Below are 55,894 nucleotides of genomic sequence, written 5' to 3'. Positions count from 1 at the left end.
CAGCTTTAGTCGCGTCACATTGCCCTGACAATGGGGGCTGAGCTTGACAAATTGCCGCCGAAGGACGACCCGTTGCCAAAACCTGAATGCTGGGGACAAACATGGCCGAGACAAAGAAGCTGCTGCGGGCGCTGGCGGGCGAAGTACAGGATGTGCCGCCGATCTGGATGATGCGTCAGGCGGGTCGGTATTTGCCGGAATACCGGGCCACACGTGCTCAGGCCGGGGATTTCCTGTCACTGTGCTACAATCCTGAATTGGCAGCAGAAGTTACCTTGCAGCCAATTCGGCGATATGGGTTCGATGCGGCGATCCTGTTTGCCGACATCCTTCTTGTGCCACAGGCGCTGGGGGCTGACCTTTGGTTCGTGACAGGTGAAGGGCCGCGTTTGTCCACCATCACGCAGCAGGCCGAGTTTGATGCGTTGAAGCCTGTTGACGCGATTCACGAGACACTGTCACCGGTTTACGAGACGGTGCGCATTCTTTCGCGGGAATTGCCGTCGGAAACCACCTTGATCGGATTTGCAGGTGCGCCGTGGACTGTGGCCACCTACATGATTGCAGGGCGCGGCACGCCGGATCAGGGTCCCGCGCATGCGTTGCGCGAAGGTGATACCGCTTTGTTCGAGGCGCTGTTGGACCGCATAACGGCGGCAACGATTGAATATCTGTCCGCTCAGATCGACGCCGGAGCCGAGGTGGTCAAGATATTTGACAGTTGGGCGGGGTCTTTGACGGGCGAAGCTTTCCGCAAATACGCGGTGGAGCCGTGCCGGGTGATTACGCAGGCCATCAAGGAACGTCATCCTGGCATCCCCGTGATTGGATTTCCGCGGGAAGCAGGCGACGGGTATGTCAGGTTTGCAAGGTCGACCGGCGTGGATTGCGTGGCGCTGGACAATTCCGTGTCGCCCGAATGGGCGGCTAAGAACGTGCAGATTGATGGCTGTGTGCAAGGCAATCTGGCATCGTCGCACATGGTTACTGGCGGTCAGGCGCTGGTGGATGAGACTCGGCGCATCGTGCGCGCCTTTTCCAAGGGGCCGCATATTTTCAACCTCGGCCATGGGATCACTCCGGATGCCGACCCGGACAATGTTCAGCTGATGATCGACACGGTGCGCGGCGGGTAGAACGCATGGGAGGGGGCCAGCCCCCTCTTGGCCGCTGGCCAATTCACCCCCGGGATATTTCTGGCCAGATGAAGAGTGTGTCAGGTGCTTTCTGGGGCTTGGAGTTCATTCAGGATCTCGGTTGTGTGCTGGCCGCGGGCAGGGCTGGGCTTTGGTTGCCACTGGTGTGTGGAGAAGCGTGGGGCGGCGGCGGCCTGTAGGGTGCCGTCTGTCTGGCGCCAGGATTGACGGGCTGCATTCATCGGATGGGCTGTGGCCTCGTCGGGGCTGAGTACCGGGGCGACGCAGGCATCTGATCCGTCGAACAGTTTGGCCCAGTGGTCGCGCGGCCAGGATGAGAAGATCTCGGCCAGGCGCCGGGTCAGGTCGGGCCAGAGCTTGCGGGTGTACTGTTGTTGGAACGCCGGGTCCCGGGACAGGCCCAGGATTTCAAGAAATCGGGCGTAGAATTTTGGTTCGAGGCATTGGACCGAAACAAATCCGCCGTCCGCGCAGGTGTAGGTTCGGCTCCAATGCGGGCCGTCCAACAGGCTTTGGCCGCGGGTTTCAGACAGGTTTCCGGTTTGGCGCATGGTCATCAGAAGGTTCATCATATGGGCCGAGCCGTCGTAGATGGCGGCGTCGACCACGGTGCCTTTCCCGGTTCTTTGCGCGTTGATCAAACCTGCCAGGATGCCCGCGACAAGGTACATGGCGCCTCCGCCGATATCGCCGACCAAGGTTGCAGGGGTTTGAGGCGGCTGATCCGGGAGAGAGGCGTACCAGAGCGCACCGGACAAGGCGATGTAATTCAGGTCATGTCCTGCCGTGTCGGCCAGCGGACCATCCTGCCCCCAGCCGGTCATGCGGCCATATATCAATTTTGGGTTGCGGGTCAGGCAAAGATCCGGGCCAAGACCCAGCTTCTCCATCACGCCGGGGCGAAAGCCTTCGATCAGTGCATCTGCCGTGTCAATCAGGCGACGGGCGGTCGCCAGATCTTCGGGATCCTTCAGATCAAGCGCAATCGATCGTTTGCCGCGGTCCAGAAGCGAGCGGTCGGGCATGCCCGGTGTTACTGCCTGGCCTTTGCGGTGGATCGTGATGACGTCGGCGCCCAGATCAGCTAGCTGCATGGCGGCAAACGGGCCGGGGCCCAGTCCTTCTATTTCGACTATGCGTATTCCATTCAGCATCGGCGCCCTCCGTTGTGGCAGAGTTTGCGGGTGGGTTGACGGATTGCAAGTTGGAATTGAGCATGGTTCTGACAACCATTACAGAATGCGCGGCACGTTGTGCGAAATTGACCTGTTACAGGCTGGTTCGGCGCGATAGGGTCTCGGTCGGAACGGGGAACGGATATGACGACCATTTTGTCCATCAAAGATCTTCGCAAGTCTTACGCGGATGGGTTCGAGGCGCTGAAAGGTGTGTCTCTGGATATTGAAGAGGGTGAGATACTTGCGCTTCTGGGGCCAAATGGGGCCGGAAAGACGACCCTGATTTCGACGATTTGTGGAATAACGACTCCGACCTCGGGGGTGGTCACGGTTGGCGGACATGACACCCAGTCCGATTATCGCGCAGCGCGCAGGATGATAGGGCTTGTACCGCAAGAGATCGCGTTGGAACCGTTTGAAAAGGTCTGGAACACGGTTCGACTGTCACGCGGGCTGTTCGGACTTGGCAAGGACAACGCGCGGATCGAAGAGATTCTGCGCAAGCTGTCCCTGTGGGACAAGCGCAACAACGCAATCAAGGAATTGTCCGGCGGCATGAAGCGGAGGGTGCTGATCGCCAAGGCCCTGGCCCATGAACCCCGTGTGCTTTTTCTGGACGAGCCGACTGCCGGAGTGGATGTCGAGTTGCGCAAGGACATGTGGGAGCTTGTGGCGGAACTGAAACGGGACGGTGTCACCATCATTCTGACCACCCATTACATTGAAGAAGCAGAAGCGATTGCGGATCGTGTCGGCGTCATCGACAAGGGTGAGCTTTTGCTGGTGCAGGACAAAGACACACTCATGTCGCAGATGGGAAAAAAGCAGATCGAAGTCATGCTGACCGAGCCCATCGATCGGATTCCCGATAATCTGGTCAGCCACAATCTGGCCCTCAACGGCGCGGGTGATTGTCTGATCTATACCTACGATACCCATGCGGATCGTACCGGCATAACGACCTTGCTGAATGACGTGTCCGAGGCCGGGTTGGTGTTGCGCGACGTGCAGACCAGACAATCAAGCCTGGAAGAGATTTTTGTCAATCTGGTATCGGGAGAGGCCGCATGAACTGGACCGCGATCGCTGCCATCTACCGGTTCGAAATGGCCCGTTTCTTTCGCACTCTGGCACAGAGCTTTCTGTCGCCGGTTCTGTCCACGTCGCTTTACTTCGTGGTGTTTGGCACCGCCATCGGCAGCCGTATCCAAGAGGTCGAGGGCGTTTCATACGGTGCGTTCATCGTGCCGGGGCTGATCATGTTGTCGGTGGTGATGCTGTCGATTTCGAACGCGTCGTTCGGAATTTACTTCCCCAAGTTTCTGGGCACCATCTACGAGCTGTTATCCGCTCCGGTCAATTTCATCGAGATCGTGATCGGATATGTCGGTGCCGCCGCAACCAAGGCGTTGTTCGTGGGGTTGGTGATATTGTTCACCGCGACGTTTTTCGTCGATATTCGGATCGAGCATCCATTCGCCATGGCCGCGTTTCTGATCCTGTCCTGTCTTAGCTTTTCGTTGCTCGGATTCATCATCGGCATCTGGGCCAGCAATTTCGAGCAGATGTCACTGGTGCCGCAGTTGGTGGTAACGCCACTGATCTTTCTGGGGGGCACGTTTTATTCAATCTCGATGCTGCCGCCATTGTGGCAGACCATCACGCTGTTCAATCCCGTGGTCTATCTGATTTCGGGTTTCCGCTGGTCCTTTTACGGGCTGGCAGATGTGCCGATTGTTTTCAGTCTTCTTGCCATTGTCGCTTTTACAGGGCTGTGCCTGGCCGTCATAGGCTGGATATTTAAAACCGGCTGGCGCATTCGCAGTTGATCCTCGCCAAGGCGTTGCATTTTTGCCCATCGGGTGTGTGAATTTGGTTCACGTCGCGTTTTACGCCGGCAGAGTCCCTTGTTTACGGGTTGGGGGCACTCTACATCGGCACCCATGAAGCTCAGCCTGCCGTTCGTAAAAAAGCACCCTTGCGTGGCCGTTGTCCGTTTGTCCGGTTCCATTGGAATGGCCGGTCGCGGGTCCTTGAACGATACCACCCTGGCCCCGGTTCTCGACAAGGCGTTTCGAAAGGGGAAACCTGCGGCTGTCGCGCTCGAGATCAACTCTCCGGGCGGGTCGCCTGTACAAAGCTCTTTGATTGGCGCCCGAATTCGGCGCTTGTCGGAAGAGCTGGACGTGCCCGTGATCGGGTTTGTCGAAGATGTTGCGGCATCCGGAGGGTATTGGCTGGCGGCCGCTGCGGATGAGATCTGGGCCGACGACAGTTCGGTTCTTGGCTCAATCGGAGTCATTTCGGCAGGTTTTGGCGCGCATGTCTTCCTGGCGCGGCAGGGGTTCGAGCGGCGCGTTCATACAGCGGGCAAATCGAAATCGATGCTGGATCCCTTTTCGCCGGAAAAGAAAGAGGATGTGGCACGCTTGCAAGGGCTGCTGGGCGACATCCACGAAAACTTCATCGCGCATGTCAAAGCCCGCCGGGGTGACAAGCTGGATCACAGTGCCGACCTGTTCACGGGTGAAGTCTGGCTGGCGCGTCGGGCGCATGAACTGGGTTTGATCGACGGTATCGCCCATCTGAAACCCAAGATGCAGGAACGGTTTGGCGACAAGGTCAAGTTCCGCCGTTATGGCGTGCGCAAACCGATCTGGTCTCGGTTCGGGGCCAGCCTGGCACAGGATGCCATTGCCGGATTAGAGGAGCGTGCGGCCTACGCGCGTTTTGGTTTGTGACGTGATCATCAAGGCTGTCACACTTTTTCTGATCGGCATGGGTGTCTTGGCGATGTTCGGTAAACTGCGCTTTCCGGGGCAGAAGAAACTGAGTTCGGCCAAGTGTCCGCGCTGCGGACGGTTTCGCATAGGCAAAGGCCCTTGTGCCTGCGAAAAAGGAGGTCGGACTTGATCACCACTTGGCTGCTGTCTGGTCTTGGGCTGTTGATTCTGCTGCTTGCAGGCGATGCGCTTGTGCGCGGTGCTGTGAACCTGAGCTTGCGTCTGGGTGTTCCGGCGTTGATTGTCAGCCTGACGATAGTGGCCTTCGGAACGTCTGCACCCGAGTTGCTGATCGCCATCAGCGCATTGAAAGAGAACGCTCCCGGTATTGCGCTGGGCAACGTTGTCGGATCGAACACGGCCAACATCCTGTTGGTTCTTGGACTGCCCGCATTGCTGGCTACGATTCACACCAGTGAATGTGACAGCCGCAGGAATTACGTCTTCATGCTGCTGGCGACGGTTCTGTTCATCGGGCTGGCTTTTAGCGGAACATTCACATTCTTCAGCGGTCTGATCCTGCTGGCGGCGTTGAGTCTTGTCCTGATGACTGCCTTTCGTGAGGCGAAAGCACATCGCAAGGCCTGTGGTGAGGCTTGCGCGGATGATGACGAGCTTGAAGGCTTGGAGGAAGCCGACCCTGACATGCCCTACTGGAAGGTATCGATTTACCTGATCCTGGGGTTGGTGGGGCTTCCGATGGGTGCGCACTTGCTTGTCGACAACGCGACCGTCATCGCAAGAACCTATGGGGTCAGTGAAACGGTCATCGGCCTGACCCTGATCGCGGTTGGAACCTCTTTGCCCGAACTGGCGACGACGCTTATGGCCGCATTGCGCAGACAGGCCGATGTCGCGCTGGGCAACGTGATCGGTTCGAACATGTTCAACCTTCTGGCCATCATCGGGATCGCAACCTGGTTCGGGCGCATTCCGGTCGATCCGGAATTCCTTCGGTTCGATCTGTGGGTCATGCTGGGCGCATCGCTGCTGCTGGTTCCGTTTGTATTCCTCAAACGCGACATCTCGCGCGTCTGGGGGATGGTGTTGACTTTCCTTTATGTGCTTTACGTCATCGTATTGCTGGTGTGATCTGACCAAACGAGGTGAAGAATGACCCGAGCCCTAGTCACCGGCGCCGGTATTCGTCTGGGCCGGGCCATGGCACTGTATCTGGCAGATCGAGGTTTCGATGTGGCCGTGCATTACGCCTCATCCGAAGGTCCGGCGCAGGAGACGGCGGCAGAGGTACAGGCCCTGGGCCGAAAATCCGTGACCCTGAAGGCCGATCTGCTGGATGAAGCTCAGGTTCAGGCGCTGCTGCCCAAAGCGGTTGAGGCGCTGGGCGGGCCGATCACGTGTCTGGTGAACAACGCTTCGATCTTCGAATACGACAACATCCGCACGGCAACCCGGCAAAGCTGGGATCGACATCTCGACAGCAATCTGCGCGCGCCCTTTGTGCTGACGCAGGCCATGGCCGGTCAGGGGCTGAGCGCCGGAACAGATGAAAATGGCGAACCGCTTGCAACCGGCCTCATCGTCAACATGGTGGACATGCGTGTGCGTAAACTGACGCCCGAGTTCATGTCATACACCATCGCAAAAATGGGTTTGTGGACGCTGACCCGAACGGCGGCGCAGGCGTTGTCTCCGGCGATCCGTGTCAATGCGATCGGGCCGGGCCCAACGATGCAGGGCCACCGCCAAAGCGAAGAACATTTCCAGGCACAGCGTTCAAATACCGTTTTGGAGCGGGGATCCAACCCGTCTGACATAACCGCTGCGCTTGGGTACTTTCTGGATGCACACGCGGTCACCGGACAGCTTTTATGTGTGGACGGCGGTCAGCATCTGGGTTGGAAAACTCCGGATGTTCTGGGTGTAGAATAAGTAATTCTGCTGCAAGTTTTGCACCGCTCTCAATCGTGTTACATGTGCGTTACAAAAATGTCTTTTTTTTCATACACTTGCTAAGTATGCAAAAAAATAATGTTTAAAAACAAACACTTGATAAGTTGCCTATTTTTTGTGCAAGTAAAGGAAAAGGCAAGGAAACAAGGGGATTTCTGATCTTCCGGAATTTTATCTTCACACTTATCCACAGAAACCGTGGATTTGTTTTCTCTTGATCTGACAAGCGTGAGATTGCAGCCATTGCCAGAGAATCATATCTCAGGATCATGACCACCGACAGCGAATCATCCCCCACCGGCTATGCCTGCATTCAGCGTTATGTAAAAACGCTGGACAGTTCTCCGGGCGTTTACCGCATGCTCGATACAGACAGCCGGGTTCTGTATGTCGGCAAAGCCCGAAATCTCAGGGCACGGGTGTCGAATTACACACGGCCGGGTCATTCGGGGCGGATCGAAAAGATGATCGCCGCGACGGCCTCGATGATGTTCCTGACCACGCGAACCGAGACCGAGGCCCTGCTGCTTGAGCAGAACCTGATCAAGCAGCTCAAGCCGAAATACAATGTATTGTTGCGGGATGACAAAAGCTTTCCGAACATACTGGTCGCCAAGGATCATGACTTTCCGCAGATCAAGAAACACCGAGGGGCGAAGAAGGAAAAAGGTGCTTATTTCGGCCCTTTCGCCAGTGCCGGTGCGGTGAACCGGACGTTGAACCAGTTGCAAAAAGCGTTCCTGCTGCGCAACTGCTCGGATTCGATGTTCGACAGCCGAACGCGGCCATGCCTTCTGTATCAGATCAAACGGTGTTCCGGGCCGTGTGTCGGCCTGATCTCAGAGCAGGATTACCGTGAAAGCGTGAAGGACGCCGAACGCTTCCTGTCGGGCCGCTCGACCAAGGTGCAAGAGGAACTGGCCGAGCAGATGATGGCCGCATCCGAGGCGATGGAGTTCGAACGCGCCGCAGGTCTGCGTGACCGCATCCGGGCTCTGACGCAGGTGCAGACCTCTCAGGGCATCAACCCGCGCGGTGTGGCCGAGGCGGACGTGATCGGCCTGTATATGGACAGCGGTCAGGCCTGCGTGCAGGTGTTTTTCATCCGTGCGAACCAGAACTGGGGCAACAAGGATTTCTATCCCCGCGTCGGCCCGGATGTTTCACCTGCCGAGGTGATGGAGGCCTTTCTGGGCCAGTTCTATGACAACAAGGAGCCGCCGCGTCAGCTGATCCTGTCGGACGGAATCGAAAATGTGGATCTGATGCAGGACGCGCTGACTGAGAAAGCCGGGCGCAAGGTCGAAATCCTTGTGCCGCAGCGTGGCGAAAAACAGGAACTTGTTGCCGGTGCCTTGCGCAACGCGCGCGAGGCTTTGGCCCGCCGCATGTCGGAAAGTGCCACGCAGGCCAAGTTGCTGCGCGGGCTGGCCGAGGCGTTCGATCTGGATGGTCCGCCTGGACGGATTGAGGTCTATGACAACTCTCATATTCAGGGCACCAATGCTGTCGGCGGCATGATCGTGGCCGGCCCCGAGGGGTTCATGAAGAACGCTTACCGCAAGTTCAACATTCGCGGTGATGACCTGACACCGGGTGACGACTTCGGCATGATGAAAGAGGTGCTGAACCGCCGCTTCACCAGACTGCACAAGGAAGACCCGGACCGCGACAAAGGGCTGTGGCCCGATCTGTTGCTGATCGATGGCGGTGCCGGGCAGGTAAGTGCGGTGCATCAGATCATGGTCGAACATGGGGTCGAAGACATTCCCATGGTCGGCGTCGCCAAGGGGGTCGACCGCGACCACGGCAAGGAAGAGTTTCACCGGATCGGCCAGCGCCCCTTTGCGCTGAAACGCAACGACCCTGTGTTGTATTTCATTCAACGCCTCAGGGACGAAGCGCACCGGTTCGCCATCGGCACCCATCGTGCGAAACGCGCCAAGGCCGTGGGTGCAACGCCGTTGGATGAAATCCCAGGGGTAGGGGCTGCGCGCAAGCGTGCTCTGTTGACCCATTTCGGCAGCGCCAAAGCCGTCAGCCGGGCCAATCTGGCCGATCTGAAAGCGGTCGAAGGAATCTCGGCCGGGTTGGCGCAAAAGGTTTACGATTTCTTCCACGACAAGGGCTAGGCCTGCCGGCCCCGCCACAGGATATAAAGACCCGACGCGACGATCAGCGCGCTGCCGATCCACATGTTGGGATCCAGCCTCTCGCCAAACATGGCTACGCCAAGCCCGATGCCAAACAACAGCCGGGTGTATCTGAACGGGGTCACGGCGGACACTTCGCCGGTGCGCATCGCCTTCATCAGCGACGCATAGGCCATTACGCCCATCAGCACCGCACCGATCAGATGCAGGCTGGTGTGAAGGCCAACCGGTGCAATCGGCGCGCCCTCCCAGAACCGATAGGCCACGCCGGCCACGATGATGCTGAGGAAGCCGTAGAACCCCAGGACTTCGGTTCCAAGCGTGGCAGGTGCTGCGCGGCTGGCCAGATCACGTCCGGCAAATCCCAGCATTCCCAGCACCGCCAGTATCGACAGCAGCGAAAAGCTGTCTCCGGTGGGTTGCAGGATGACGACAACGCCGATCATGCCGACAAAGATAGCGCTCCAACGCCGCCAACCGACTGTCTCGCCGAAGAACAACGCGGCGCCTGCTACAACGACCAGAGGCGTGGCTTGCAGAATCACCGTGGCCGAGGACAACGGCGTTAGTGCGATGGCCAGAACATAGAACAACCGACCAAAGACCTCGAACAGCACCCGAATTTTCATCGGGCGGGACAGAACGTCAGGTTGCAGCAGCCGCTGCCCGCGGGCCCGGGCCACCGCAGCGAAAATCACCGACCCGCCCGCGCCGAAAAAAACCAGGACCTGCCAGATCGGCAGCGCGGCTGAGGCTGCCTTCAGCAACGCATCCTCCAGCGCAAAACCGGCCATCGCGGCAACCATCCAGAGGCTGCCAATCATGTTTGACCGTGTGTCGGTTTGAATATGCGCTGTCATCTGGTACTTTCCGGCTGGGCTTGCGCGGCAATCTGACCGCAAAGCCGGGAAAGGCCAAGAGGTACTGTTCTGAGACGTCGGGCCTGCGGCGCTTTGACCAAGCGTTTGTGAGTGATGCAGTTTTTTGTCTGATTGGCTTTTCTGTCCCGGACCGGCGATATAGGGTCCAAGCCATGAAGTGGAATTTACCTAATCTCCTGACCGTCCTGCGCCTGCTGGCCGCGCCCGGGCTGGCAGTCATGTTTCTGTATTTCACCCGTCCCTATGCGGACTGGTTTGCACTGATCCTGTTCCTGTCAGCGGCGATTACCGATTGGTTCGATGGGTATCTGGCCCGCGCATGGAAGCAGGAGACCAAGATCGGAGCGATGCTGGATCCGATCGCCGACAAGGCCATGGTGGTGATCGCGCTTATGATCCTTGTGGGCTATTCGACCGAGCACTGGACGCCGTGGCTTGTCCTTCCTGCAACCGTGATCCTGTTTCGCGAAGTCTTTGTCTCGGGCCTGCGGGAATATCTGGGCGATGTGGCCGGGACGCTCAAAGTCACCAAACTGGCCAAATGGAAGACCACGGCCCAGATGGTCGCCATCGCGGTTCTGTTTTCGCAGGGTATCTTCGAGCACTATGCCGTGATGGCAAGTTTTGGCATGGATGCCGAGCTGGTCGAGCAAATCATTGCGGGTCAGGTCGAAGACGTGAACCACCTGCGTCTGAATGTCGATGGTATGTATTGGGCGGGTCAGGTCGGGCTGTGGCTGTTGTGGATTGCGGCAACGCTTACATTGATCACTGGCTATGACTATCTACGTAAGGCCATGCCTCATCTGAAGGAGAGCTAACCGATGGATGTTCTGTATTTCGCCTGGGTGCGCGAACGCATCGGCTTGCCAAAGGAAAAGGTCGAAACGCAAGCGGCCACGGTCGGCGATCTAGTGGCTGAACTGAGCGCTCGGGAAGAGCGCTATGCAGTGGCATTTGCCGATCTGTCCGCGCTGCGCGTTGCGTTGGATCAGGAGTTGTCGGATTTCGATGCGTCGCTGGCAGGTGTTCGGGAAGTTGCGTTTTTCCCACCGATGACGGGCGGTTGACCGATGCGGATCGCGGTTCAGGAGGAGGCATTTGATCTGGGGGCCGAGGCCAATGCCTTTGCCGCCGGGGATGATTCCAACGGCGCCATCGTCACCTTCACCGGCGTTGTGCGTGATCTGGCGAGCGGTGATCTGGATGTGATGGAGATCGAGCACTATCCCGGTATGACCGAACGCGCCCTGACCAAGATCGCCGAAGAGGCGCAGGCGCGTTGGGCATTGGGCGATGTGCTGGTGATTCACCGCCATGGACGTCTGGCCCCGGGCGACAAGATCATGATGGTGGCCACCGCTGCACGGCATCGCAAGGATGCGTTCGAGGCGGCGGAGTACCTGATGGATTACCTGAAATCCCGTGCTCCCTTCTGGAAGAAAGAAATCACCCGGTCGGGTGCGGAATGGGTTGCCGCCAAGGATGAGGATGAAGACGCGCTGACCCGGTGGTGAGGATGCGTCGAGCGGGCGGATCGGCTGTCGCGGCCTTATTTCGGCAGATCATTGAACGGGCAAACATCGTCTTCGAACGTAACTCTCTTGCGGCGGAACATGGCACCCTCAACGCATTCCGGGTCGCTGATCCTGTCCATGCGGAAATGCCGAAAATCATCTCGCTGCGGATCCCAGGCAACCAGGTACCAGAGCGGTGGCAGGATCAGCATAGCTTGCGGTTCAACTTCGCGAAAACTCTGGACACCTTTGGCGTCGCGATAACCAAAGCGCAGGTAAAGCCGGTTCAGAAACACCTGTTCGAAGGCGGGCAGAAGGGCCGCATCCATGGGTCCGAGGTCTGACAGGTTCTGCTGAGGCGACAATTGTCCAACGTAGAGGCAATCGAGAAAGCGACGCAGATCGCGCACTCGGTCCGCTGGCAGGGATTTTTCGATCTTGGCCAGACCTGCATCCGCCAGATCCGAGAACGGCAATGCACGTGCCGCCCGCATTGACGCCACGCCGAGCAGCAGGGCAAAAACCTCGGTTGCCGACAACCGGGCGGTTGTTTGGACGGATTGCGGATCAAGTTGCAGCCCGCCACCCCGGCCACATTCGGAATAGATTACAAATCCCTGATCACGCAGTGCAGCGATGTCGCGCAGGATGGTGCGGCGCGAGACGCCGACCTCTGCGGCCAGCGCATCTACGGTGGAACTGCTGTTGCGTCGTAGGATACGGGCGATGGCGTCTTGTCTGGTCGCGGCTTTCATTAGCCCAACCTAGCATATTCAGTGACAAAATTTGGCACTAATACCGTCTAGACCTGTCCTTGCACCTCAGCAAGGATTTCGAACATGACACTTGAAAAACAAAATCTCGAAACGACCCTGCGTCCTCAGATCGTCAATCCCGGACACCTCCACGACCCATCCCCGAACGGCTATAGCACCGCCGTTGTAACCCCGGGCGCCGGTCGGTTGGCCTTTGTCTCGGGTCAGGGTGGGCAGGATCAAACCGGAGCGTTGTCGCCGGATTTCGGCGCGCAGGTCGAACAGGCCTATACCAATCTCAAGGCGGTGATCCACGCGCTTGGGGCGCAGTGCGATCAGGTTGTGAAGTTGACGGTTTACGTGGTGGACCACGACTTGTCGAAACTCGGCCTGCTGACCGACGCCGTCAAACGCGTGTTTGGAGATACTCTGCCAGCGCAAACCCTGGTTCCGGTGCCAAAGCTGGCAATCGAACCGATGCTGTTCGAAGTTGAGGCTGTCGTTTACCTGAACTGATACTGTAGCGTCTAGTCGGCGTTGTTGATCCGACCGCGCATTTCCTCGGCCTCTTGCCGCGCGGCCCGCAGACCGTCCATGGCTGCGGCCAGTTCTGCCTCTGTCTGGGTCAGCTGGTTGGTCAGCTCGGCTTCACGTTGCTGAAGATAGGTTATGGCCTGATCGCGGGTTTCTTCCGCTTCGTGCAGTTCCTGGCTCATGCGATCCAGATCGGCAACGTCGCTTTGGCGGACGCGGGACAGGCGGTGTGCCAGCCAGTTGGCAAACCAGCCCATGCAGAAGGCCGCAAACAGGATGACGGCTGTGGCAATGATGAATTCGGTTCTGTTCAACTTACTGGTCCTCTGCGTCCGTGTCTGGTGCGGTCGATTCGGTCTGATCCGTTTCAGGCGCGTCAGCCTCAGCCCCAGCCTCGGCCTCAGCCTCGAGCGCTTCGAGACCTGTTTCGGAGGCTTCGACCGGCTCGGGACGGATCAGCCGGAACTCGATCCGCCGGTTGGCTTCGCGGCCTTCTTCGGTGTCGTTGTCCGCGATGGGCTGTGTTTCACCATATCCAACGGCAGTGTAGCTGCTGGTGGGAATGCGCCGCCCGCGCAGCTCGTTCAGAATCGATTGCGCCCGTGCCTGGCTGAGCTGCTGGTTCATCTCTTCGCGGCCCTGGCTGTCGGTATGGCCCTGGATCTCCAGCCGGATCGGCCCGCAGTCGCGCAGGATGTCGGCGATCTGGTTCACCGTATCGCGCGAGTCGGATGCGATCGTCGCTGATCCGGGTTCGAACGCAATTTTGCTGACGGTCTGGATTTCGGCGATCTGCGCTTCGCAGACTTCAGGATCGGGCAGCGCGTCTTCGGGCTCTGGCGGAGGCTGATAGGTGATCGTCAGGGTGAATTCCTGCCCTTCGCCCAGCTTGTCCGACAACTGACCTGCGATACGGGCCTTGGCATCCTCTTCATGGCTGAGGCCGGTCAGTTCGACCGAGCCTGGTGTTACGGTCAGGGCCCCGTTGTGAAGCTGGGCCAACGCCTCGAGGCCGGCCAGAACACGCACCGGCCAATCTGCCGGAAGCCCCGGCGCGATGCGGGTCGCGGTATAGACCTGATCCGAGCCGAAGGCCGCGCGGGCATAGCTGTCGACCATGTCCCGCAACGTTTCATCCCCCAGGCGCCCTCGTAGTTGCACAAGCCCTTCGGGGCTGCGGGTCGCCGAGAACTCGACGGGTCCGGTCTGTTCGCTGGTTTCAGGTTCCGGCAGCACGGCATGCAGGGCAAAGACCTGAGGCAACGCTGTTTCAAGTTCACCTACAACCCGGTCGAACAAGGCTGGATCCGTGCCTTGCGCCGCAACCAGGGTGATGTCCGCATCCGACATCGTGACCGAGCCTTTGCCGATTCTGGCCAGTGCCTGAATGCTCTTCTCGGCGGCTTCGGGCCAGCGTGGCGAGGGCTCGCCCAGACCGATGGTGCAGGAATATGTTCCCGACAAGCCGGCATCGCGCGCAGCGGTCACGATCCGGTCGCGTGCTTTTGCATCTTGTGCCGAGCAGGCGTCAAATTGCCCACCGTCTTCGTTGATCAGAAAACGCAGCGTAAAGGGCGTTATGACGGGACGAGGTGCCGAGATCGCCAGCCCGATCCGCAGGCTAGGCGGCGCGGCGCGGGTCAGATCGCGTTCGAGACGTTGTTTTTCCTGTTGGCTGTCCGCAATGGCAGTGATTTTGACCAAATCGGCGTTTGCGGAAATTTTGGCACGTGGCAGGCTGGCCAGCGCCTCGATGGCATATGATATCGCGGCATCCCAACCGTCGGGCTTGGGGTAATCCGCGGTTTCCATCAGGTCTGAAACTGCGATGTTGCGGTCGAGGTTGCCCAGCCTTCTGATCAGGGCATCTCTGTCTTCGCTGGCCGGGATCAGGCCGATGATCGAGATGCCGTGATCGTTGCGCAGAATTTCCGCCGAAAAGCGCGGCGGCGCCAGGGCAGAGGTCGCTTCAACCTCCATTTCATCGATTACGCGGGACGCATCGACCTCGGTTCCGGCTGCGGTCAGTGCGTTGAACCGTGTCGCCTCATCGGGTGCAATCCCGGTCAGGACCACGCGTAAGCCGTCCGACTCGACCTCGGCCCAGTCGTGCCCTTTGAGGTCAAGCGCCCGGCGCACGGCGAATTCCGATGTCTCTTCGATCTTTGTGACGGCATAGCTGGCTGCCAAAAGCGACAGCCCGGCTGATACAAGAAAGATCAGGGAAACAACGATAAAATACGGCAGACGCATATTTGGGTTTGACACTCCTCAGGCGGTTGGGCCGATCTTTACAGGCCACGTTCAGCAGGTGCAATCAGAGCAACAGGGCGACGCAGAGGAAGATCAGCGGAATCAAGCCAGTGTCGCGGTTGACCCTGAACAATTGCAACAGCCTGGCATTGTCTTCGATGTCCAGCGCGCGGAGTTGCCACATCATGTGCCAGCCCATTGCCCAAGGCCCACAGAGCGCAACACCCAATGCCAGCATCGAGGTCTCCGGCACCCCTGCATCGACGATGGCCAGCCCCATCAGCGACACGGTCGCCACCAAAAAGTACTTCAGCCACCGCGCTGTATCGGCTCCGAACAGACGAGCGGTTGATTTGATGCCGATCAGTTCGTCATCCTCGGCATCCTGATGCGCATAGATGGTATCGTAGAACAGGGTCCACGCGATTCCAGACAGGTAAAGCGTCACCGCAGGCCACCCCACGGAACCGCTATGCGCCGCCCAGGCCAGAAGGGCGCCCCAGTTGAAGGCCAGCCCCAGAAACACCTGAGGCCACCAGGTAAATCGTTTGGCAAACGGATAGATCGTCACGGGCAACAGGGACAGAACACCCATTGCGATTGCCGCCTGATTGAAGCTGAGAAGGATACCAAGCGCCAGAATGCATTGCAGGATCATCCAGACCACGGCCTGCCGGACACTGACCTGACCCGACGGAATCGGGCGCGAGCGTGTGCGTTCGACCTGCCCGTCGAATTCCCGGTCCGTAATGTCATTCCACGTGCAACCGGCGCCCCGCATCAGAAAGGCCCCAAATGCGCATCCCAAGGCGATCCACAGATCTTCCCAACGCGGCTGACCATCGTGCAGGATCGCCAGCGCCAGCCCCCACCAACAGGGAATCAGCAGCAGCCATGTCCCGATGGGCCGGTCCGCGCGGCTGAGGCGCAGATAGGGGCGGGCAAAGGCCGGGGCGTGGGTGTCGACCCAGTTGCCGCTGACGGCATCGGCGACTTGACCATCTGGTGTTGGGGCATTGCCTTGCATATGTAGGGTCTCATGAGTGCGAAGATCAGACTGTATGTAGAGCAGCCCTTGGGTCAGGGGCAATCGGTTCCTTTGACGCGCGACCAGGCGCACTACCTTTTTGGTGTCATGCGCCTTGCGGTCAAAGGGCAGGTCGCCCTGTTCAACGGGCAGGACGGAGAGTGGTTGGCCGAAGTCTCCGAAGCGGGAAAACGCGGCGGGACGCTAACCTGCCTTGAACAGACGAAACCGTTGCAGCTGCCGCCCGATCTGTGGTTCCTGTTCGCGCCCATAAAAAAGGCCCGCACCGATTTCATCGTGGAAAAAGCCGCCGAAATGGGCGCGGCGCGTATCCTGCCGGTGCAGACCGAGTTCACCAATTCCGAACGCATTCGTCAGGACCGCCTGCAGGCCCATGCCGTCGAGGCGGCCGAGCAGTGTGGCGGAACCTTCGTGCCTGAGGTTGCCGAATTGCAGCGGTTGGATCGGCTGCTGGATGCATGGCCCGAAGATCGGCAACTGATGTTCTGCAACGAAGCCGAGGTTGGATCGGCCCTGCGATTGGCCGCCAATGAAAAAGGACGGCCCTGGGCGATTCTCATCGGCCCAGAAGGCGGGTTTTCGGACCAGGAACGCGCGCGTCTGACAGGGTTGCCTTTCGCGCATGTGGTCAGCCTTGGCCCTCGTATCCTGCGGGCCGACACGGCAGCGGTGGCTGCATTGACCATGTGGCAGCAGGCGCTGGGGGATTGGGCGTGATCCAAGAAGCCTCGCCGTCTGATGCCCCGGCCATTGAGGCGTTTTTGGCCAAACATCCCGATACTTCCATGTTTCTGCGCAGCAACCTGTTGGCGCACGGGATTGGATTTGGAGACGATGACCACTCCACCCGGTTCTTCATTTGGGGGCAGGATCGCATCCAAGGCGTATTCGGCCTGACCAAAAAGGGCTACCTGATGGCGCAACTGCCCGATTGTTCGCCAGAGGCAGCTCAGGCCTTTGCGGGTCGGATCGCAGGACAGACCGTACTGGGCATGACAGGGGCTGCACAACAGGTTGAGATGATCTTGGACGCGCTAGGGCTTGGACAGGCCGGTTATCGCCTGCATCATGATGAACCCCTGTACCGCCTGGATCTGGGCGAAATCCCAGAGGCACCGATTCCATTTCGCGCCCTGTCCGAGGCAGACCGGCCGTTACTGACGCGTTGGTTTGCGGATTACTTCGAGGATACTGACCAGGCCAAAGGGCAAGAGGCGCGTGAAATGGCCTCAGATCGGATCACCACCGATATTCAATCAGGCAGGGCGATTGTCATGCTGGAAGACGACGCCCCCGTAGCCATGGCCGCCATCAATGCATCAGTCCGGGATCAGGTTCAGGTCGGCGGTGTATTCGTGCCGCGCGAGAACAGAAACTGTGGGCTCGGACGCAAGGTCACAACGGCTGTGCTGCAAAAGGCGAGGACCGAGGGCGCGAACAAGGCCATCCTGTTCGCCAACAATCCACCTGCCGCGCGAGCCTATGAGGCGATGGGGTTTCAGCAGATCGGCTGGTATCGGATCGCCCTGTTGCAAACACCACAAAAGGTGCTGTCATGAGTTTCATCCGACCCGAGGCAAAACTGGCCCTGTGGCGCTGGCGCGAAGTGCTGGTAGCCGGGTTTGTCCTGATCCTCGGTCTCAGCTGGATCGACGGGCCCGGTGGTCTGCTGGGGTGGATCGGCTGGCTGCTTGTCGCTGTCGCAATCGCCCTGGCGGTGATCGGGGTGCAGCGCGCAAGGTTCAGAACCGGCACTGGCGGACAGGGTGTCGTGACCGTCGATGAAGGTCAGATCACCTATTTCGGCCCACTGGATGGCGGCATCATCGCCACGTGCGAGATTGAGCGGCTGGCGCTCGATCCGACCTCGACGCCGGCGCATTGGGTGTTGGAACAACCGGGTCAGGCGGTGCTTCACATTCCTGTGAATGCGGAAGGGGCCGAGGCGCTGTTCGATGTCTTCTCGGCGCTGCCGGGCCTGAAAACCGAGCATATGCTGGCCGAACTGAACGGTGGATCGGCCCATCCGGTCGTGATTTGGGAGCGTACGTCCTCGCGCCCTCCACACCTTCGGCTGCATTGACACTGGCGCGGTTTGCCCCCACGACTGGCCAAAAGACAGACACATTAGGATCGGAGCACGGGTCTCATGTCCATCCCCCAGTCCGGCGGCGGACCAATCGAACGCCATGAGCAATTGGCCGAATATCTGGAGTCGGGCTGCAAGCCCAAGGCAGACTGGCGCATCGGCACCGAGCATGAGAAATTCGGCTACTGCAAAGACACGCTGAAACCGTTGCCGTTTGAGGGTGCGCGATCCATCGTGGCGGTGTTGGAGGGCCTGCGCGACCGGCACGGTTGGGCCGAAGTCCGTGAAGCGGGTCATCTGATCGGTCTGGAAAAGGATGGCGCCAATGTCAGCCTGGAGCCGGGCGGCGCGCTGGAGCTGTCGGGTGCTCCGCTCGAGACCATCCACGAAACCTGCGATGAGGTGAACACCCACCTGCGCGAGGTGAAGGACATCGCTGATGAGATCGGCGTGGGTTTCATCGGTCTGGGCGCGGCACCGACCTGGACACATGAGGAAATGCCGCTGATGCCCAAGGGGCGGTATCGGCTGATGAACGACTATATGGAAAAGGTCGGCACCATGGGCCGCGCCATGATGCGACGGACCTGCACGGTTCAGGTCAACATCGATTTCGGGTCCGAGGCCGACATGGTGCAGAAACTGCGCGTGGCGTTGGCCTTGCAGCCGGTGGCAACGGCGTTGTTTGCGAACTCGCCCTTTTTCGAAGGCAAGGTAAATGGCCAGAAAAGCTGGCGCAGTTACATCTGGCGGCATCTGGACGATGCGCGTACGGGCATGCTGCCTTTCGTGTTCGAAGACGGCTTCGGGTTCGAGCGCTACGTGCAATACGCGCTCGATGTTCCGATGTATTTTGTCTATCGCGATGGCCAGTACATCAATGCGCTGGGCATGTCGTTCCGCGACTTCCTGAAAGGCGAACTGCCCGCTCTGCCGGGTGAAACGCCCACGCTCAGCGATTGGGCCGACCACCTGACCACCGCCTTCCCCGAGGCGCGGATCAAGAAATTCATGGAAATGCGCGGGGCCGATGGCGGCCCATGGCGTCGTCTGTGTGCCTTGCCCGCCTTCTGGGTTGGCCTGACTTACGATCAAACGGCCCTGGACGCGGCCTGGGATCTGGTCAAAGGCTGGGATACCGAGACCCGCGAGGCGCTGCGTGTCGCGGCTGCCAAAGACGGTCTGCAAGCGAAGGTCGGCACCATCAACATGCACGATCTGGCGCGTGAGGTTGTGGCGATCTCCGAAGCCGGCCTGAAAGCCCGCGCCTATCCCGGTGCCGGTGGACTGGTTCCGGACGAGACCCATTTCCTCAACGCGCTCAAGGACAGCATCCAAAGCGGGAAAGTGCCTGCGGATGAGTTGCTGGAACACTACAACGGCGACTGGAACGGTGATCTGACCCGGATTTTCCCCGAATACAGCTATTGATCCGCCCGGTCCCGCTTGCATTCGCGGGGCTGGCCCGATAGCAGGTTGGCGACCAAATTCAGAGGGCGTCATGGACGATCTTAAGGCAAAATATCTGGGCCAAATCGCCGAGGCAGGCGACGAGAACGCGCTTGAGGCGATCCGTGTCGCCGCCGTGGGCAAAAAAGGCGAGGTCGCGCTGAAGATGCGCGAGTTGGGCAAAATGACGCCCGAGGAACGCCAGGTGGCAGGCCCCGCGCTGAATGCCCTGAAGGATGAGATCAACTCGGCCCTGTCCGCCAAAAAGGCCGCTCTGGCCGATGCCGCGCTGGATGAACGTCTGCGCACCGAATGGCTGGACGTCACGCTGCCGACCCGCGCGCGTCGTCAGGGCTCGATCCACCCGGTCAGCCAGGCGACCGAGGAACTGACCGCGATCTTTGCCGAACTGGGCTTTTCGGTGGCCGAAGGGCCGCGGATCGAGACCGACTGGCACAATTTCGACGCGCTGAACATCCCCGGCCACCACCCCGCGCGGGCCGAGATGGACACGTTCTACATGCACCGTGCCGAAGGCGACAATCGCCCGCCGCATGTGCTGCGGACGCACACATCCCCTGTGCAGATCCGGTCGATGGAGAAACAGGGCGCGCCGATCCGCGTCATCTGTCCGGGCGGCGTCTATCGCGCCGACTATGACCAGACCCACACGCCGATGTTCCATCAGGTCGAAGGGCTGGCCATCGATAAGGACATCTCGATGGCGAACCTGAAATGGGTTCTGGAAGAATTCGTGAAGGCGTTCTTCGAGGTCGACGATGTCGAACTGCGCTTCCGCGCCTCGCACTTCCCCTTCACCGAGCCGTCGGCCGAGGTCGATATCCGCTGTTCCTGGGATAACGGCCAGCTGAAGATCGGCGAGGGTGACGACTGGATGGAGATTCTGGGCTCGGGCATGGTCCACCCCAAGGTGATCGCCGCCGGTGGCATCGACCCCGAGGTCTATCAGGGCTTTGCCTTTGGCATCGGTATCGACCGTCTGGCGATGCTGAAATACGGCATCCCGGATTTGCGGGCGTTTTTTGACAGTGATCTGCGCTGGTTACGGCACTATGGATTTGCGGCGCTGGATATGCCGAACCTGCATGGTGGTTTGAGCCGGTAAGTGTACCCGTTGGGTTTATTTCTGGCGCGTTATGTCGATTGGTGCAAAAGGCGCGCCAAAGGTATTCGGTTGTGGCAAATATTTGGATTGTTCACGCTCTCATTTGTCGCAATGCTCTTGGTTTTCGGGTTTGGCGGGGAGTTGTTCGGCTACTTGTTCACAGTCGTAGTTGTTCTTCCTGTAATGCACTTTTTGCAAATCGCCGGGGACGTTTGGTTAAAGGACAAAACTCGCCGCCAAGACGAGAATGAGCAGCTTCAGAAGACTAGAAAGCTCTTGAAAGATTTCCGGAAGTAGAATGCGCGGAGCAAAGGCCGATAGGCCGCCGCGCTATCGCCAGACCGCCCGTACGGGCTGGCGATTTGTCTCCGCAAGTACAACGCTCGAACAGCGCGCGGAATTGGCAATCATAAACCGCCCAACTCAAACCACGGATCGCCACCCCGCGGTCTGGCGACAGCGCGGCTTGTCACAATCTCGCACGGGGTTGTGACGTGACAGCGGGCGCAGGCTCGTTAGGGTTCGGCAGATGATTTACCGACTGCTTTGCCTTCTCCTGCTGACCGCCACCCAAGCCGTTGCCGTGGATACCTGCCACGGTGATACCGCCTGTCAGGTCGGGGACCGCTCGTATCATGTGTTGGAGCCGGATGGGTGGGACGGCGAAACGCCTCTGCCGGTGTTGCTGCATTTCCACGGTTGGGCGCGGCAGGGGACCGTGGTGGTGAACCACGAGCGCATCGCCGGAGCCACAAAGCTGCGCGGTGTGCTGCTGGTGGCTCCGAACGGGTTGGGCAAAAGCTGGGATTTCTGGACCTCGGACACGGGCGACGTGCCTTTTGCTGATCGGGTGCTTGAGGATGTAGCCCAACGCTATCCGATTGACCCGGATCGTATCTATGTCTCGGGCTATTCCTTTGGCGGCGCGATGGCGTGGCGTTATGTCTGCCAGTCGGGCAATGACACTGCCGCGCTCTTGGGCATTGCAGGCACCATTCGTCAGACTGAGCACTGCCCGCAGGCCCCGGCCGAGGTGCGCCATGTGCACGGAACCAGCGATACCGTAATGGACTTCCCCTTTGGCCCGGGAGGGGACACGACCTATCCGGTGGCGCTGTGGCGGCAGAAATTCGGCTGCGAAACAGCGACGCCGCGTGGCGATTGGAGCGTGGTGCCGATCCTGACGCTCAGCCGGGTGGAGTGGACCGATTGCACGCAGGGGCAGGTTTCACTGGACACGCATCCGGGTGGGCATTTCATCCCACACGGCTGGATCGGACGGCAGCTGGACGAGCTTTTGGGCCGCACCCCTACCTATCCGTGACGCAGGGCGCTTGCACCCCGGCCCATTCTTTGTCATTGCCTGTGCCGACTGGATGTTTGCCCAAAAAGGCCTGTAGCAATGAAATTCACTCTGTCCTGGCTGAAAGACCACCTCGACACCGATGCGTCGGTTGATGAGATCACTGAGGCGCTGACCGACCTTGGCCTTGAGGTCGAAGAGGTCATCAACCCGGCTGACAAGCTCAAGGACTTTACGCTGGGCTATGTGAAACACGCGGAAAAACACCCTGACGCCGACAAGCTGCGTGTCTGCAAGGTGGACACGGATGAAGGCGAGTTGCAGATCATCTGCGGCGCGCCAAACGCCCGCGAAGGGATCACTGTCGTCGTCTGTAAACCGGGCATGTATATCCCCGGTCTGGACCTGACGATCAGCGTCGGCAAGATCCGCGGCGTCGAAAGCTTTGGGATGATGGCTTCCGAGCGCGAGCTGGAATTGTCGGACGAACATGACGGCATCATCGAATTGCCCTCGGGCGAGGTCGGTGACAGGTTCGTTGATTGGCTTGCCGAGAATGACCCGTCGAAAATCGATCCCGTGATCGAGATCGCAATCACTCCCAACCGGCCCGATGCGCTGGGCGTGGAAGGCATCGCGCGTGATCTGGCGGCGCGTGGGATCGGCACTTTGAAACAGCGCGACTACGTGCCGGTGCCCGGAGATTTCGAAAGCCCGATCAAGGTGACGATTGACGACGACACGCTGGACGGCGCGCCGCATTTCACCGGCCGTCTGATCCGTGGTGTGAAGAATGGCCCCAGCCCGCAATGGTTGCAGGATCAGTTGAAGGCGATTGGTCTGCGTCCGATTTCGGCGCTGGTGGATATCACCAACTATATGACCTTTGACCATAACCGCCCGCTGCATGTGTTTGACGCGGACAAGGTGCAGGGCAACCTTCGCGTTCACCGCGCCAAAGGCGGTGAAACCCTGGTGGCGCTGGACGAGAAGGAATACACGCTTCAGCCCGGCATGATGGTTATTTCCGATGACAAAGGCCCGGAATCCATCGCAGGCATCATGGGCGGTCAGGAAACTGGCTGCACCGAGGATACTGTGAACGTCTTCCTGGAAAGCGCGTTCTGGGATCATGTGCAGATCGCGCTGACGGGTCGGGCGCTGAAAATCAATTCGGACGCGCGGTATCGGTTCGAACGCGGCGTGGACCCTGAATACACGCTGGAAGGGCTCGAGCACGCAACCCAGTTGATTCTGGACATCTGCGGCGGCGAAGCGTCCAAAGTGGTCGAGGCGGGCAAAGCGCCGAACCACGCGCGTGCGTACAAGCTGGATGCCGAACGGGTGCAGTCTCTGGTCGGGATGGACATTCCCGAAAGCGAGCAGCGTCAAACGCTGACCCGTCTGGGTTTCCGTCTGGAGGGCGAGATGGCCCACGTGCCCAGCTGGCGCCCCGATATCATGGGTGAGGCCGATCTGGTGGAAGAGGTCGCACGGATCGCCTCGTTGACCAAGTTGCAGGGCAAACCCTTGCCGCGTGTCACCGATGGTATTCCCAAGCCGGTGATGACACCGACGCAGCGCCGCCAGTCCATGGCGCGCCGCACCTGCGCCGCGCTGGGTTACAACGAATGCGTCACCTATACGTTCATCGATCAGGCTTCGGCTGCTTTGTTCGGTGGCGGGGATGACGCGACCATGCTTGAAAATCCGATCTCGTCCGAGATGAGTCACATGCGCCCCGATCTGCTGCCCGGATTGTTGCAGGCCGCAGCCCGCAATCAGGCACGCGGATACGCCGACGTCGCCCTGTTCGAGGTTGGCCCCGTTTTCCATGATGGCGAACCCGGCGAGCAGAAAACCCAGATCGCCGGCCTGCTGGTTGGCCGCAACGGCCCCAAGGATGTGCACGGGGCCTCGCGCCCGGTGGATGTCTTTGATGCCAAGGCGGATGCCGAGGCCGTTCTTGCGGCGATCGGAGCACCGGCCAAGGTGCAGATTCTGCGCGACGGCGATGCCTGGTGGCATCCGGGTCGTCACGGCAAGATCTGTCTGGGTCCCAAAAAGGTGCTGGGTGTTTTTGGTGAGCTGCACCCGCGCGTGTTGCAGGCGATGGATATCAAGGGTCCGGCAATGGCCTTTACGATCTGGCCTGACGAGGTTCCCTTGCCCCGCAAGTCCGGCGCCACACGTGCCGCATTGGAATTGCGTGACTTGCAAGCGGTTGAACGTGACTTTGCCTTTGTCGTTGATGACAACGTCGAGGCGCTGACATTGGTGAACGCGGCGGCAGGTGCCGACAAGGCGCTGATCGAAGATGTACGTGTCTTTGACGAATTCATCGGCGGCAGCCTAGGTGAAGGTAAAAAATCGTTGGCCATAACGGTACGTTTGCAGCCGACAGAGCAGACGCTGAAGGAAAAGGACATCGAAGCGGTGGCCGAAAAGATCATCGCCAAGGTCACCAAGGCAACCGGCGGTGTTCTGCGGGGCTGATGCAGGACCGCCTCCGGCGGGAGTATTTCAGAAAAGATGAAGGGGCGGTGGCGCCCTTTCCGTGTTTACGGAGGACGAAAGATGCTGAACGTGTACCTCTCTGGCGAAATCCACACCGATTGGCGCGAACAGATCATCGACGGCGCGCAGGGGTTGGACATCACATTCAACAGCCCGGTGACGGACCACGCGGCCAGCGACGATTGCGGCGTTGCCATTCTGGGGGAAGAGCCGAACAAATACTGGCATGACCACAAGGGGGCGATGGTCAACGCGATCCGGACCCGAAAGGGCATTTCGGATGCCGACGTGGTGGTTGTCCGGTTTGGCGACAAGTACAAACAGTGGAACGCAGCTTTTGATGCGGGCTATGCCGCAGCGCTGGGTAAATCCATCATCGTGCTGCACGGTCCCGAGCATCAGCACGCGTTGAAAGAAGTGGATGCAGCCGCGCTGGCCGTGGCGGAAAAGCCCGCGCAGGTTGTCGAAATCCTGCGGTATGTGCTGACGGGTGCACTGCCGGGCTGAGCTTTGCGAAGAGGGTGCCAATTTTGGCACCCCGTCGATTGCGAAGCAGATCAAGCGCGTGCGGGTATGGCCTTGCCGCGCTGCACCGCCGGACGTTGCATGAAACGGTCGACATAGGCGACGACATTGGCGTAGCCGTCCCAGCCGACAACCTCTTTCGCGCCGTAGAAGTCCAGAGCATTCAACCAGGGGGCAAGAGCGATATCGGCGATGGAGTAATCGCCGGCGATCCAGTCTTTCCCTTCCAGTTGCGTGTTGACCACGTTCAAAAGGCGTTTGGCCTCGTTGATATAGCGTTCGCGCGGTCGGGGGTCTTCGATTTCGCTGCCCGCGAATTTGTAGAAAAAGCCAAGCTGGCCAAACATTGGCCCCACGCCCCCCATTTGGAACATCAGCCATTGGGTAATGCGATGCTTGTCTGCTGCGCTTTGTCCCAGCAACTTGCCTGATTTCTCGGCCAGATACAGCAGGATTGCCCCGCTTTCGAACAGGGCCAGCGGCTCACCGTCCGGCCCGTTGGGATCGATGATGGCTGGGATTTTGTTGTTTGGGTTCAGCGACAGAAACATGGGGCTTTTGACGTCCGCATCCGACAGCGTCACCAGATGGGGCTCATAGGGCAGGCCGGTTTCCTCCAGCATGATCGACGCCTTCACGCCGTTTGGAGTCGGATAGGAATACAGTTGAATCCTGTCCGGGGATTGCGCGGGCCAGCGCGCCATGATCGGATGCGGTTCGTTGTCCAGCATTGGGGGGCTCCTGTTTGGCTGTCCCTGTAAAAGCTAGGGGCCACGCCTGATTTATTTAAGCCCTTGGCGATGTGCATTTCCGGTCAGGCCGTGTTTTCTGACGAACAAAGGGGAAATCCCACGAAACTCGCACCTAGACCGGAAGCCAAACTTGGCTCACAATCTGGTGACCCCCGCGAAAACCTCGCGGGTTTCTTGCTGTTGAAAGGAGATGGGCGTGGATGAGGTCGTAACACAGGTGGGTGCATTTGCCCCGCTGATCATGAGTGCCGTCAAGGCGCTTGTCGTTCTGATCCTGGGCTGGATCGTGGCTGGTGCAATCGGGGGCATGGTTCGCCGCCGGATCAATTCGACGCCGCATATTGATCCGACGCTTGGGAACTTTATGGCAAGCCTGGTCAAATGGGCCATTCTCGCCATGGTTCTGGTTGCGGTTCTAGGCATCTTCGGAATTGAAGCCACCAGCATCGTCGCCATTCTGGGTGCTGCGTCCCTGGCTATCGGCCTGGCGCTGCAAGGCACACTCAGCGATCTGGCGGCCGGTGTGATGCTGGTTGTCTTCCGGCCCTACAAGCTGGGACAATTTGTTGATATCGGCGGCACGTCGGGCACCGTAAAGGACCTGAACCTGTTCACCACCGAACTGGTGACGCCGGACAACGTGCAGATCATTGTTCCGAACGGTCAGGCATGGGGCTCGATTATCACGAACTACTCTGCCCATGACACGCGTCGTGTCGATCTGGTATTCGGAATCGACTATGGTGACAGCGCTGACAAAGCCATGCAGATCATTCTGGATGTGGCCAAAGCGGACAGCCGCATTCACAGCGACCCGGAACCCTGGGTTCGGGTAACGAACCTGGGTGACAGTTCGGTGGATCTGACAGCACGGCTGTGGTGCTCGGCGCCAGACTATTGGGATGTCAAATTCGAGCTGACGAAAACGATCAAGGAAGCCTTTGACGACAAGGGTATTTCGATCCCTTACCCTCATTCTGTGGAGATCCAGAAACAGGGGTGACGGCTCCCGCCCGTCGATCGGGCATTCGAAAATGCCCTCCTCCCGTTGGGCCGGGCACCGCGCAAGGGCGCGGTGCCCTTTTCTTTGTTCAAACCATCGCTTTGAGTCCAACCGCGCCACGCCTGTGGCGTGGCGCTATGCCCAACGCTGGAAACCGCTTTTCAAAAACGATTTCAGGGGCAGGAGTGGTTACGACTTGACGATCACGTTGGGCGAGACGACGTCAATACCAAGGGCCTTGCCGACCGCATAGTAGGTCAGCTTGCCAGCGTGGACGTTCAGACCTTCCAGCAGATGCGGATCGTCCTGACACGCCTGTTTCCAGCCTTTGTCCGCCAGAGACAGCATGAACGGCATTGTTGCGTTGCCCAGGGCGATGGTCGAGGTGCGCGCCACCGCGCCCGGCATGTTGGCAACGCAGTAGTGCATGATGCCGTCGACGTCGTAGATCGGGTCGGCATGGGTGGTGGCTTTCGACGTTTCGAAGCACCCGCCCTGATCGATGGCAACATCGACAAGAACGGCACCGGGTTTCATCGTCGACAGCTGGGCGCGCGAGACAAGTTTTGGGGCCGCAGCGCCGGGGATCAGAACGGCACCGATGACCATATCGGCATCCTGGATCAGCTCGGCCGTGGCACCTGCGGTCGAATACTGGTTCTTGAAGGTGCCGCCAAAGACGTCGTCCAGATAGCGCAGCCGCGGCAAAGAGCGATCCAGAACGGTGACATCCGCGCCCATACCGGCGGCGATCTTCGCCGCATGGGTTCCTACGACGCCGCCGCCGATTACGACCACTTTGGCAGGGCCGACACCGGGTACGCCACCCATCAGCACGCCGCGCCCGCCATTGGCCTTTTGCAGGGTCCACGATCCGACCTGAGGGGCCAGACGACCGGCGACTTCGGACATCGGTGCCAGCAGGGGCAGGCCGCCGTTCGCATCGGTCACAGTTTCATAGGCGATGGCAGTACAACCCGATTCCAGCAGGTCATGCGTCTGATCCGGGTCCGGAGCCAGGTGCAGATAGGTGAACAGCAGCTGCCCTTCGCGCAGCATCTTGCGTTCCACGGCCTGGGGTTCTTTGACCTTGACGATCATGTCGGCGGTGGCAAACACCTCTTCCGCAGTGTCGATGATACGTGCGCCAGCCGCGACATAGGCGTCGTTGTCAAATCCCGCGCCGATGCCTGCGCCGGATTCGATCAGGACTTCGTGACCACGTGCAACTGCTTCCTGAGCAGCATTGGGCGTCATCCCGACGCGGAATTCCTGAGGTTTGATTTCCTTGGGGCAACCGATTTTCATTGGGCTCTCCGTTCATAAGCTGCTTAAATTATGTGCATTTTGTCGCGCAATTTCTGTGAAAGAAAACGTGTCAATGCGTTTTTCTTTGGAAGAATTTCGCGCAATGTGTAAAAATATCGCAAAGGACTTGCGCAAATGAGCTTGGATACGACTGATCGAAAGATTCTGGCGGCACTGCAAAAAAACGGCAGGATGTCGAATTCGGAATTGTCTGAACAGGTCAACCTGTCTCCGTCGGCTTGCCACCGGCGTGTTCAGCGGCTGGAGGTTGAAGGCTACATTCGCAACTACGTGGCGCTGCTGGATGCGCGGAAGATGAACGTGCCGACAACGGTCTTTGTCGAGATCACGCTACAGGGTCAGGCCGAAGAGGTTCTGGATGCGTTTGAAAAGGCGGTAGCCCGGATACCGGATGTGCTGGAATGCCATCTGATGGCCGGTACGGCGGATTACATTCTGAAAGTTGTGGCGGAAAACACCGAAGATTTCGCCCGCATCCATCGGCAATACCTGTCGCGCCTGCCCGGGGTGGCGCAAATGCAAAGCTCGTTTGCCTTGCGTACCGTGTTCAAGACCACTGCCTTGCCCGTCTGATTGTCATAAAGACCCGGGATAGGTGAACAGAAAAAGGTGGGTCAGGTTGAACCCAAAATGCATCATCACAGGCACCCACAGGCGTTTGGTTGCATAGTATCCCAATCCGCAGGCCAGCCCGAGAATGGAAGCAAAAACCACCAGCGCCGTACCCCCGGCGACATGGGCCAGTCCGAACAGCAGGCTGGCTGCGATCACGCTGCAAGCGGCCCCGAAGCGCGAGGAGATGGCCGATTGCAGATAGCCACGAAAGAAGGCTTCTTCCGTCAGGCAGGTCAGAAACAGGTTGGACAGGGTAAATACCAGCCACCAGGGCGGGACCGAAAATTCCGGCTGCACCGCGCCAAAGGCAAGCCCCAACAGAAACAGCCCCGGCAAGAGCAGCAACCCTGCCAGCAAAGCCGTGCGTTTGATCTGCGTTTTGCCGCGCAGCATCCGGGGCCAGGCCAGAAGAACGGCAAAGAAGACCATCGGTTTGTCCAGGTTCAGATGCAGGGTGAAACTGGCGCTTCCCGCACCTGCCTGTACCTGATCCAGAATTTTCAAATTTTCGAATCCCGGCAGCAGATGAGCACCCATGACCAGGCACCACAGGATCAACAGCAGGTGTCCGGCGACAGCAGGCCACCCTTTCAGATGGGGCAGCAACAAAGCTCCGACCAGACCAAAGGCCACCGCGGCGATCGCCATGGGTGACATCAATCCTGTCGCCGAGGCAATGCTAATGAACAAAGCCAGCAACGAAAAGCCGATGCCTGTCCGCCGGGTCAGCACCATCAATTGCGCTGATATCAGAACAAGCCAGGGCCAGATCGCTGGCATCACGGAAAGAAGGAATGTCACAATCGCCTCGTCTTTGTCATGCGCACCGTGATGCCGCACCAAAACGAGGCAATGCAAGCAGCCATGGCCAAGCGCCGTGCATTGCGTCAATTCAGACGCTTGTATCCCGCGGGCCAGATGTACAAATTCAGGGGAAAGACCGTATACCCGCGCTGGACCTGATTTGTAGGCGTGACAACAGCCGCAGGACTCGTGACCCTCGCATCAATTCATCTGGTGACATCAGACGGCAACACGGGCCCGATATGGTCCGAACCCGAAGACCGAGAAGGAGCTGACCTTGGACAACGAAAACACTGGCGCCCCCAAAGACTGGCTGGAAGCCGAGCTGGAGGACACGCTGGACGAAGATTTCGAGATAGAATTCAGTGAGCCGATGCTGTCGATGGAAGTCCGCAAAATCTATCGGGAACAGCATCCGGATATGTTGGATCGCAAGGTTTACTTCCGCAACCTGCTGCGCCTGCAAGCCGAACTGATCAAGGTTCAGGACTGGGTACAGCATACCGGGGCCAAGGTTTGTATCCTGTTTGAAGGCCGTGACAGTGCCGGTAAAGGGGGCGTGATCAAGCGGATCACCCAGCGTCTGAACCCGCGCGTCGCGCGCGTGGTGGCATTGCCGGCACCCAGCCGCCGTGAGCAAAGCCAGTGGTATTTCCAGCGCTACGTACCGCATCTGCCGGCGGCGGGTGAAATCGTTCTGTTCGACCGCTCCTGGTACAACCGGGCCGGCGTCGAGCGAGTGATGGGTTTTGCGTCCGAGGACCAGGTTGAACAATTCTTTCAGGACGTTCCGGAATTCGAACGGATGCTGGTGCGGTCAGGGATCATTCTGCTGAAGTACTGGTTCTCGATCACGGATGAGGAACAGCAGTTGCGATTCCTCATGCGTATTCACGATCCGATGAAGCAATGGAAGCTGTCACCGATGGATCTGGAATCCCGCATCCGCTGGGAATCCTACACAAAGGCCAAAGAGGATATGCTTTTCCGAACCAATATTCCCGAGGCCCCGTGGTACATCGTCGAAGGCAATGACAAAAAACGCGAAAGGCTGAACTGTATCGAGCATCTTTTGACAAAAATCCCTTACGAGGACGTGCCTCAGGAAAAGGTCAATCTGCCCGATCGCAAGTACAACCCGGAATACGAACGCCGCGTTTTGCCGGATGAACTTTATGTACCAAAGATCTACTGAAGCAAAATCAGGCTCTGAGCCGGAATATGCGAGGCCGACACGGCCGGCCTCGCACAGGGTCAACTGATCAGGCTGCATCCATCATGCAGTCAAAGTGGAAGAAGTTGACCATTGTGATGTCACAGTCATCGACGTCGGCTGTTTCGGTACCCGCAGGCTCGGATTCCGTTTCCGGCGTGACGTCGACGGTCGGCATCATGTCGATATCATCGGTGTCCGCCACGTCCGTGTCGCCGTTCATATCGTCACCCCAGTTGAACTCGTCAAACTGCGCTTGCAGGTTTTCGAGGAAACTGGCGATTTCATCCAGGAAGGCCTGAACGTCAAAGCAGAACGTCTCGGCCTCACCGCCGTCAACCACGTCCACGTCCGGCGTTTCGGGCTCCGGTTCCTCGGTCTCGGTGACGTCGGTGTCAGGTGTTTCGGGCTCCGGTTCTTCGGTTTCGGTGACGTCGGTGTCAGGTGTTTCGGGCTCCGGTTCTTCGGTTTCGGTGACGTCGGTGTCAGGTGTTTCGGGTTCCGGCTCTTCGGTCTCGGTGACGTCGGTGTCGGGTGTTTCGGGCTCCGGTTCCTCGGTCTCGGTGACGTCGGTGTCGGGTGTTTCGGGCTCCGGTTCGTCGGTCTCGGTGACGTCGGTGTCGGGTGTTTCGGGCTCCGGTTCCTCGGTCTCGGTGACGTCGGTGTCAGGTGTTTCGGGTTCCGGCTCTTCTGTCTCGGTGACGTCGGTGTCAGGTGTTTCAGGTTCCGGCTCTTCCGGAACGGCAACTTCGTCCGGCGTGGTTGGCGGAACGGGCGGTGTGTTCGTATTGCCGTTGTCCAGCATGACTGCCGCGTCGGTTGCGGCAAAGTTCTGGGTGACCATCACCGCATCAAAACCCTGCATATCGCCGGTTTCGATACCGATCCCGATATATTTGAAATCCGGGTTCAGAATATTGGCGCGGTGGCCCGGGCTGTTCATCAGGTTCTGGTGCAACTGAGCCACGTCATCGCTGATGCCGGGCTGCCCGCGTTCGGACTGCCATGCGATGTTTTCGCCGGTTCGCCAGTTGCCCTCAAGATCGAACCCGGCGTTTTGCATCCGCTGGGTCGCACTGGAACCGCCCGAACCGGTGTGGCTGAACGTGTCTGTGTCCAGCATCCAGGTGCTGTGATCTTCGGATGAATCGTTCAGCTGCGTCTCAAGCTGAAGCGGGTTGAGCCCGCGGGATGTGCGTTCCTGGTTGATCAGCTCCAGCATCTCGCGTTCAAATGTACTTGCAGTCGACATTTTTGCCTCCGTTTGTGTTTGTGTCCTTCCGGACGGGCTCACTTAGAGGTCGGGAAATCGATGGTGGTAGGGGGCGGTTCACTTCAGGCGAGTTTTGGCGGCGCGATGCTACCGGTGCGGGATTCGCTGCGCTGCAAAATGCCGGGCAAAATGTTGCTGGTGAGGAAATGGCGGCTTGCCGCACAGCCGGTGCCACGAGTCGGCGGATTGAAACCGATCCCCGAAACGACAAACCCCCGGGCGATGCCTCGGGGGTCGTCAAATAGTGTCATCCAAAGCTGGACGAGACCAAAGGTCTTAGAGCAAACCTTCGCGCTGTGCTTTCTTACGTGCCAGTTTACGGGCACGACGGATCGCTTCAGCCTTCTCGCGCGCTTTTTTCTCGGACGGTTTCTCGAAATGTTGCTTAAGCTTCATTTCACGAAACACGCCTTCGCGCTGCAGCTTTTTCTTCAGGGCACGAAGCGCCTGATCGACGTTGTTGTCGCGAACACTAACCTGCATGTGGTTGTCACCACCTTTCTAGATAAAGTTGCAAGGAAATTGCAGGAGTTGGCCGTATAGCAAAGCCGCTCTAACTTGTCTAGTACTGGGCCCGACAACCGGAGAACCGCCATGACGACCACATATGAAGATGCAAAACAGCGGCTTTTGGATGCGATGCTGATCCATGTTCCCTTCGATGGGTGGTCGGAATCCAGTTTCCGCGCCTCCATTTCCGACTGTGGTCTGGACGACGGTCTGGCACGCGCGATTTGTCCGCGCGGCGCGGTGGATCTGGCGCTGGCCTACCACGCGCGCGGGGATCAGGCGATGCTGGACGGCATCAGGTCCGAGGACCTGAGCGAACTGAAATTCCGCGACAGGATTGCCGCTGCGGTTCGGTTCCGCTTGCAGGCCGTCGAGGACAAAGAACTGGTGCGCCGGGGCATGACGCTGTTTTCCCTGCCAACCCATGCGGCCGACGGTGCCAAGGCGGTTTGGCAGACCTGCGATTTGATCTGGGATGCGCTGGGCGACAGCTCGGATGATGTGAACTGGTACACGAAGCGGGCCACTTTGTCGGGTGTCTATTCCTCGACCCTGCTGTTTTGGCTGGGTGATGACAGCCCGGATCATCAGAACACGTGGGAGTTTCTGGATCGCCGGATCGCAAATGTCATGGAGTTTGAAAAGCTCAAGGCGCAGTTGCGCGACAACCCGGTGTTGAAACCGTTTCTGGCGGTTCCGAACTGGCTGGCGGGTCAGGTGAAGGCTCCGGTAAAAATGCGGGCCGATCTTCCGGGAATGCTGAACCCCCGAAAGTAGCGCGTCTTGGTGCTGGGCCTTGGCCCTGATGCCTGCTAGGCATTGGGCAAAGGAGGTGCCTATGACCCAGATGATGCGCGCTGTTGAGATCACCGAACCGGGTGGTCCCGATGTTTTGCAACTGACCGAGCGACCGATTCCCGAACCGGGTGCGGGGCAGGTCGTTCTGAAAGTGGCCTATGCCGGTGTGAACCGTCCGGATGCGTTGCAGCGCGCGGGCGCTTACGATCCGCCGCCCGGCGCCAGCGACCTGCCGGGGCTTGAGGCTTCGGGCGAAGTGGTCTCGATCGGGGCCGGGGTCGAAGGACTGTCCGTCGGGGATCAGGTCTGCGCGTTGCTGCCGGGCGGCGGCTATGCCGAATATGTCGCCACCCCTGCTGCCCATTGCCTGCCGGTTCCTGCCGGCATGGGAATGAAAGAGGCAGCCTGCCTGCCCGAGACCTTTTTCACCGTCTGGTCCAACGTGTTTACGCGGGGCGGGCTGAAGGCCGGTGAACGATTTCTGGTCCATGGCGGCTCGAGCGGGATTGGCACGACGGCCATCCAGTTGGCCAATGCCTTTGGCGCCCGCGTTTTTGCCACCGCAGGGTCGGATGAAAAATGTCAGGCTTGCGTCAAGCTGGGTGCGGAAAGGGCGATCAACTACCGCGATGAGGATTTTGTGGCCGTCATGCGGGCCGAAGGTGGGGCAAACCTTATCCTCGACATGGTCGGAGGCGACTATATCCCGCGCAACGTCAAAGCTCTGGCCGAGGATGGGCGGCTGGTCCAGATCGCGTTTCTACAAGGCCCGGTGGTCGAGCTGAACTTTGCGCTGATGATGGTCAAGCGCCTGACCCTGACCGGCAGCACCCTGCGCCCGCAAAGCGATCTGGCCAAGGCCCGGATTGCGCAGGACCTGCGCGAAGCTGTCTGGCCTCTGCTTGAGGCTGGCAAGGTTGCGCCTGTCATGGACAGCGAATATGATCTGGCCGAGGCTGCGGCCGCCCATGCACGCATGGAAAGCTCGGGCCATATTGGCAAGATCGTCCTGAACGTGGCAGGCTGAACTCTGCGCGCGCGGGGCAGACCCGCGCGTTCACGCAACCGCGCGGCGGTACAGGTGCCATGTGGCATGGCCCAGAACCGGCATCACTATGATCAGGCCCAACAGCATCGGCAGGGCACCCACAAACAGAAGGGCCGCCACGATGAACCCCCAGGTCAAGATGACGCCGGGGTTGTGACGCAACACGCGAAACGACGTCACGACCGCCACCGGCAATCCGACTTGCCGGTCCAGAAGCAACGGAAAGCTGACGACGCTGATCGCCAGAGCGCAAAGAGCGAACACGAACCCAACGGCGAGTCCGACAACCATCATGGTCCAGCCTGCAACCGTAGTGACGGCCTGCTTGGCAAAAGTGCCAAGTGACGCGGGGGCTTCTGGCCCCATTGTATGCGTGTAAATGCTCTGCGCCACCATCAGCCAGATCAGCAGAAGCATCACCAGATAGAAGCCCAAAACCAGAATTGCGCCGAAAGCCGGAGAGCGGAATACACCGAACGCATCCAGCCAATGCACCGTGCTGCCTTGTTCTCGTTTGCGGCTGATCTCATACAGCCCCACAGCTGCGACTGGACCGATCAAGGCAAAACCGGCGATCAGAGGCGCCAGAAGTGGCACCATGTTGACGTTCAGGGCAAAGCCGAACATCAAAAGTCCCGCGATCGGGTAGATCAGCACAATGAATATGGCATCCGCCCGTGTTTCGACAAAGTCGTGATACCCCGCCTTCAGACAGGCGCGCAGATCTTGCATCGTCAATGTCTGCACCATCGGCAAATGCTTGGTATCTGCGCTTCCGAGTTTTGAAACGCTATCCGAGACATGATCACTGGCCGCCCCCAGATTCTGGGCTGCCCAACTGATCGGATTTCCGATTGTTTTAGCCATTTTCATCCCCTTTCCTGGCGAGATTTGCGCCGCGGAATGGATCCGGCATAAAGTTGTCCGTGGCCGGACCAGCCGACAACGCCTGATCGCAGTATAGCACAGTTTGGCGGAATCCTGATCAACACTCTGATATCGGACGATTGCTCCGCATCGCAGTCATGTTAGCTTGATGTCAGGCAAGAGGAGGTCAGGATGCAGACAACAGCGAAAACGGTGGTATTGCACGAATTCGGCGGGCCCGAGGTTCTGCGGATCGAAGACAGGCCATTGGGCGACCCCGGACCGGGTGAAATACGTATCCGTCATCATGCCTGCGGTCTTAATTTCATCGATGTTTATCAACGCACTGGATTGTATCCCCTGGAACTCCCCCATGCGTTGGGGATGGAAGCGGCGGGTGTCGTCGAGGCCGTTGGGGAAGGGGTAACGCACCTGCAACCCGGTCAGCGGGCCGCGTATGCGGCAGCCCCACCCGGCGCGTATTGCGAGGCCCGCGTAATGCCTGCGGCACAGGTGTGCCCTTTGCCGGATGGCATCTCTTTCGACGCTGCTGCGGCAATGATGTTGAAGGGTTTGACAGTTGAATACCTGTTTCACCGAACCACTCCGCTGAAACGCGGGGATACGGTGCTGTTCCACGCAGCGGCGGGTGGGGTCGGACTGATCGCCTGCCAATGGGCGAAGTCAGAAGGGATTACTCTGATTGGCACGGCGGGAACCGACGAGAAATGCAGCCTCGCCCGGTTCAACGGGGCCGCGCATTGCATCAACTACCGCTCTGAGAATTTCGCCGAACGGGTGGCCGAGATCACCAAAGGCAAGGGTGTGGATGTGGTTATGGATTCCGTGGGGGCGGACACGTTCGAAGGATCGTTGAACTGCCTGAAACCCTTGGGAATGATGATTTCCTTCGGCAACGCCTCAGGGCCGGTGCCGCCATTCGATATTGGTGTTCTGGGCCAGAAAGGATCGCTCAAGATCACCCGCCCCACTTTGTTCACCCATATTGCGGACCACTCCGTCTGTCAGGCAATGGCGCGCCGCTTGTTCGGCAAGGTCGAGGGCAGAGAAGTCAAGATCCACATCGATCAGCGCTTTGCGCTTGACCAGATTGCCGATGCACATCGCGCGTTGGAAGCGCGGCAGACGACCGGCAGCACAATTCTGGACCTTTGACGCGAAACCCGGCCTGTCAGGCCGGGTTCAACTTTATCCGGAGTGCCGTTCAGAACCGGTAAGAGACACGAACCTGCAATGTGGTTGCGTCGACATCCACATTGTTTCCGTTGAAGTTATCGAATTCGTGGTACAGCAACTCTCCACCGACGCTCACGTTCGGTGCTACGATCTGTTCATAGCCTGCGCCGATGAACCACCCGTCATCACTGCCCAAGGTGTCGGTGCTCGCTTCGGCGTAGCCTGCCGTGCCGTACAGCAGACCTTGCGGGTTTACCTTGTAGCCGGCGCGGGCTTTCAGCCGCCAGACATCTTCGACAGTTGCGGCGCCGGACAGACCCACGTCAGTCCAGTCATAGTCAAATCCGCCGCCAACGACCCAGTCGCCCAGATCATAATCATAGCCCAGGATGATACCACCGATCACGCCATCGCCATCGACACCCGACAGGCTGGTGTCTACATCGGCATAACCCAGTTGCAGACCGCCATAAAACCCGGTCCAGTTGCCCGAGGATTGTGCCATTGCCGATCCCGCGACCACGGTTGCGACAGTAGTGATGAGAGCCAATTTCAAAGTCATCTCATTTCCTTTCGATTGTCACTCTGCTCCAGTGAAATTCGGTTCACTTATGCAGACAGTTACGATCCGCGAACGTCATCGGATCAGTGATACCTACGAACCCCTGCCCGAATTCTGCCTCTGAAACGTGAAAAGACACGCCGGGGACCTTTGAAGTCGGGCACTTCTGATACAGATGAGATAGGTAGAGATGAGAGGTCTTCAAACGATATACGGCGGCGGAACATTCCGCCGCCGACACATCTGAAGATTTAGGCGGATTATTGCTTTTGCAATTCAGCAGGGGTCTTGTCCGCGATGTTTTCCCAGTTTGCGCTTGCGCTTTCGATAAAGCCCGGGATGTCGCCTTCCCAGCGTTCCTGGATGTCTTCCGACAAGTTCAGGTACAGTTTGTTGTCGACGATTTTCCAGTGGTTCGGGTCACCGTCGAATTTGAAGCCCATGGCTGTACCAAAAGCACAATAGCCGCCATAGGCAGGCAGGTAAGCTTCCGGGTTGGCTTCGAAGGCGGCTTTGTTCTCCTCGGACGAGAAACGGTACAGCGCATCGTCGTGCAGCGTGGTGATGCGGTAGTCACCCTTGGTCGCTTCACCGACGGTGAAATAGGCAACCGGGTCATAACCCTGCATGGCCAGACCGGTCGAGCTTGCGTTGATGTCCACTCCAGCGGCCAGAGCGGATGTTGCCAGTGCAACGGACAGAGCGACGCCACCGATCAGAGATTTAAACTTGTTCATTGTTCCACCTTTCGTGAAAGGAGCCTCGTCTGTGTGCCGATCGAAGGCTCCGGATTGTTGTCCTGTGTGGCCCGTAATTGACCGTCACGACAGCGATCTGGGAAGCAGACGGATCACGTTCAAAACAATGAATCGTGATTGTGCGTCAGAGAGGAACGTCTGTTCAAAAATGCAGGCCTGACATTACGCGTCCGGTTCAAAATCCAGAACAAACGCGATGACTTTGCACGCCGCCATTTCACAAGGCCTCAGCAGCGTGCCGCTGATGCGTGTCTGATACAGGTTCATGCTGATATAGTCGGTGCCGCCCAGTTCGTGCGCAACCAGCTTGTGGGATTTCCCCTTTGCCAAATGTTGGCGCACGACGACATAGCGCCGATCCCCCGATGTACCGGTAAAACTGCCTTCGGGCAGTGCGAAAAACGCGGAAACGAAAGCGTCCGGCGGTGTCACGACTTTCCGATTTTCGGTTCAGTTCCGGCCTTGATCCGTGCGACATTGGTGCTGTGACGCCAGTAGATCATAAGGGTCAGGATAATCCCAAGGATAAAGGAGTGTCCGTTTGTCAGAACCAGTACCCAGGTCGTTGAAAGCGCGGCCGCAGCCAGCGCGCCGACCGAAGATATCCGCCAGATCGCCGCCGCCACCAGCCAGCTGAGACAGCACGCAACTCCGACGCGCCAGTCCAGCGCCAGCCAGAGGCCCAGGAAGGTGGCCACGCCTTTTCCGCCCTTGAAACCCAGCCAGATGGGAAAGCAATGACCCAGAAAGGCAAAAAGGGCTGCGATCTGCGCGGCGTCTTCTCCGGCATAAGCACGGGCAATCAGAACCGCGACCACGCCCTTGGCCGCGTCGAACAGCAAGGTCAGCGCCGCGGCGGCTTTGTTGCCGGTGCGCAGGACGTTGGTCGCGCCGATATTTCCGGACCCGATTTCGCGCAGATTTCCCAGCCCCATGACCTTTGCAAGCAGCAGGCCGAAGGGAATGGAGCCCAAGAGATATCCAACCACCGCCCACTGGAGCAGTTCGCTAGTCGAGTTGTCGATCGGGGGCATCAGGAACTCCGGAACACTTCTTTACCTGCAACATAGGTCGAAATGACCTTACCTTGCATCCGCTGGCCGTCAAATGGCGTGTTCTGAGATTTGGATTTTAAGGCAAAGCGATCAAGCACAAAAGGCACATCCGGGTCGAACAGAACCAGATCCGCCGGGGCGCCTTCCGACAATCGGCCGCTTTCCAGACCCAGCCGTTTGGCCGGGTTCAATGCCATCGCCCGGAACAGGGTCGGCAGGTCCAACTGGTCGGCATGATACAGGCGCAATGCCGCCGGCAAGAGCGTTTCCAGCGCCACCGCGCCCGAGGCGGCCTCTTCGAACGGCAGGCGTTTGCTTTCTTCGTCCTGCGGCGTGTGCATCGAACTGATCGTGTCGATCAGGCCGGTGCGCACCGCCTCGATCACCGCCTGCCGGTCATCCTCGGACCGCAGCGGAGGCTTGACCTTGAAGAAGGTGCGATAGTCGGCCACGTCCAGCTCGTTCAGCGTCAGGTGATGGATCGAGGTGCCGGCGGTTATATCCAGCCCGTTACGCTTGGCCCGTTCCAGCGCGGGCAGGGCGCGGGCGGTGGTGATCTGGTCGGCGTGATAGGCCGCGCCCGTCATTTCCAACAGCGCGATGTCACGGTCCAGTCCCATGCGCTCGGCCATGGGCGAGACCGCAGGCAACCCGCGCAGGGCGGCGAATTTGCCGCTGGTGGCCGCGGCGCCATGGCTCAGGCCCGGATCCTGTGGGTGGGCAATCACCAGCGCTCCGCAGGATTTTGCATAGGTCAGGGCGCGGGAAAACACCTTGGTATTGGTGATGACGTGATCGCAATCGGTGAAGGCCACGGCGCCTGCGTCCTGCAAAAACCCGATTTCCGTCATCTCTCGCCCGTCGCGCCCTTTGGTCAGCGCGGCCATCGGCAGAACATTGACCGGCGCATCCGCCTGAGCACGCCGGGTCGCGAATTCCAGCGTTTCCGGCGTATCGACCGCGGGCAGTGTATCCGGGCGGGTGACAATGGTGGTGACACCACCGGCTGCGGCAGCGAGGCCTGCGGATTTGTAGCTTTCCTTGTGCCGTTCGCCCGGCTCACACACCTTGACGCCGATATCGACGATGCCGGGGGCGAGGCACTTGCCGCCGCAGTCGATGACCTGGGCGTCAGCGACGGGCACGTCCCCGTTGCCCTTGCCCTGAATGAGGCCGTCGGCAATGTGCAGCCAGCCGGGACTGTCCGTGCCGCTATCAGGGTCGATCAGGCGGGCATTGGTGAAGATCAAGGTGGTCATGGAATGGCCCTTTCAATCGCGGCTTTGGTGGCGGCCGGGTCTGACTGGTACTTGATCAGATGCTTGTCGCCGGTTTTGGTGACAACCTGGACGAAGCTGCCCATGATATTCACGGCGGTGATCTGGTTCAGCGGCATGCTGCGTCCGCCGGGACCGGTCAGTGCGGTGTCTGACAATTGCCAATTGGCGACCATCTCTTCCGAGGCCAGATACCAAGCGCGTATGCCAATGGCGGCAAGGCCAGCAGGCGCTCCGGTCCAGACGTAAGGATTGCCGATCAGCCACAAAACGATCATCGCACCGGCCATAGCAACAGCAGCCAGCCATGCATTTGTGCGGATATAGGCCCCTTTGTCCGGGGTGAAGATCACAGGATCAGCCATAAGATGCCTCCGATGACCAAAAGCGCGACCAGTGCCAGAATGGCCGATCCTACGCGGCGGGGGGTGTCACCCGCTGTGACGGTTTGCGGGGCGGAAAAGGGTTTGGCGCTTTCGGTTTCGATGATCCCCCCGGTCCAGTTCGTGGCTTCTTCCGTGAACAGGCCGATCAGGCGCAGGCGCGGATCGGGGTTCAGCGTCGCCGGGTGTCCGTTGCAAGCCGCGCTGCGAAGGACCATGACCCAACCGTCGACAGAGGCCAGAGCGTTCCGGTCCAACTGATCCGCAGACACGCCGCAGCCCTCGGTCATGTAGCCGTACAGGCCGAGCTCTTCGAGGTCGGAGACCGGGAAAATATCGATTTGGCTGGGGTCAAGCCCGTCGACCCCAAGCACCTGATCGGCGGCACCCGGTTCGCGCAGGAATTTCGCCTCTTCCGGGCGCATGTCCAGCGTGAACAGGCGCAAAACGCCGCGTTCATGGGGGGCGACGGTCAGATCGCTCATGCGGCCTCGCGCAGGTTGCGGGCCAACAGATCCATCGCCGCCATGCGGACGGCGACACCCATTTCCACCTGTTCCTGAATGACGGATCGGTTGATATCATCGGCCAGCGTACCGTCGATCTCGACCCCGCGGTTCATCGGGCCGGGATGCATCACGATCGCGTCCGGCTTGGCCTGCGCCAGCTTTGCGGCGTCCAGCCCGTAGCGGTGGTAATATTCGCGTTCCGAGGGGATGAACCCGCCATCCATCCGCTCTTTCTGAAGGCGCAGCATCATGACGACGTCAACGTCCTTGAGGCCCTCGTTCATGTCGTCATAGATTTCGGCCCCGAACTCGGCGAACTGGCTGGGCACCAGCGTCGGCGGGCCAATCAGGCGGATGCGGTTTTCCATCTTACCCAGCAGAATCAGGTTCGATCGGGCGACGCGGGAATGGGCGACATCGCCGCAAATGGCAATGTTCAGTCGGTGCAGGCGACCTTTGGCCCGACGGATGGTCAGGGCGTCCAGCAGGGCTTGCGTGGGGTGTTCATGTTTGCCGTCACCGGCGTTCAGAACGGCGCAATTGACCTTCTGCGCCAGCAGATCGACCGCGCCGGAATGCGGGTGCCGCACCACCAGAAGATCCGGGTGCATCGCGTTCAGCGTCATCGCGGTGTCGATCAGGGTTTCACCCTTTTTGATCGAGCTGGCCTGCATCGCCATGTTCATCACATCCGCACCCAGACGCTTGCCTGCCAGTTCGAAACTGGCTTGCGTGCGCGTCGAGTTTTCAAAGAACATGTTGATCTGGGTCAGCCCCGACAGCACGTCGGAATGCTTGGTCGACTGGCGGTTCATGGCGACATAGGTCTCGGCCAGATCCAGGATTTCGGTGATATCGGATTGGGACAGATGCTCGATGCCAAGTAGGTGACGATGGGCGAAACGCATGGGCGGGCTCCTGTCTGACAATCGCGCCGCTTATAGGAAGCCGGGCGGCGCAAGGCAACCTAAGGTTCCGTACCCTCAGGCAGTTTTTCGCAACCGCCGTCGGGCAGGCATTGCTCACCCGGTTTGCACCACTTGCCATAACCGCAGTCGATGGCCTTGATCGGTACGCAGCCTTGATGCGCCGAGCATTTGAAACCGGGGCGGCATTGTGATCCGGTTTCCTCGCACAGGAACCACCCCGGACGAGAGCAGCCCCCGCCGGGCAGGCAGGCCGAACCGCGTGCGCAGGTTCTGCCATCAGCGCATGTGGTCGGTGGCGTCGTATCCAGTTCGGGTGCGCTTCGTTCACACTCGCCACGGCCATTGCAGAAACTGTCGCCGGGACAATCCAGCCGTGATGCGCATTTGTTCAGGCCAGCGGGCGCACATCTGAGTCCACCGGCAACGCAGCGTTCGAACGGACCGCAACTGCGCCCGCCGCCGCAATAGGTGCCGCCCAGTGGAATGCAATGGCCATCAAAACTGCATCTTTGCCCGCCTGAACAACATGTGCTGCCACATTTGAACTGACCCGCACGGCACTGCCCGTGTTTGTCATGAAATGTGGCCCATGCCGGATCATCGGTGACAACCAGCACTAATCCAATGATGAGGAATCGCAGAAATCTGAGCATCGCATGCCGATGGTCGGCGCGACAGAGCGACCGATCAAGCCCTATTCGCTTTCCCTCAGCCCTCAGGCGGGTAAGTTATCCCTATGGAATCGGGCTTGGACTATTATTCTGCGCAGGCGCTGCTGGAATGGCAGATCGAACTGGGTGTGACCGAGGCAATAGGTGATGCGCCGGTTGACCGGTACGCGTTGCCCGACACCACGGCCAAACCGAGGAAACCGGAAACGTCCGCCGCCGCCCCGGCAAAGCCAAGGGATGTGGACCCGGTAGAAATCGCTGGATCCGCAGCACGGGGCGCGGGATCGCTGGATCAGCTGCGCGCAGCGATGGACGCGTTCGAACATTGCGAGCTCAAGCGCGGTGCGCGGCAATTGGTCTTTGCCGACGGGACCCCCGGCGCGCGCGTGATGATCATCGGCGAGGCGCCGGGTCGCGATGAGGACCGCGAGGGCAAACCCTTTGTCGGCCGTGCGGGTCAGTTGCTGGACCGGATGCTGGCGGCAATTGATCTGGATCGTCGCGAAAACGTCTATATCACCAATGTGCTGCCATGGCGGCCCCCGCAGAACCGCGACCCCAAACCCGAAGAGATCGGGATGATGAAGCCGTTTCTGGAACGCCACGTGGCCCTGGCCAGACCCGAGGTTCTGGTTGTGATGGGGAATATCAGCTGTCAGGCGGTGCTGGGCAAACGCGGCATCACCCGCCTGCGCGGCAAATGGGATCAGGCAATGGATCTGCCGGTGATTCCGATGTTCCACCCGGCTTATCTGCTACGACAACCGCAGATGAAACGGCAGGCCTGGGCGGATCTGCTGGAACTGAAAGCGCGGCTGCGAGGTGCAACATGAAGGTTCTGGCATTCTCTGATCTGCACATGGCGCGCAACCGGGCAGCCGATCTTGTTTCCGCCAGCGCCGAGGCTGATCTTGTCATCGGTGCCGGTGATTATTGCAATTCGCGTCAGGGGCTGGACGAGGCGATGCAGATGCTGTCCGGCATTTCGACGCCGCTGGTCCTGATCCCTGGGAACGCGGAAAGTGCAGAAGAGCTGGGCAATGCGGCCCCGAACGGTGTCCATGTCCTGCATGGGTCTGGCATGACCATAGACGGCTTGCGCTTGTTTGGTCTTGGCTATGGCGTACCACCGACCCCGTTCGGAGACTGGTCCTGTGACCTGACAGAAGGTGAGGCGACCGAGATGCTCGACCGGTGTGAAACGGCGGATGTCCTGATCGTTCATTCTCCGCCCAAAGGGTATGGGGATCAGACATCGCAAGGCCTTTCGGTCGGATCGACTGCCATACGGGATGCGGTGGAACGCCTTCAGCCGGGATTTGCGTTCTTCGGTCATGTGCATGAAAGCTGGGGCTATCGCGGTTCCCTGGGGCGAACGCATTTGGCCAATCTGGGCCCGATGCCAAGTTGGTTCGAGGTGGATACGTGATCGAATTCCAGACCTTGCTGGTCTTTGTTCCAGCGGCACTGGCACTGAACCTGACGCCCGGTGCTGATATGATGTTCTGCTTTGGCCAAGGGCTGCGATCCGGGGCGTGGCCTTCGGTATCGGCAAGCGCCGGCGTGTCCGTGGGTTCGATGATTCACGTGCTGCTGGCAGGGCTTGGACTGGGCGCTGCGGTGTCGGCGCTGCCCTGGCTTTTTGAAGTGATCCGCTGGATGGGTGCCGCTTACCTGATGTATCTGGCTTGGGGTGCGGTCCGGCATGGCGCTTCGACGGGGGATACGCCTGTGCGGTCGACGCGCATGGCCTTTCGGGATGGGATGTTGGTCAACCTGACCAATCCCAAGGTCATTCTGTTCGTGCTGGCGTTCATACCGCAATTCGTCGACCCGACAGCGGGATCGGTTCTGGTGCAGTTCCTGATCTTCGGGCTGATCATCGCGTTTGGCGGGTTCTTGGTGAACGGGCTGGTCGGGGTTTTTGCCGGCGGGGCAGGCAAGGTGCTAATCGGCAACCCGCGCGCCGCGCGTATTATTGGTTGGATCACGGGGGGTATTTTTTCCGCCCTTGCGATCCGGCTTGTCATGATGGAAAGGGCCTGACGCAAGATGTCGCGCATTGACGAAACCAAGGAGTTCATCCCCGTCAGAATTGCCGTTCTGACCGTTTCGGACACCCGATCGATGGACGAAGATCGCTCGGGGCAGACATTGGTGGACCGGATCGAAAAAGCGGGCCATGTGGTTGCGGACCGCCAGATCATCCGGGATGAGCGCGACCAGATCGCCGATCAGTTGCGGGCATGGGTGGCTGATGAGCAGATCGATGTCGTGATCTCGACCGGTGGAACGGGTCTGACCGGGCGGGACGTGACGGTCGAAGCGCATCGGGACGTGTACGAAAAAGAGATCGACGCATTCGGTACTGTCTTTACCGTCATTTCGATGGAGAAAATCGGCACTTCGGCGGTGCAGTCCCGCGCAACCGGGGGGGTTGCGGGGGGAACATACCTTTTTGCATTGCCCGGCAGCCCGGGGGCCTGCAAGGATGCGTGGGATGGGATTTTGGAAAAACAGTTCGATTACCGGCATCGCCCCTGCAATTTTGTGGAAATAATGCCCAGATTGGACGAACATCTGCGACGGAAGTAGACTGGTCGTACGTTCAATTCCGTATAACCGCTTTGTGGCTTGGCATAATTCGTGATCCGGCTACATGTTGTGGACGGCAGCTTGGTGCAACCGGGGTAACTGTTTGATGCGATTTCTACGGCAGAGTCTTGTCGGTATCTTTCTGGCGTTCTTGACGCTTGCTCTGCTGTTTGTTGCCGCGCAGATCATCATGGGTGCCGTTCAGGACGTCCTGATGCGTGAGGACCAGGCGCCCGCGGCCCGCGAACGGGTCTTCGCGGTTGCCGTACGTCAGGCCGAGGCGGAAACCGTAATCCCATATCTCGAAGCATTCGGAGAGGTCCAGAGCCGGCGCAGGCTGGAATTGCGCGCGGCACTGGGTGGCCGCGTTGTCGCCCTGGCAGAGGATTTCGTGGATGGCGGAACGGTAACTGCCGGGGAAGTTCTGGTTGAACTGGATCCGGCGGATGCCCAATCCGCGCTGGATCGGGCCAAGTCCGATCTTTTGGACGCACAATTCGAAGAACGTGATGCCGAACGGTCTTTGCTGCTGGCGCAGGACGAATTGAAATCGGCCGAGGCGCAAGCCGAACTGCGGGAACGGGCGCTGCAACGGCAACGCGATCTGGAGGCCCGAGGGGTAGGCGCCGCCGCCAGCGTGGAAGAGGCGGAACTGGCGGCTGCTTCGGCACAACAGGCCGTGCTGGCGCGTCGTATCGCGCTTGCACAGGCTGAATCTCGCGTCGATCAGGCAACGACGTTGTTGGCGCGCGCGGTGATTGCCTTGGAGGCGGCGGAACGCGATCTTGATGATATGACCATTCGGGCCGGATTCAGCGGTACCCTGACCGATGTGACGCTTGTGGAAGGGCGGTTGGTGTCGGCCAATGAAAAACTGGCTGAACTGGTTGATCCAAACGCTCTTGAAGTGGCGTTCCGGGTGTCGACGGCACAATATGTACGTCTGTTGGACGAGAATGACAGGCTGATCAACGCACCAGTCAACGTTTCGCTTGAGGTGACGGGCACCGATCTGACCGCGACTGGTCATATCAGCCGCGACAGCGGTTCTGCGGGCGAGGGTCAGACCGGACGTTTGATCTATGCGCGTTTGCAAGAGGCGTCCGGTTTCAAGCCCGAAGATTTCGTCACCGTCTCGGTTCAGGAACAACCGCTTGCCAATGTGTTCCGCTTGCCGTCTTCGGCATTGGACGCATCGGGAACGGTTCTGGTGCTGGGTGCGGATGACCGCCTGGAAAGTTTGCCGGTGCAGCTTGTCCGCAGACAGGGTGACGAGGTTTTGCTGCGGGGCGACGGGTTGGAAGGGCGCGAGGTTGTGATCGGACGCACGCCGTTGCTTGGATCTGGCGTGCGGGTGCGGCCCTTGCGGCTTGAGGCCGGGGCAGACCCGGGCATGGTCGAACTGTCAGATGCGAAACGCGCTGAACTCGTGGCCCGGGTCGAGGCCAGCGAAACCATGCCTCATGATGAGAAAACTCAGGTTCTCGGTCAGTTGCGCGAAGCGCGCGTCCCTTCATCTCTGGTGCGGCGCATTGAAACCAAGGCCGGGGGCTGAGCGTCATGATGCGCGAGATACCTGGCGCAGCGGGTGGCCTTCTCAGCTATTTCACACGGCACCGGACGGTGGCCAATTTGCTGTTGCTGGTGATGCTGGTTCTGGGTGCGGCAGCTATCCCGAACATGCGGGCGCAGTTCTTTCCGGATGTCATTCTGGAACGCGTTGATGTGACCGTCTCGTGGGAAGGTGCAGGCCCCGAGGACATGGATGCCGGTATCGTGCAGTTGTTGGAACCTGCGCTGCTGGCCGTTGAAGGGGTAACCAGTACCGAGGCCAGTTCCCACCCAGGTTGGACCCGCGTCAGACTGGAGTTTGAGCCGAACTGGGACATGTCCCGCGCGGTCGAAGACGTCCGGACCGCGATAGACGGTGTGACGGATCTGCCCGAAGGCTCGGAAGAACCTGAAATTCGACGCGGCGCTTGGCGGGATCGGGTAACGGATGTCGTTATCAGTGGCCCCACCGACACCAATCAACTGGCGAAGCTGACGGATGAGTTCATCAACCGTTTGTTTTCGGCAGGGGTTACGCGAACCGAAATCAGGGGCATTGCCGCGCCTCAGATCATTGTCGAGATCACAACGGCGCAATTGATCGCCAATGACATCACCATGGAAGAGATCGCGTCCGCGATTGCGGCCGAGGTCAGCACCGATCCCGCTGGTGAGGTTGAGGGCGCAGGTGCGCGTATACGGGCCGGAACCGAAAAGAGGACCCCGGAGCAGATCGAAGACATCGCGCTGCGGACCTTTGCCAACGGGTCGAAGCTGAAGGTCGGTGATATTGCCAGGATTCGGGTCGAAGGTGTCACACGGTATCGCAGTTATTTCGTCGGCGACGATCCGGCCATGTCCATCCGGGTTGATCGGTCAAATCTGGGCGATGCGATAGACATCCAGCACACGGTCGAAGATGTTGCCCGTGAAATGCAGGCCAGCTTGCCCGAAGGTGTGAAGATTGAGCTGATCCGCACCCGCGCCCAGGCCATAACCGACCGATTGAACATCCTGGTCAACAACGGGTTGATGGGTCTTGGCCTTGTCGTCTGCCTGCTGTTCTTGTTCCTCAACGCGCGCATCGCCTTCTGGGTTGCGGCGGGTATCCCCGTGGCGATGTCGGCCGCAATCGCATTGATGTATCTGGGGGGCTTGTCGCTGAACATGGTCTCGCTGTTCGGCCTGATCATCACGCTGGGCATCGTGGTTGATGACGCCATCGTGGTGGGGGAACACGCGGATTTCCGCGCCCGGCGTTTGGGTGAGCCGCCTGTTGTGGCTGCGGAACGTGCGGCGCGGCGGATGGCCATGCCGGTGCTGGCTGCGACTGTCACGACGGTAATCGCGTTTTTCGGTCTGACCCTGGTGGGCGGACGATTCGGAGAATTGATCCGCGACATTCCCTTTACGGTGATCGCCGTTTTGATCGCTTCGCTGGTCGAGTGCTTTCTGATCCTTCCCAATCACATGGCGCACGCCATCGCGCATTCGGCCAAGGAACACTGGTATGATCTGCCCAACCGGGTCGTCAACCGTGGTTTCCGTTGGGTTCGGGATCACCTGTTCCGCCCCTTGATCGCCTGGGTGATATGGGCACGCTATGTCGTCGTGGCGCTGATGATCGCGGTACTGGCCAGCCAGGTTGCACTGTTCATTCGCGGCGACGTGAACTGGCGTTTCTTCAATGCACCAGAGCGAAGTTCCGTGACCGGCGGCTTTATCATGCGCGAAGGTTCGACGCGATCGGATACGCTGGAAATGATGCGCCTTCTGCAAAAGGCGGTCAATGACCTGGGCCAGATCTATGAAGAGCGTCATGGGCGCAATCCGATTGACTATGTCCTGGCCGAGGTTGGCGGCAATGCAGGCCGACAGCTGGCTGCTGCGGATGGCAAGGATGGCAGTTTGTTGGGGGGTATCTCGATCGAACTCATCGATGCCGATCTGCGCCCTTATTCGAGTTTCGAATTCGTCGGAGAGTTGCAGGAATTCGCGCCGCGCCATCCCAAGCTCGAAGTGATCAGCTTCCGGGGGTGGCGCTCTGGACCGGGTGGCGACGCCATCGACGTGCAGTTTTTCGGCTCGGACGTGAGCGTTCTCAAGGCCGCGTCCGAAGACTTGCAGGCCGAGCTGTCGAAATTTCCCGAAGTCTCGGCGCTGGAAGACAACCTGGCTTATGACAAGGAAGAGTTCATCCTGGACCTGACTGCACAGGGAGAGGCGCTGGGATTCCGGATTGAAACGCTTGGTCGCGCCCTGCGCAATCGCCTGAACGGTATCGAAGCGGCAACTTTCCCGGACGGGCCGCGCAGTGCCGAGATCCGTGTGGAACTGCCTGAAGGCGAACTGACGGCAGATTTCCTCGAGCGTACACTCATGCGGTCTCCTGACGGGGTTTACGTACCGCTGGCCGACATCGTTTCGGTCGAGCGTGAATCCGGTTTCTCGACGGTTCGGCGCGAAAACGGCCTGAGGGTTGTTTCGGTCTATGGCGACATCTCCGAGGATGATCCGGCCCGCGCGGCTGAAATCGAACGGGCGATGCAGGAAGAAATCCTGCCGAATATCGCTGCCGAAAGGCAAGTCGAGTGGCGCATGTCGGGCCTGAGTGAACAGGAAAATGAATTCCTTGCCGAAGCCCGCACCGGTTTGATCCTGTGCCTGACAGGTATCTACCTTGTTCTGGCCTGGGTGTTCGCCAGCTGGACACGGCCAGTGGTTGTCATGGCAATCATACCCTTTGGCCTCGTTGGTGCGATCTGGGGCCACTACATCTGGGATGTGCCGCTCAGCATGTTCACGGTGGTCGGGTTGCTGGGCATGACGGGGATTATCATCAACGACTCGATCGTTCTGGTGACGACGATAGATGCGTATCAAAAAGACCGTGGTCTGGTTCCGTCCATTGTCGAAGGTACCGCAGACAGGTTGCGTCCCGTGATGCTGACCACTTTGACCACGGTTCTTGGACTTGCACCGTTGCTTTATGAAGGTTCGCAACAAGCGCAATTCCTCAAGCCGACCGTGATCACGCTGGTTTACGGGCTTGGGTTCGGGATGTTGCTGGTTCTGATTCTGGTGCCTGCCCTGCTGGCGATCCTCAATGACGTGGCGCGTCCGATGACAGCCATGCGCCGTGCCGCGCGGGCACCCGACCGGGTGGTTCGCGGGGCGCTGGCGGCAACCGGTGCCGCATTGGCTGTTTGGTTCGGCCTGACGATGATTTGGCCCGCGGTTACAGGCGCACCGCTTGGCGTGCTGCAAGGCCTCTATGCGGGTGGAGATGGCATTGCGGTGCTGCGAATGGGGTTGGGTGCATTCCTGGCCGGGGCAATTCTGATCGTGGTCCTGAGCGTGATCCTGTCAGGTTTGCTTTATGGGCGGCTGACAAGATCGGCCGATGCCTGATCCGCGCGGATCGCGTGTTCTAAAAGGTCGATGACCCGCGCGCTCATCGGCAGGTCGCCCCGGCGTATCTGCTCGATGGCAAACCAGCGGGCATCCAGCGCGTCATCACCAGCCTGCGGTGTGCCGGACTGATAGCGGCAGGCAACGCCGACCAACAGGTAATGGGACAAAACCTGCCCCGCCTTGTCGTGACGCAGCAGATCCAGATTTCTCAGGTAATGAGACGGTTCCGCAATCACCGAGGTTTCTTCCCGCAACTCACGCTGCGCCGCCTGCAGAACGGTTTCACCCCACTCTACGTGGCCGCCGGGGAACCCCCACAGCCCCTTGTCCGGCTGTTTGCTGCGCTGAACCAGAAGAACCTTGTCCTGATGCAGAACAACCGCCAATGCACCGATCTTGGGGGATTGGCTCATGCATTCAGCCCGCGCTACAGCCCAGAATATCCACCGCGTGGTCAGACCCCAGAACGGTGATCCGGATCTCGGACCGGTCCAGCGCAAAAGGTGCACCTGATGCGTGTATGATTTCCGCTTCGGCCACCAATGTATCCCCCTGCCTTAGAGATACGGGTTGCGAGGCCCAAAGCGAAGGATTGCCGGGTTCGATCACGGCGACTTCTCGACCGCCCGCGGACGGCATCGTCATCCGCGCCTCGATCCGCATCCCATCTTTCGTGGGCGTCAGGTTGCAGGTGGTCTTGGTGACACGGGCTTCGCGCGCGGAATAGGGCCTTTGCGCCATCGCTGCGGCAATCGCCGGGTTGCGATCAGCTTCGGCGTCCAGCGTGTGGTCGAAATCCAGGCGTTCCGGTATGCAAACGTCTTTGCAGACCCCCAGATCCATCTTGCCTTTCAGACGGACCGGTTTTGCCGGGTTGCGCGGAGTGACCTTGATGGGCAAGACCAGCTGATTTTCATAGCCAATCGATTGCAGGCCATTCTGATCAAAGATTTCGGGCGAGGGCCAGATGATTTCCACCTGGCCGACATTTCTGGATCGCTTCCAGTCGAACTCGGGCGGGATGCCGGAATCTCCTGGCGCGCGCCAGTAGGTTTTCCAGCCATCCTTGAGCGTTAGTTTCAACGCGGACATATAGGTGCCGTTGGCCGTCCGACCACCATCCAGAACATCCAGCCGAACCACGTTGTCCAAATCTTGCGCGGCAACTGGAACGGACAGGCTCAGACACGCGAGCGCGGCGACGGCGGTGGGTTTGATCGGCATCTTCATACCCCATAAATGCGCGTCGATGGCGCGGATTCCAAGTCACGATCCGGTCACCGCGCTGAAATCTGTCGAAATACGGGTTGGTCTCTTGCAAACTAGGGTGCGGCAGGGCCATTGTTGACGTGAACGGACAAAGAGATGAAGGCCCATGGACCTGACCGGAAAACTGTTGATTGCGATGCCCGGAATGGGCGATCCGCGATTCGACCATTCGGTGGTGTATATGTGCAGCCATGGCGACGATGGCGCCATGGGTTTGATCGTGAACAAGCCTTCGGATCTGCGAATCAAGACGTTGCTGGGGCAACTGAACATCGCCTGCAGTATCCCGGTGATCGGAGAGCGCCTTGTGCATTTCGGTGGCCCGGTCGAGATGTCGCGCGGATTTGTCCTGCACAGCGCCGATTACGAGGCCAATCTGCATTCGATGCATATTTCCGCGGATTTCAGCATGACGGCGACGCTGGATGTGCTTGAAGATCTGGCCTCTGGCAGCGGACCACTGAATTCGATGCTGACGCTGGGCTATTCCGGCTGGGGGCCAGGTCAGCTTGAGGACGAAATCGCGATGAACGGCTGGCTGACCACCGAAGCGACGACGAAACTTGTCTTCGACGTGCCTGATGACGAAAAATGGGAAGCTGCCTTGGCGACGCTAGGGGTGGACCCTCTGACGTTGTCCGCCAGCGCAGGCCGGGCCTGATCAGCTGTCGCGTGGCGCAGCGGCGCGGCGCAGCCGGTCGTTGATTGCAGCCCCCAATCCGGTGTTCGGGATCGGAGATACGGCAATTGGTCGGCCGGTCTCGTTCAATCTGTGAAGGGCTGCAAAGAGGTTCGCGGCCGCCTCGGTCAGACGTCCTTCGACAGACAGGTTCAGGTCGCAATCCACCGCTCCAAAGCCCAGCAGAACCTCATCCCCGTGACGCGCAGTGGCGTTCAGGCGGACCGGGGCGTCGGGCGCATAATGCGACTGCAATTGCCCCGGAGCGGTCAGCAGATCGCCGGATTGGTGCAGGTGCAGGTGCAGGTTCAGCACGCTTTCGATCCGGTCCAACGCAACGCCGCCCGGACGCAGCAATGTGAGCTCTCCGGCCAGACCGACAATGGTGGATTCCAGCCCCACCGCACAGGGGCCGTCGTCCAGAACTGCCGCGATCCGTCCGCCAAGACCGGACCACACATGAGCCGCCGTCGTGGGGCTGATCTGACCCGAGGGATTAGCCGAAGGGGCCGCGACCGGTCCGTCAAAGTCGGCCAGCAGCGCACGCGCCGTCGGATGCGCAGGCACCCGCACGGCCAGAGTGTCCAGCCCGGCGGTCACCAGCGAGGAAACCCCGTGCCCTTCGCGCAACGGCAGAACCAGGGTCAGAGGACCGGGCCAGAAGGCCTGTGCCAGCAGCTCGGCCAGATCCGACCATTGCACAAAGCGCTGGGCCGCTTCGACCGAGGCGACATGGGCGATCAGCGGGTTGAAGCTGGGCCGTCCCTTGGCCTCGTAAATCGATGCGACGGCCTGTCCGTTGCGGGCATCGCCGCCAAGGCCATAGACCGTTTCGGTCGGAAAAGCGACCAGAAGACCCTGGCGCAAAAAATCGGCAGCCTGCGCGATGCCGCCGGGATCTGCCGTCAATTCCTGTGTGCCGGATGAGATCATATCTGATGACGCCGCGTTTTGGTTGCCTGGAACTTGAGGTAAGGTACGTAATCGGTTCAGGCCCACACGCTTACCGGCGCTTGCATTTGATTCCAAGCCCGCCGATGTATTCTGATCCGTTAGACCCCGAGAGAAATCATGCCATATCGCGCCCCAATCTCAGATTATCAATTTCTGCTGGACCATGTCGTCGGGTTCGACCAGGTCGCCGCCACCGAGATTTTCGAAGATGCCAGCGCCGATGTCGTCACGGCCATCCTGACCGAAGCGGCCAAGATGAGCGAAGAGGTTCTGGCCCCGTTGCAGCGTGCCGGTGATCTGGAACCGGCTCGGCTTGAGAATGGCGTGCTGCGCAGCTCTCCGGGTTATGCCGATGGCTGGAAGGCGATTGCCGAAGGCGGGTGGATCGGGATCAGCGCTGATCCCCAATTCGGCGGAATGGGCCTGCCGATGGCTGTCACCACTGCCGTGAACGAGATGATGAGCGCCGCTTGCCTTTCGCTGCAACTTGCTCCGCTGATGGCGCAGGGCCAGATCGAGGCGTTGGAACACCACGCCAGCGACGAATTGAAGTCGCTGTATCTGCCTAAAATGATTTCGGGTGAGTGGTCTGCGACCATGAACCTGACCGAAGCTCAGGCCGGATCGGATGTGGGTGCGCTGACCTCGAAGGCCGAGCCAAATGGTGATGGCACATACTCGGTGACCGGGCAGAAGATCTTCATCTCTTGGGGCGACAACGACTTTGCTGAAAATGTCTGCCATCTGGTTCTGGCCCGTCTGCCGGATGGTGTGCCCGGCACCAAGGGCATTTCCTTGTTTCTGGTGCCGAAATACATCCCCGATGCGGATGGCAATCCCGGCCTGGCCAACGACCTTAAGGTTGTTTCCGTCGAACACAAGATGGGCCTGCATGGCTCACCCACCTGCGTGATGCAATATGACGGCGCCAAAGGATGGCTTGTCGGTAAGGAACATGGCGGTATGGCGGCCATGTTCACCATGATGAACAACGCCCGCCTGGGCGTGGGTGGCCAGGGTGTGGGCGTTGCGGAAGGCGCCTATCAGCACGCTTTGGCCTATGCGCTGGAACGCAAGCAGGGCAGGACGCCTTCTGGTACGATCATCGATCATGCGGATGTGCGCCGCATGATCATGGATATGCGCGCCGATATCTTTGCCGCTCGGGCTATTCTTCTGGCCAATGCGACCGCGATTGACATGGCGAAAGCCACCGGCGACGCCGATTGGGCCGCGCGGGCCGCGTTGTTGACGCCAATCGGCAAGAACTTTGGGGCCCGGACCGGGATACGCGTGGCCGAAACCGGCGTACAGGTGCATGGCGGAATGGGCTTTGTCGAAGAAACAGGCGCGGCGCAATATTCCCGCGATGTTCGCGTGACCGCGATTTACGAGGGAACCGACGGCATTCAGGCCATGGACCTTGTTGCACGCAAAATGATGGACGGGGGCGAGGCGGCGTCGAACCTTCTGGACGAGATCGAAGAACAGGCCGAGCGCGCGCGCGCGACGATGCCCGATCTGGCCGGTCCAGTGTGGGAAGCAACAGAAACCCTGCGCGAGGCAACCGAATGGTTGGTGGCACAGGACGACATGAACGACCGATTTGCAGGCGCAACGTCCTATCTTCAGGCGTTTGCCCGGGTTCTTGGCGGGCATTATCACCTGTCCGCGGCACTGGCCGATCCGGAAGGACCGCGGGCCAAACTGGCGCGCTACTACATCAACGCCTTGTTGCCCGAGCATTCCGGGCTTCTGACGCGGGTGCAAAGCGGTGCGGGTGACCTCTTTTCGCTCAGCCCGGATGAGTTGGCGGCGTGATGGACGGGGATCGCGTATCGGGGATCAGATATCCGTGGGCTGAACCGCCCGCGCCGGGTGAAGCCGTCGAAGTTGCCGAGGGTGTACTGTGGATGCGCCTGCCTCTTCCGATGGCGCTGGATCACGTCAATATCTACGCGCTGGACGATGGCGAAGGTTGGACGGTGATTGACACCGGGCTGTCGTCGAACAAGACGCGGCGTATCTGGGAAACCCTGATGGGCGGGCCTTTGAAAGGCAAACCGATCACCCGTGTTGTGGTGACGCATCATCATCCAGACCATGTCGGCAATGCCGGGTGGTTTCAGTCGGAACACGGGGCTGAGCTGGTCACAAGCCGCACCTCATGGCTGTTCGCGCGGATGCTGACGCTGGATGTGCAAGAGACATGGCCGCAGGAAACGCTTGATTTCTATCGCAGCGCCGGTATGGCACCCGAGGTTCTGAATGCGCGGATGAAGGATCGTCCGTTCAACTTTGCCGACACGGTTTACCCCATGCCGTTGGGCTTTGCCCGGATCAAGCAGGGCGACGTGATCCGAATGGGAGGGCGCGACTGGGATGTGCATATGGGCAATGGCCACGCGCCGGAACACGCCACCTTCTGGAGCCGTGACGACAATCTGGTGTTGAGCGGCGATCAGATTCTCAGCTCGATCAGTCCCAATCTGGGCGTCTATGCCACGGAACCGATGGCCGATCCGGTTTCAGCGTGGCTGGAAGCCTGCGAGCGGTTGCAGACGCTTGCCCGGCCCGATCATCTGGTTCTGGGCGGGCACAAGCTGCCGTTTTCGGGCCTGCCGCTGAGGATGAAACAGCTGATCGACAACCACCACGGCGCGTTGGGCCGCCTGTTGAAACATCTGGATCAACCCA

General features: G+C 59.6%; 58 protein-coding genes (1 of these 58 cut by a window edge). 34 read left to right on the top strand and 24 right to left on the bottom strand.

Annotated features, from left to right (window positions below; genetic code table 11):
• The first annotated feature begins 101 nt into the window (after nt 1-101).
• Entirely contained in the window at nt 102-1,136 is a 1,035-nt protein-coding gene (hemE, locus tag I9184_RS13210; protein ID WP_171635110.1) for a uroporphyrinogen decarboxylase, read from the top strand.
• A gap of 80 nt (nt 1,137-1,216) precedes the next feature.
• Here the strand turns inward: hemE and I9184_RS13205 are convergent, their stop codons facing one another.
• Entirely contained in the window at nt 1,217-2,311 is a 1,095-nt protein-coding gene (locus I9184_RS13205) for a CaiB/BaiF CoA-transferase family protein (RefSeq protein ID WP_209834742.1), read from the bottom strand.
• Nucleotides 2,312-2,476: 165 nt separating this feature from the next.
• On the opposite strand from I9184_RS13205, the gene I9184_RS13200 reads away from it, so the two are divergent.
• The 6 genes from I9184_RS13200 to uvrC all read left to right on the top strand — a co-directional run bounded on the left by I9184_RS13200 (nt 2,477) and on the right by uvrC (nt 9,164).
• Nucleotides 2,477-3,406 carry an ABC transporter ATP-binding protein gene (locus tag I9184_RS13200; protein ID WP_209834741.1) on the top strand — a complete coding sequence of 310 codons (930 nt, stop codon included), beginning with the start codon at nt 2,477-2,479 and terminating at the stop codon, nt 3,404-3,406.
• Nucleotides 3,403-4,164, top strand: coding sequence for an ABC transporter permease (locus tag I9184_RS13195; protein WP_171635104.1), 762 nt, complete (start codon nt 3,403-3,405; stop codon nt 4,162-4,164). Before I9184_RS13200 ends, I9184_RS13195 begins: the two co-directional genes overlap by 4 nt.
• Before the next feature lie 114 nt (nt 4,165-4,278).
• Entirely contained in the window at nt 4,279-5,076 is a 798-nt protein-coding gene (locus I9184_RS13190) for a S49 family peptidase (RefSeq protein WP_171635101.1), read from the top strand.
• Between the two features lie 171 nt (nt 5,077-5,247).
• The gene (locus I9184_RS13185; protein ID WP_171635180.1) at nt 5,248-6,210 is read left to right on the top strand and encodes a calcium/sodium antiporter; all 963 of its coding nucleotides are present in this window, start codon (nt 5,248-5,250) and stop codon (nt 6,208-6,210) included.
• 21 nt (nt 6,211-6,231) lie between these two features.
• A complete protein-coding gene (locus I9184_RS13180; protein WP_171635099.1) occupies nt 6,232-7,011 on the top strand; it encodes an SDR family oxidoreductase in 780 nt (259 codons plus the stop codon).
• Between the two features lie 290 nt (nt 7,012-7,301).
• Nucleotides 7,302-9,164 carry an excinuclease ABC subunit UvrC gene (gene uvrC / locus I9184_RS13175; protein WP_209834740.1) on the top strand — a complete coding sequence of 621 codons (1,863 nt, stop codon included), beginning with the start codon at nt 7,302-7,304 and terminating at the stop codon, nt 9,162-9,164.
• Here uvrC and I9184_RS13170 read toward each other — a convergent pair.
• Nucleotides 9,161-10,045: a DMT family transporter gene (locus I9184_RS13170; protein WP_171724317.1), complete on the bottom strand. Its 885-nt coding sequence runs from the start codon at nt 10,043-10,045 to the stop codon at nt 9,161-9,163. The two genes, uvrC and I9184_RS13170, sit on opposite strands and share 4 nt — an antisense overlap.
• A 173-nt stretch (nt 10,046-10,218) precedes the next feature.
• Between I9184_RS13170 and pgsA the strand changes: the two genes are divergently transcribed.
• The 3 genes from pgsA to I9184_RS13155 are packed head-to-tail and all read left to right on the top strand — an operon-like array spanning nt 10,219 to nt 11,583.
• Nucleotides 10,219-10,887, top strand: coding sequence for a CDP-diacylglycerol--glycerol-3-phosphate 3-phosphatidyltransferase (gene pgsA, locus I9184_RS13165; RefSeq protein ID WP_117872882.1), 669 nt, complete (start codon nt 10,219-10,221; stop codon nt 10,885-10,887).
• A gap of 3 nt (nt 10,888-10,890) precedes the next feature.
• Nucleotides 10,891-11,136 carry a molybdopterin converting factor subunit 1 gene (moaD, locus tag I9184_RS13160; RefSeq protein WP_209834739.1) on the top strand — a complete coding sequence of 82 codons (246 nt, stop codon included), beginning with the start codon at nt 10,891-10,893 and terminating at the stop codon, nt 11,134-11,136.
• 3 nt (nt 11,137-11,139) lie between these two features.
• On the top strand, nt 11,140-11,583 hold the full coding sequence (locus I9184_RS13155; RefSeq protein WP_171635087.1) for a molybdenum cofactor biosynthesis protein MoaE: 444 nt from the start codon (nt 11,140-11,142) through the stop codon (nt 11,581-11,583).
• A gap of 35 nt (nt 11,584-11,618) precedes the next feature.
• Here the strand turns inward: I9184_RS13155 and I9184_RS13150 are convergent, their stop codons facing one another.
• Entirely contained in the window at nt 11,619-12,338 is a 720-nt protein-coding gene (locus I9184_RS13150) for a WYL domain-containing protein (RefSeq protein ID WP_209834738.1), read from the bottom strand.
• Nucleotides 12,339-12,422: 84 nt separating this feature from the next.
• Between I9184_RS13150 and I9184_RS13145 the strand changes: the two genes are divergently transcribed.
• A complete protein-coding gene (locus tag I9184_RS13145) occupies nt 12,423-12,854 on the top strand; it encodes a RidA family protein (RefSeq protein ID WP_209834737.1) in 432 nt (143 codons plus the stop codon).
• 11 nt (nt 12,855-12,865) lie between these two features.
• On the opposite strand, the gene I9184_RS13140 is transcribed toward I9184_RS13145, so the two are convergent.
• The 3 genes from I9184_RS13140 to ubiA all read right to left on the bottom strand — a co-directional run bounded on the left by I9184_RS13140 (nt 12,866) and on the right by ubiA (nt 16,152).
• Nucleotides 12,866-13,186, bottom strand: a complete 321-nt coding sequence (locus I9184_RS13140; protein WP_117870533.1) for a hypothetical protein — start codon at nt 13,184-13,186, stop codon at nt 12,866-12,868.
• Nucleotide 13,187: 1 nt separating this feature from the next.
• On the bottom strand, nt 13,188-15,125 hold the full coding sequence (locus I9184_RS13135) for an OmpA family protein (protein ID WP_209834736.1): 1,938 nt from the start codon (nt 15,123-15,125) through the stop codon (nt 13,188-13,190).
• 64 nt (nt 15,126-15,189) lie between these two features.
• Complete coding sequence (ubiA, locus tag I9184_RS13130) at nt 15,190-16,152, bottom strand: 4-hydroxybenzoate octaprenyltransferase (protein ID WP_209834735.1); 963 nt, start codon at nt 16,150-16,152, stop codon at nt 15,190-15,192.
• A gap of 12 nt (nt 16,153-16,164) precedes the next feature.
• On the opposite strand from ubiA, the gene I9184_RS13125 reads away from it, so the two are divergent.
• From I9184_RS13125 to I9184_RS13090, 8 genes are all read left to right on the top strand, one after another.
• Nucleotides 16,165-16,890: a 16S rRNA (uracil(1498)-N(3))-methyltransferase gene (locus I9184_RS13125; protein WP_171635083.1), complete on the top strand. Its 726-nt coding sequence runs from the start codon at nt 16,165-16,167 to the stop codon at nt 16,888-16,890.
• Nucleotides 16,887-17,732 carry a GNAT family N-acetyltransferase gene (locus I9184_RS21125; RefSeq protein ID WP_209834734.1) on the top strand — a complete coding sequence of 282 codons (846 nt, stop codon included), beginning with the start codon at nt 16,887-16,889 and terminating at the stop codon, nt 17,730-17,732. The genes I9184_RS13125 and I9184_RS21125 overlap by 4 nt, the downstream gene beginning before the upstream one ends.
• Nucleotides 17,729-18,256, top strand: coding sequence for a hypothetical protein (locus I9184_RS13115; protein WP_209834733.1), 528 nt, complete (start codon nt 17,729-17,731; stop codon nt 18,254-18,256). The genes I9184_RS21125 and I9184_RS13115 overlap by 4 nt, the downstream gene beginning before the upstream one ends.
• Nucleotides 18,257-18,322: 66 nt before the next feature.
• On the top strand, nt 18,323-19,693 hold the full coding sequence (locus tag I9184_RS13110; protein WP_152456747.1) for a glutamate--cysteine ligase: 1,371 nt from the start codon (nt 18,323-18,325) through the stop codon (nt 19,691-19,693).
• Nucleotides 19,694-19,763: 70 nt separating this feature from the next.
• Nucleotides 19,764-20,837 carry a phenylalanine--tRNA ligase subunit alpha gene (pheS, locus tag I9184_RS13105; protein ID WP_171635078.1) on the top strand — a complete coding sequence of 358 codons (1,074 nt, stop codon included), beginning with the start codon at nt 19,764-19,766 and terminating at the stop codon, nt 20,835-20,837.
• Nucleotides 20,838-21,366: 529 nt separating this feature from the next.
• Entirely contained in the window at nt 21,367-22,161 is a 795-nt protein-coding gene (locus tag I9184_RS13100; RefSeq protein WP_171724308.1) for a polyhydroxybutyrate depolymerase, read from the top strand.
• Nucleotides 22,162-22,239: 78 nt separating this feature from the next.
• Nucleotides 22,240-24,636: a phenylalanine--tRNA ligase subunit beta gene (gene pheT, locus I9184_RS13095; RefSeq protein ID WP_209834732.1), complete on the top strand. Its 2,397-nt coding sequence runs from the start codon at nt 22,240-22,242 to the stop codon at nt 24,634-24,636.
• Nucleotides 24,637-24,717: 81 nt separating this feature from the next.
• Nucleotides 24,718-25,164, top strand: coding sequence for a YtoQ family protein (locus tag I9184_RS13090; RefSeq protein ID WP_171119768.1), 447 nt, complete (start codon nt 24,718-24,720; stop codon nt 25,162-25,164).
• Nucleotides 25,165-25,214: 50 nt separating this feature from the next.
• Here I9184_RS13090 and I9184_RS13085 read toward each other — a convergent pair whose 3' ends face one another.
• Nucleotides 25,215-25,913, bottom strand: coding sequence for a glutathione S-transferase N-terminal domain-containing protein (locus tag I9184_RS13085; protein WP_209834731.1), 699 nt, complete (start codon nt 25,911-25,913; stop codon nt 25,215-25,217).
• A 217-nt stretch (nt 25,914-26,130) separates the two neighbouring features.
• Here I9184_RS13085 and I9184_RS13080 point away from each other — a divergent pair, with 217 nt between their 5' ends.
• Entirely contained in the window at nt 26,131-26,937 is an 807-nt protein-coding gene (locus I9184_RS13080; protein ID WP_171119766.1) for a mechanosensitive ion channel domain-containing protein, read from the top strand.
• A gap of 189 nt (nt 26,938-27,126) precedes the next feature.
• On the opposite strand, the gene ald is transcribed toward I9184_RS13080, so the two are convergent.
• The gene (gene ald, locus I9184_RS13075; protein ID WP_152456755.1) at nt 27,127-28,245 is read right to left on the bottom strand and encodes an alanine dehydrogenase; all 1,119 of its coding nucleotides are present in this window, start codon (nt 28,243-28,245) and stop codon (nt 27,127-27,129) included.
• 135 nt (nt 28,246-28,380) lie between these two features.
• On the opposite strand from ald, the gene I9184_RS13070 reads away from it, so the two are divergent.
• Nucleotides 28,381-28,839 carry an Lrp/AsnC family transcriptional regulator gene (locus tag I9184_RS13070; RefSeq protein WP_152456756.1) on the top strand — a complete coding sequence of 153 codons (459 nt, stop codon included), beginning with the start codon at nt 28,381-28,383 and terminating at the stop codon, nt 28,837-28,839.
• Nucleotides 28,840-28,842: 3 nt separating this feature from the next.
• On the opposite strand, the gene I9184_RS21120 is transcribed toward I9184_RS13070, so the two are convergent.
• On the bottom strand, nt 28,843-29,682 hold the full coding sequence (locus I9184_RS21120; protein ID WP_209834729.1) for a CPBP family intramembrane glutamic endopeptidase: 840 nt from the start codon (nt 29,680-29,682) through the stop codon (nt 28,843-28,845).
• A 274-nt stretch (nt 29,683-29,956) separates the two neighbouring features.
• Between I9184_RS21120 and ppk2 the strand changes: the two genes are divergently transcribed.
• Nucleotides 29,957-30,880: a polyphosphate kinase 2 gene (gene ppk2, locus I9184_RS13060; RefSeq protein WP_152456758.1), complete on the top strand. Its 924-nt coding sequence runs from the start codon at nt 29,957-29,959 to the stop codon at nt 30,878-30,880.
• A gap of 67 nt (nt 30,881-30,947) precedes the next feature.
• Here ppk2 and I9184_RS13055 read toward each other — a convergent pair whose 3' ends face one another.
• Together I9184_RS13055 and rpsU are read right to left on the bottom strand one after the other, a co-directional pair.
• Nucleotides 30,948-32,150, bottom strand: coding sequence for a CAP domain-containing protein (locus tag I9184_RS13055; RefSeq protein WP_245218116.1), 1,203 nt, complete (start codon nt 32,148-32,150; stop codon nt 30,948-30,950).
• Nucleotides 32,151-32,447: 297 nt separating this feature from the next.
• Nucleotides 32,448-32,654, bottom strand: coding sequence for a 30S ribosomal protein S21 (rpsU, locus tag I9184_RS13050; protein ID WP_005614280.1), 207 nt, complete (start codon nt 32,652-32,654; stop codon nt 32,448-32,450).
• Between the two features lie 111 nt (nt 32,655-32,765).
• Here rpsU and I9184_RS13045 point away from each other — a divergent pair, with 111 nt between their 5' ends.
• Both I9184_RS13045 and I9184_RS13040 read left to right on the top strand, forming a co-directional pair.
• A complete protein-coding gene (locus I9184_RS13045) occupies nt 32,766-33,458 on the top strand; it encodes a COQ9 family protein (protein ID WP_209834727.1) in 693 nt (230 codons plus the stop codon).
• A 61-nt stretch (nt 33,459-33,519) separates the two neighbouring features.
• Entirely contained in the window at nt 33,520-34,506 is a 987-nt protein-coding gene (locus I9184_RS13040; RefSeq protein ID WP_209834725.1) for an NAD(P)H-quinone oxidoreductase, read from the top strand.
• Between the two features lie 30 nt (nt 34,507-34,536).
• On the opposite strand, the gene I9184_RS13035 is transcribed toward I9184_RS13040, so the two are convergent.
• Nucleotides 34,537-35,394, bottom strand: a complete 858-nt coding sequence (locus tag I9184_RS13035; protein WP_171635055.1) for a DUF2189 domain-containing protein — start codon at nt 35,392-35,394, stop codon at nt 34,537-34,539.
• 192 nt (nt 35,395-35,586) lie between these two features.
• Here I9184_RS13035 and I9184_RS13030 point away from each other — a divergent pair, with 192 nt between their 5' ends.
• Nucleotides 35,587-36,570, top strand: coding sequence for a quinone oxidoreductase (locus tag I9184_RS13030; RefSeq protein WP_171635052.1), 984 nt, complete (start codon nt 35,587-35,589; stop codon nt 36,568-36,570).
• Between the two features lie 49 nt (nt 36,571-36,619).
• Here I9184_RS13030 and I9184_RS13025 read toward each other — a convergent pair whose 3' ends face one another.
• From I9184_RS13025 to I9184_RS12985, 9 genes are all read right to left on the bottom strand, one after another.
• Nucleotides 36,620-37,153 carry a porin family protein gene (locus I9184_RS13025; RefSeq protein ID WP_171635050.1) on the bottom strand — a complete coding sequence of 178 codons (534 nt, stop codon included), beginning with the start codon at nt 37,151-37,153 and terminating at the stop codon, nt 36,620-36,622.
• 260 nt (nt 37,154-37,413) lie between these two features.
• A complete protein-coding gene (locus I9184_RS13020) occupies nt 37,414-37,890 on the bottom strand; it encodes a YHS domain-containing (seleno)protein (protein ID WP_171635047.1) in 477 nt (158 codons plus the stop codon).
• 183 nt (nt 37,891-38,073) lie between these two features.
• On the bottom strand, nt 38,074-38,343 hold the full coding sequence (locus I9184_RS13015; protein ID WP_171635045.1) for a hypothetical protein: 270 nt from the start codon (nt 38,341-38,343) through the stop codon (nt 38,074-38,076).
• Entirely contained in the window at nt 38,340-38,945 is a 606-nt protein-coding gene (plsY, locus tag I9184_RS13010) for a glycerol-3-phosphate 1-O-acyltransferase PlsY (RefSeq protein ID WP_209834723.1), read from the bottom strand. Before plsY ends, I9184_RS13015 begins: the two co-directional genes overlap by 4 nt.
• On the bottom strand, nt 38,945-40,225 hold the full coding sequence (gene pyrC, locus I9184_RS13005) for a dihydroorotase (protein WP_171724302.1): 1,281 nt from the start codon (nt 40,223-40,225) through the stop codon (nt 38,945-38,947). Before pyrC ends, plsY begins: the two co-directional genes overlap by 1 nt.
• Nucleotides 40,222-40,608 carry a hypothetical protein gene (locus tag I9184_RS13000; protein ID WP_171635036.1) on the bottom strand — a complete coding sequence of 129 codons (387 nt, stop codon included), beginning with the start codon at nt 40,606-40,608 and terminating at the stop codon, nt 40,222-40,224. Before I9184_RS13000 ends, pyrC begins: the two co-directional genes overlap by 4 nt.
• Nucleotides 40,593-41,111, bottom strand: coding sequence for a hypothetical protein (locus I9184_RS12995; protein WP_209834722.1), 519 nt, complete (start codon nt 41,109-41,111; stop codon nt 40,593-40,595). Before I9184_RS12995 ends, I9184_RS13000 begins: the two co-directional genes overlap by 16 nt.
• Nucleotides 41,108-42,043 carry an aspartate carbamoyltransferase catalytic subunit gene (locus tag I9184_RS12990; RefSeq protein WP_050604003.1) on the bottom strand — a complete coding sequence of 312 codons (936 nt, stop codon included), beginning with the start codon at nt 42,041-42,043 and terminating at the stop codon, nt 41,108-41,110. The genes I9184_RS12995 and I9184_RS12990 overlap by 4 nt, the downstream gene beginning before the upstream one ends.
• A 409-nt stretch (nt 42,044-42,452) precedes the next feature.
• Nucleotides 42,453-42,641, bottom strand: coding sequence for a hypothetical protein (locus tag I9184_RS12985; protein WP_171635031.1), 189 nt, complete (start codon nt 42,639-42,641; stop codon nt 42,453-42,455).
• 159 nt (nt 42,642-42,800) lie between these two features.
• On the opposite strand from I9184_RS12985, the gene I9184_RS12980 reads away from it, so the two are divergent.
• From I9184_RS12980 to I9184_RS12955, 6 genes are all read left to right on the top strand, one after another.
• Nucleotides 42,801-43,568: a uracil-DNA glycosylase gene (locus I9184_RS12980; RefSeq protein WP_209834720.1), complete on the top strand. Its 768-nt coding sequence runs from the start codon at nt 42,801-42,803 to the stop codon at nt 43,566-43,568.
• Entirely contained in the window at nt 43,565-44,164 is a 600-nt protein-coding gene (locus I9184_RS12975) for a metallophosphoesterase (protein WP_209834718.1), read from the top strand. The genes I9184_RS12980 and I9184_RS12975 overlap by 4 nt, the downstream gene beginning before the upstream one ends.
• Nucleotides 44,161-44,781, top strand: a complete 621-nt coding sequence (locus tag I9184_RS12970) for a LysE family translocator (RefSeq protein ID WP_171724297.1) — start codon at nt 44,161-44,163, stop codon at nt 44,779-44,781. Before I9184_RS12975 ends, I9184_RS12970 begins: the two co-directional genes overlap by 4 nt.
• 6 nt (nt 44,782-44,787) lie before the next feature.
• On the top strand, nt 44,788-45,330 hold the full coding sequence (moaB, locus tag I9184_RS12965) for a molybdenum cofactor biosynthesis protein B (protein WP_171724296.1): 543 nt from the start codon (nt 44,788-44,790) through the stop codon (nt 45,328-45,330).
• A 106-nt stretch (nt 45,331-45,436) separates the two neighbouring features.
• Complete coding sequence (locus I9184_RS12960) at nt 45,437-46,885, top strand: HlyD family efflux transporter periplasmic adaptor subunit (protein ID WP_209834716.1); 1,449 nt, start codon at nt 45,437-45,439, stop codon at nt 46,883-46,885.
• Between the two features lie 5 nt (nt 46,886-46,890).
• The gene (locus I9184_RS12955; RefSeq protein ID WP_209834714.1) at nt 46,891-50,292 is read left to right on the top strand and encodes an efflux RND transporter permease subunit; all 3,402 of its coding nucleotides are present in this window, start codon (nt 46,891-46,893) and stop codon (nt 50,290-50,292) included.
• Here the strand turns inward: I9184_RS12955 and I9184_RS12950 are convergent.
• Together I9184_RS12950 and I9184_RS12945 are read right to left on the bottom strand one after the other, a co-directional pair.
• Nucleotides 50,259-50,708, bottom strand: a complete 450-nt coding sequence (locus I9184_RS12950) for an NUDIX hydrolase (RefSeq protein ID WP_209834712.1) — start codon at nt 50,706-50,708, stop codon at nt 50,259-50,261. The genes I9184_RS12955 and I9184_RS12950 overlap by 34 nt on opposite strands.
• A 4-nt stretch (nt 50,709-50,712) precedes the next feature.
• Entirely contained in the window at nt 50,713-51,519 is an 807-nt protein-coding gene (locus tag I9184_RS12945) for a protein-disulfide reductase DsbD domain-containing protein (RefSeq protein WP_171635012.1), read from the bottom strand.
• A 151-nt stretch (nt 51,520-51,670) separates the two neighbouring features.
• Here I9184_RS12945 and I9184_RS12940 point away from each other — a divergent pair, with 151 nt between their 5' ends.
• Complete coding sequence (locus tag I9184_RS12940) at nt 51,671-52,225, top strand: YqgE/AlgH family protein (RefSeq protein WP_171724292.1); 555 nt, start codon at nt 51,671-51,673, stop codon at nt 52,223-52,225.
• Here I9184_RS12940 and I9184_RS12935 read toward each other — a convergent pair whose 3' ends face one another.
• On the bottom strand, nt 52,226-53,176 hold the full coding sequence (locus I9184_RS12935) for an L-threonylcarbamoyladenylate synthase (protein WP_209834704.1): 951 nt from the start codon (nt 53,174-53,176) through the stop codon (nt 52,226-52,228). It abuts the gene before it with no gap.
• 138 nt (nt 53,177-53,314) lie between these two features.
• Between I9184_RS12935 and I9184_RS12930 the strand changes: the two genes are divergently transcribed.
• Nucleotides 53,315-55,018, top strand: a complete 1,704-nt coding sequence (locus I9184_RS12930; protein WP_171635005.1) for an acyl-CoA dehydrogenase — start codon at nt 53,315-53,317, stop codon at nt 55,016-55,018.
• Nucleotides 55,018-55,894, top strand: the 5' portion of a protein-coding gene (locus I9184_RS12925) for an MBL fold metallo-hydrolase (RefSeq protein WP_209834702.1). It continues 170 nt past the right edge of the window; 877 of the gene's 1,047 nt are visible here — the first part of the coding sequence; its start codon is at nt 55,018-55,020; its stop codon lies off the right edge, out of view. Before I9184_RS12930 ends, I9184_RS12925 begins: the two co-directional genes overlap by 1 nt.

It is taken from the genome of Ruegeria sp. HKCCE3926 (assembly GCF_017872515.1).
Lineage (GTDB): Bacteria > Pseudomonadota > Alphaproteobacteria > Rhodobacterales > Rhodobacteraceae > Ruegeria.
Note: the sequence above shows the minus strand (reverse complement) of the source record. Positions and strands in the feature narration are given on the sequence as shown.

Coding starts and splice junctions, on each gene's coding strand:
- I9184_RS13110 (WP_152456747.1), top strand. CDS start 18,323: ATGTCCATCCCCCAGTCCGGCGGCGGACCAATCGAACGCCATGAGCAA.
- I9184_RS13115 (WP_209834733.1), top strand. CDS start 17,729: ATGAGTTTCATCCGACCCGAGGCAAAACTGGCCCTGTGGCGCTGGCGC.
- pgsA (WP_117872882.1), top strand. CDS start 10,219: ATGAAGTGGAATTTACCTAATCTCCTGACCGTCCTGCGCCTGCTGGCC.
- pheS (WP_171635078.1), top strand. CDS start 19,764: ATGGACGATCTTAAGGCAAAATATCTGGGCCAAATCGCCGAGGCAGGC.
- I9184_RS12950 (WP_209834712.1), bottom strand. CDS start 50,708: ATGAGCCAATCCCCCAAGATCGGTGCATTGGCGGTTGTTCTGCATCAG.
- I9184_RS12980 (WP_209834720.1), top strand. CDS start 42,801: ATGGAATCGGGCTTGGACTATTATTCTGCGCAGGCGCTGCTGGAATGG.
- I9184_RS12955 (WP_209834714.1), top strand. CDS start 46,891: ATGATGCGCGAGATACCTGGCGCAGCGGGTGGCCTTCTCAGCTATTTC.
- I9184_RS13025 (WP_171635050.1), bottom strand. CDS start 37,153: ATGACTTTGAAATTGGCTCTCATCACTACTGTCGCAACCGTGGTCGCG.
- I9184_RS13205 (WP_209834742.1), bottom strand. CDS start 2,311: ATGCTGAATGGAATACGCATAGTCGAAATAGAAGGACTGGGCCCCGGC.
- I9184_RS13035 (WP_171635055.1), bottom strand. CDS start 35,394: ATGGCTAAAACAATCGGAAATCCGATCAGTTGGGCAGCCCAGAATCTG.
- I9184_RS12945 (WP_171635012.1), bottom strand. CDS start 51,519: ATGCCGATCAAACCCACCGCCGTCGCCGCGCTCGCGTGTCTGAGCCTG.
- I9184_RS13030 (WP_171635052.1), top strand. CDS start 35,587: ATGCAGACAACAGCGAAAACGGTGGTATTGCACGAATTCGGCGGGCCC.
- uvrC (WP_209834740.1), top strand. CDS start 7,302: ATGACCACCGACAGCGAATCATCCCCCACCGGCTATGCCTGCATTCAG.
- ubiA (WP_209834735.1), bottom strand. CDS start 16,152: ATGCAAGGCAATGCCCCAACACCAGATGGTCAAGTCGCCGATGCCGTC.
- moaD (WP_209834739.1), top strand. CDS start 10,891: ATGGATGTTCTGTATTTCGCCTGGGTGCGCGAACGCATCGGCTTGCCA.
- I9184_RS13150 (WP_209834738.1), bottom strand. CDS start 12,338: ATGAAAGCCGCGACCAGACAAGACGCCATCGCCCGTATCCTACGACGC.
- I9184_RS12960 (WP_209834716.1), top strand. CDS start 45,437: ATGCGATTTCTACGGCAGAGTCTTGTCGGTATCTTTCTGGCGTTCTTG.
- I9184_RS12985 (WP_171635031.1), bottom strand. CDS start 42,641: ATGACAAACACGGGCAGTGCCGTGCGGGTCAGTTCAAATGTGGCAGCA.
- rpsU (WP_005614280.1), bottom strand. CDS start 32,654: ATGCAGGTTAGTGTTCGCGACAACAACGTCGATCAGGCGCTTCGTGCC.
- I9184_RS13090 (WP_171119768.1), top strand. CDS start 24,718: ATGCTGAACGTGTACCTCTCTGGCGAAATCCACACCGATTGGCGCGAA.
- I9184_RS12990 (WP_050604003.1), bottom strand. CDS start 42,043: ATGCGTTTCGCCCATCGTCACCTACTTGGCATCGAGCATCTGTCCCAA.
- I9184_RS13170 (WP_171724317.1), bottom strand. CDS start 10,045: ATGACAGCGCATATTCAAACCGACACACGGTCAAACATGATTGGCAGC.
- I9184_RS13070 (WP_152456756.1), top strand. CDS start 28,381: ATGAGCTTGGATACGACTGATCGAAAGATTCTGGCGGCACTGCAAAAA.
- I9184_RS13155 (WP_171635087.1), top strand. CDS start 11,140: ATGCGGATCGCGGTTCAGGAGGAGGCATTTGATCTGGGGGCCGAGGCC.
- I9184_RS13040 (WP_209834725.1), top strand. CDS start 33,520: ATGACCCAGATGATGCGCGCTGTTGAGATCACCGAACCGGGTGGTCCC.
- I9184_RS12995 (WP_209834722.1), bottom strand. CDS start 41,111: ATGAGCGATCTGACCGTCGCCCCCCATGAACGCGGCGTTTTGCGCCTG.
- I9184_RS13125 (WP_171635083.1), top strand. CDS start 16,165: ATGAGTGCGAAGATCAGACTGTATGTAGAGCAGCCCTTGGGTCAGGGG.
- I9184_RS13145 (WP_209834737.1), top strand. CDS start 12,423: ATGACACTTGAAAAACAAAATCTCGAAACGACCCTGCGTCCTCAGATC.
- I9184_RS13020 (WP_171635047.1), bottom strand. CDS start 37,890: ATGAACAAGTTTAAATCTCTGATCGGTGGCGTCGCTCTGTCCGTTGCA.
- hemE (WP_171635110.1), top strand. CDS start 102: ATGGCCGAGACAAAGAAGCTGCTGCGGGCGCTGGCGGGCGAAGTACAG.
- I9184_RS13190 (WP_171635101.1), top strand. CDS start 4,279: ATGAAGCTCAGCCTGCCGTTCGTAAAAAAGCACCCTTGCGTGGCCGTT.
- I9184_RS12940 (WP_171724292.1), top strand. CDS start 51,671: ATGGACCTGACCGGAAAACTGTTGATTGCGATGCCCGGAATGGGCGAT.
- moaB (WP_171724296.1), top strand. CDS start 44,788: ATGTCGCGCATTGACGAAACCAAGGAGTTCATCCCCGTCAGAATTGCC.
- I9184_RS13135 (WP_209834736.1), bottom strand. CDS start 15,125: ATGCGTCTGCCGTATTTTATCGTTGTTTCCCTGATCTTTCTTGTATCA.
- pheT (WP_209834732.1), top strand. CDS start 22,240: ATGAAATTCACTCTGTCCTGGCTGAAAGACCACCTCGACACCGATGCG.
- I9184_RS13055 (WP_245218116.1), bottom strand. CDS start 32,150: ATGTCGACTGCAAGTACATTTGAACGCGAGATGCTGGAGCTGATCAAC.
- plsY (WP_209834723.1), bottom strand. CDS start 38,945: ATGCCCCCGATCGACAACTCGACTAGCGAACTGCTCCAGTGGGCGGTG.
- ald (WP_152456755.1), bottom strand. CDS start 28,245: ATGAAAATCGGTTGCCCCAAGGAAATCAAACCTCAGGAATTCCGCGTC.
- I9184_RS12975 (WP_209834718.1), top strand. CDS start 43,565: ATGAAGGTTCTGGCATTCTCTGATCTGCACATGGCGCGCAACCGGGCA.
- I9184_RS12930 (WP_171635005.1), top strand. CDS start 53,315: ATGCCATATCGCGCCCCAATCTCAGATTATCAATTTCTGCTGGACCAT.
- I9184_RS13085 (WP_209834731.1), bottom strand. CDS start 25,913: ATGCTGGACAACGAACCGCATCCGATCATGGCGCGCTGGCCCGCGCAA.
- I9184_RS13100 (WP_171724308.1), top strand. CDS start 21,367: ATGATTTACCGACTGCTTTGCCTTCTCCTGCTGACCGCCACCCAAGCC.
- I9184_RS13200 (WP_209834741.1), top strand. CDS start 2,477: ATGACGACCATTTTGTCCATCAAAGATCTTCGCAAGTCTTACGCGGAT.
- I9184_RS13000 (WP_171635036.1), bottom strand. CDS start 40,608: ATGGCTGATCCTGTGATCTTCACCCCGGACAAAGGGGCCTATATCCGC.
- pyrC (WP_171724302.1), bottom strand. CDS start 40,225: ATGACCACCTTGATCTTCACCAATGCCCGCCTGATCGACCCTGATAGC.
- I9184_RS13195 (WP_171635104.1), top strand. CDS start 3,403: ATGAACTGGACCGCGATCGCTGCCATCTACCGGTTCGAAATGGCCCGT.
- I9184_RS12935 (WP_209834704.1), bottom strand. CDS start 53,176: ATGATCTCATCCGGCACACAGGAATTGACGGCAGATCCCGGCGGCATC.
- I9184_RS13045 (WP_209834727.1), top strand. CDS start 32,766: ATGACGACCACATATGAAGATGCAAAACAGCGGCTTTTGGATGCGATG.
- I9184_RS13180 (WP_171635099.1), top strand. CDS start 6,232: ATGACCCGAGCCCTAGTCACCGGCGCCGGTATTCGTCTGGGCCGGGCC.